Genomic DNA, 57,671 nt, shown 5'->3' with positions numbered 1-57,671 from the left:
CCACCATGGCCGAGGTCGATCTGCCGGTCGCGACGGCGACGTCGTTCGCGGCGCTCGGCGCTCCCGTCGACGAGGACCGGCTGCTCGCGGACTATCTCACGGGCCTGCGCGATCACATCGCGCACCTCGCGGTGTCGGGCGCGGACGAGTCGTTGCGCGAGCGCGTCGCTGCGGCCTGCGTCACGATCGGCGAGGACGTCGTCGTCTCGCTCCCCGGCGGCGAGACGCTGACGGGAACGGCGGAGCGCCTCGACGGGGACGGTCGCCTGGTCGTGCGCACCGGTGCGGTCGAGAGCGTCGTCGGAGCCGGCGACGTCGTGCACGTGCGCGGAGTCGGCTGAGCCCTGGCGGCATCCGGGCGTGCCGCCGCCGCGTTGTCGTACCCGCGCGTCATGATGGTGCTGTGACTCAGCCCGCAGCCTCGTTCGGCCGACCCGTCGCGCCTGCGCTCGGTGCCGCCGCTCCCGAGCTGCGCGTCGCGCGGTTGCGCCCGCACGCGGGACCCCTGCTGTGGCCAGCGCTGCTGCTGATCGTGGTGGCGGGCGTGACGGGGTACTTCACCGACAACCTCCCCGAGCCCTTCACCGACGTCATGCTCTGGTCGGCCGCGGGCCTCGTGGTCGTGCTCCTCGTGGTGCTGCCCTACCTGCGCTGGCTCGCGCACTCCTACACGATCACGACCCGCCGGGTCATCGAGACCTCGGGACTCATCGTCCGTCGCCGCGCCGAGCTCAGCCACATCCGCGGTTACGGCATCGACGAATCGCGCGGTCCGCTGCAACGTCTCAACGGCACGGGCACTCTGACGCTCTCGAACGGCGTCGACCCCTCGATGCGGCTGCGGAGCATCCCGGCCGTCGCGCTCGTCCACGAGGTGCTCGCCGATCAGGTCGAGGTGAGCCAGATCCTCGCGCATCGCGACTCCCACAGCATGCCCGTCGTCGGCTCCGATTCCTGAGCGCCTGAGTCCGATCGCGCGTGCGGCCGGCTGGCGGGGTGCGCGATGATGGATGCGAACCCGGAGGAGGCGCTATGTCGTTGCGAGTAGGAATCGTCGGCGGAGGGCAGCTGGCCCGCATGATGATCGCGCCGGCGGTCGAGCTGGGCATCGACGTGCGCGTGCTGGCCGAGGAGGCCGGGATGTCCGCCGCGATCGCGGCGACCGCCACGGGCGACTACCGCGACCTCGACACGGTGCGCGCGTTCGCGCGCGACGTCGACGTCATCACCTTCGATCACGAGCACGTTCCGCAGCACGTGCTGCGGGCCCTCGTCGAGGAGGGCGTCGCGGTCCACCCCGGCCCCCACGCGCTCTTCTACGCGCAGGACAAGCTGCGCATGCGCGCTCGACTCGCCGAACTCGGGATGCCGCAGCCCGAGTGGGCCGCGATCTCGGATGCCGCCGGCCTGCAGGCGTTCCTCGACGACAACGGCGGGCGCGCGGTCGTGAAGACCCCGCGCGGCGGCTACGACGGCAAGGGCGTGCGGGTCGTCGGTGCCGCCGAGGAAGCCGCCGACTGGCTCGCCGCGCTCGAGCCGGGCGGACAGCTCCTCGTCGAGGAGCTCGTGGAGTTCACGCGCGAACTCGCCCAGCAGGTCGCCCGGCGGCCCTCCGGAGCGTGGCGTTCGTACCCCGTGGTCGAGACCGTGCAGCGCGACGGCGTGTGCGCCGAGGTCATCGCCCCGGCTCCGCGCGCGGGCCAGCGCCTGATCGAGGTCGCCGAGAACATCGGCGTCGCGATCGCAGAGGGGCTGGGGGTGACGGGCATGCTCGCCGTCGAACTCTTCGAGACGGCCGACGAGCGTCTGCTCGTCAACGAGTTGGCGATGCGCCCTCACAACAGCGGCCACTGGAGTCAGGACGGTGCCGTCACGGGGCAGTTCGAGCAGCATCTGCGCGCCGTGCTCGACCTGCCGCTCGGCGACACGTCTCCTCGAGCGCCGTGGTCGGTCATGATCAACATCCTGGGCGGTCCGGTCTCCGATTCGCTCGCCGCCCGCATCCCCGCCGCGCTCGACGCCCACCCCGGAGCGAAGGTGCACACCTATGGCAAGTCGCCGCGGCCGGGTCGCAAGGTCGGGCACGTGAACCTCTCCGGCGACGACCTCGACGCCGTCGTGGGCGACGCCCGCGTGGTGGCCGCTCACTTCGACGACTGAGCCCGGCGGGGCACCGCGCCGCTCCGGGATTTCCTCAGGTCGCACACCTAACCTGGGTCGGTGACATCCTCGCCGCTGCATTCATCGGACGCCCCGCTCGTGGGAGTCGTCATGGGTTCGGACTCCGATTGGCGCGTCATGAGCGACGCATCGCAGGCGCTCACAGATCTCGGCGTCGCCCACGAGGTCGAAGTCGTCTCCGCTCACCGCACCCCCGACAAGCTGCTGCGCTACGGCCGTGAGGCGCGACAGCGCGGTCTGCGCGTCATCGTCGCCGGAGCCGGCGGAGCGGCGCACCTTCCGGGGATGCTGGCGTCGCTGACGCCGCTGCCGGTCGTCGGCGTCCCCGTCCAGCTCGCGACCCTCGACGGACTCGATTCGCTGCTGAGCATCGTGCAGATGCCGGGCGGCATCCCGGTCGCCACCGTCTCGATCAACGGCGCGAAGAACGCCGGCCTGCTCGCCGCGCGCATCATCGGAGCCGGGGATCCGGCACTCGCGGACCGGCTGGAGGAGTACGCACGCGGGCTCGAGCAGCAGGTCGAAGAGAAGAACCGTCGCCTCAAGGACTCCCTGTGAGCGTCAGCGCCCCGCCGCGCAGCTCCGCGCGGCCGCCTCGCTCGAACCTCATCGAGGAACGTCCGCTCCGGCATCCCGACACCTCGTCGCCCGAGGTCATGGGTCGCCGCGGCTGGTGGCTCGTCGTGCTCAACTTCCTGCTGCCCGGGTCGGCCCAAGTGCTCGCGGGCAACCGGCGCCTGGGGCGGTTCGGTCTCGCGGCGACGATCACGATGTGGGTCCTCGCGCTTCTGACCGTGCTGACCGGACTGCTGTGGCGTCCGCTGCTCCTCTCGCTCGCCACCAACTGGTTCGTGCTGGTGATCGTCCAGGCCGTCATCGCGTTCTACGCGGTGCTGTGGCTCGTGCTGACGGTCGACACGCTGCGGCTCGTGCGGCTCGTGCGGGCGGGCACCGTCGCCCGCATCGGCGTACCGCTCCTGGCCATCGTGCTCGCCGTCGCGTCGACCTCGGCGGCGGCGTGGACATTCGATCGGGTCAACTCCGTGCGAGAGACGCTCAGCACCGTCTTCGGCGCGAGCGGGCCGAGCGTTCCGCCGTCGGACGGCTACTACAACATCCTCCTGCTCGGTGCCGACAGCGGCGAGGGGCGTGACTCCATGCGCTTCGACTCGATCTCCGTCGTGTCCGTGAACGCGGAGACCGGGGCGACCACGATCACCGGCGTCCCGCGCGACATGGGACACTTCCCGTTCGCCCCGGGGCCGATGAAGGACCTCTACCCGGACATCCACGAGGGACGCCTCGACCCCGACTGCGGGTGGAGCAGCGGCATCAACCAGCTGCAGACCGAGGTCGAGATCTGCCGTGACGGCAACGCTCTCTACCCGGATGCGAAGAACAACGGCTCGTCGCCGGGTGTGGAAGCGACCAAGGACGCCGTCGAAGGCATCCTCGGCATCACCATCCCGTACTACGTCTTCATCGACATGAAGGGCTTCGCCGACCTCGTCGACGCCCTCGGCGGTGTCGACATCAACGTCGTCGAGCGCCTGCCCAAGGGCGGTGGCCCGCGGTATGAGGGGCAGAGCGCCGAGGACTGGGCCGAGGGGTGGATCGAGGCCGGACAGCAGCACATGGACGGCGACACCGCGCAGTGGTACGCCCGGTCGCGCTACACGACGAGCGACTTCGACCGGATGCGCCGCCAGCGCGAGCTGCAGCAGGCGATCCTCGCCCAGATGACCCCGCAGAACGTGCTCGACCGGTTCACCGAGATCGCCGACGCCGGCCAGGTGCTCGTGCAGACCGACATCCCCGCCGATCTGCTGCCTTTCCTCGCCGACATCGCCATCAAGGCCAAGGAGCAGCCGGTCACCACGATCGAACTCACCCCGGCGAACGGCATCGAGGAGGCCGACCCCGATTGGGCCCTCGTCCAGCAGATGGTGCAGGACGCACTCCACCCGCAGACCCCGACCCCCGAGCCGGAGGGCTGAACGATGAGCACGGTTCTCCGGGTCGTCCTCGACCAGCTGATCGACGTCGTCGACGCCGACTCCGCCGAGGCATCCCTCGAGGTGGCGCGCGCGCTCATCGAGACCGCGCCCGCCCGGTGCGAGGTCGCCGCCGTCGTTCCCTCGGATGCCGTCGACGCCGCCGCCGCGGTCGACGGCCTGGCGCAGACCATCCGGGCCCCGTTCCCGCGGACCGGCCTGCTGGCCTCCTGGCCGATGGGGATCTCGGGAGGCGTCGCGGGTGGGCTGATGCACGCGCCGACCCTCCTCGCGCCGCTCGTGAAGCACGACCGCGCACACGACAACGACCAGACGGTCGTGACGCTCTGGGACCTCGCCGTGTGGGACGCCCCCGCGCTCTTCCCGCGGGCGACTCTGCTGGCTCATCGTGCCCTGCTCAAGCGTGCCGAGAAGCACGCGGATGCCGTCGTCGTCCCCGCGCACGCGACGGCGCATCGCCTCGCCGAGATCGCGCCCAGGCTCAGCGGCCGGATCCGCGTCATCCCGGGTGCCGCCCCCGCGCAGTTCCGCGTGCCGACCGACGCCGTCGGGCGGCGTCGTGAACTCGGTGTGCCCGACCGGGTCGCCGTCGTCGCGGGCGGCACCGAGGAGCAGCTGCGCGCCGTGCTGGCCTCGATCGCGGGGGAGCAGACCTCCAGCGTCGTCGTCTTCGACGCGCCCGCCGACGTCGCCGGGGCGATCGCCGAGTCGGGCATCGACCGCGACCGCGTCATCGTGCCGGGCGGGCTCGACTCCGCCGACCGCGCCGCCGTGCTCGACGCGGCCGTGCTGCTGATCGCGCTCTCCGACGGATCGGGTTTCCCCTGGCGGGCCGTCGAGTCGATGGTGCTGGGCATCCCCGTCGTGGCGTGCGATTCACCCGTCCATCGCGAGGTGCTCCTGGACGGTGCGCGCATCGCCCCGTTCGACGAGCTGCGGGATGCCGCGGGCGAGGTGCTGGCGTCGCCGGAGGAGCTCCATCGGTGGGCCGTGCGCGCCGGGGACCGCGGCCGCGCGTTCTCGTGGCGCGATCACGCCGAGCGCGTCTGGGCGCTCCACGCCGAGCTGTGAAGGACTATCTGAGCGAGAACGTCCGATTCCGTTTCGCAGGTCGAACAACATCGGTCACACTGTTCACATGAGTCGAAGGTGGAGCAACCTGACGCGGCGACTGCTTTCGCCTCTCGTCGCTGTCGCAGTGACCGCAGGAATGCTGGTGAGTATCGGTGTCACTGCCCCTGCGGCGGCTCAGCCGAGTCAGTGGGCGGACGGCGCCGTCTCGGCGGGTGCGTCGGGTCGATCTGCGCCGGCGGCTGTCGACATGTCGCAGTTCCGTGCCGGCAACATCATCTCGGATGCCATCTTCTACAACGCCGCCACGATGAACGAGGGTCAGATCCAGGACTTCCTCAACTCGCAGGTGACCGCGTGCAGGTCTGGCTACGTCTGCCTCAAGGACAAGACCGATCAGACGCGGTGGATCGCAGCCGATCCGATGTGCAACAGCTATCAAGGCGGCGGTGTCGAGAGCGCCGCGCGCATCATCATGAAGGTCGCCCAGGCCTGCGGCATCAATCCGCAGGTCCTGATCGTGATGCTCCAAAAAGAGCAGAGGTTGGTCACAGACACGTACCCGTACGATTCGCAATACCGCATTGCGATGGGACAGGGATGCCCCGATACCTCGGGCTGCGACTCTGCGTACTATGGCTTCTTCAACCAGGTGTACGGGGCAGCGCGCCAGCTTCGCCGCTACGAGAACCCTCCGGGCACCAGCAACTTCTTCACCTGGTACGCTCCCGGCCGCACCTGGAACATCCTGTACCACCCCCCGGCCTTGGTGAACGGCCAGTGGGTCGATCAGTGCGGATCGTCGCCGGTGTACATCGAAAACAAGGCGACGTCAGCGCTGTACTACTACACGCCCTATCAGCCCAACGCCGCGTCGCTCCGCGCGGTCTCCGGCGAGGGTGACGGATGCTCGTCATACGGCAACCGCAACTTCTTCCGTTTCTTCCAGCAGTGGTTCGGCGGCACCCAGCCCGACGTGTGTGCGCCCCCGCGAACGGAGGACGTGGCGGCAGCGGCGGGCATCTATCTCGTGACGGCCGAGGCGCTGAATGCTCGCCGCGCTCCCGACGAGCGGTGCAGCGCAGGCGCTGTCACGCTCTCTCGGGGGGAGATGGTGCTGCGTCTGGGAACGTACGGCGACTGGGTCCGTGTCGATGCGCACGGGCGGATCGCGTGGGTTCACTCACGCTTCATCGATACCGTGAATTCTCTGCCGGAGCCGAGCCTGGACGTCGACGGCACGACTCACATGTACGCGGCCGGAACGGACGGCACGATCTGGGCCTACCCATACACGGCTCCTGCTCGGTGGGGTGCACCGGTTGCGCTGGCGCAGGGCACCGGCGTGCGGTCGATCCTGGGTATCGGCGACTTCGATCGGGACGGGCACCGCGACCTGGTCGGGGTCGATGCCAGGGGCGATCTCTGGCTCTATCGGGGTGACGGGGCGACGCTCGGAACTCCGAAACGCATCCCCGGCGATTGGCGTTCGGCCCGGCTGTTGTCCGCTGCCGGTGACGTGGACGGGAACGGCATCCAGGACCTCATCGGTGTTCAGGACTCGTCCCTCATGCTGTGGCGCGGCGACGGTGCGGGGGGCTTCCACGACCCGGAACGCGTAGGCCGCGGCTGGGGGAACATCACCGCCCTCGTCGGCGGGGCGGATTTCACGGGCGACGGCAACCTGGACCTCATCGCTCGCGATAACGCTGGAGTTCTGCGCCTGTACCCGGGTAACGGCAGTGGCGGATGGGGCGCAGCCATCGATCTCGGCCGGGGCTGGTCCGCGATGGCGGCCTTCGCGGCGGTGGGGGACTTCACCGGTGACGGCAAAGCCGACCTTCTGGCGCGGCACAACGATGGAGCACTTCACCTCTATCGAGGCACGGGGAGCGGGCTGGCCTATGTCGCCCCCGTTGGCACCGGCTGGGGCCGCATGATCGCGCTCGCCGGCCCCGGGGCGCCGGTCGCGAAGACGCCGTACGTCCGTGACATCGATGGAGACGGCAATGCCGACGTCCTCGCTGTCGCTTCCACGGATCTCACCCTGTACCGCGGGGACGGACGGGGAGGTTGGTCGGGGTCGACGAGCCTCACCCGCGACTGGCCTGCGGGCGGCACGCTCGTGAACATGGGCGACTTCTCGGGATCCGGTCGCGCCGACGTCGCGCGCATCGACCCTAACGGTCGTCTTGTCCTCCTTCCAGGATCACGGAACGGCTCTCTGGGTGCTGCTCGCGTCATCGGAACCGGTTGGGCGGGATTCACGGCCGTCGTCGGCGGCATCGACTTCGACGGTGACGGTCACGTCGATGTCATCGCGCGCGACGCCCAGGGGCGGTTGTGGCTTTACCGCGGCAATGGTGCCGGAGGGTGGTCGGGAAGCGCACAGCAGATCGGACGCGGCTGGGGTGGGTTCGTCGACCTGATACACGTCGGCAACTTCAGCGGCGAAGGCAGTGCTGACGTGCTCGCCCGTGGGGTCGACGGTCGGCTCTGGCTGTATCCCGTAGCGGGCGACGGCGCCTGGGGAGCGGCTCGGGTCGTCGGTACCGGGTGGTCCGGCATGACGGCCCTGGTCGGGGTCGGCGATTTCGATGGCGACGGAAATCCGGATCTCATCGCCCGGACGGCGGCAGGCGGACTGCTCCTTTACCAAGGCAACGGCGCTGGCGGTTGGGCCGGCTCTCGCCAGATCGGCCGCGGTTGGGCCGGCTTCGAACAGCTCGGGTGAGAGCCGCCGTGGGCGAGCGCACAGCCCGCTGCGGCTATGATGAACCGGTTGCGGACGCCCCCGCGCAGAGACCCGAATAGCGAAACGTGACCGATACATCTTCCCTTTTCGCCGCTGTTCCACGAAGCGAGTTCGCCCGGCCCGGTTCCGGGCGAGGGCTTCTCGACGTGGTGCGCTGGCACTATCTGCTGAGGCTGCTGATCCGGACGGGCGTGACCACTCGTTACCGGAACTCTGTCCTTGGCTGGACCTGGTCGTACGTGCGCCCCGCTGCGCAGTTCCTCGTCTTCTGGGTCGTGCTGGGGCTCTTCCTCAGCCTTGAGCGCGGCATCCCGAACTATGCCGTCTATCTCTTCTCAGGGATCATCGTCATCAACCTCTTCTCTGAGGCCTACAAGAACGCGACGACCTCGATCGTGGGCAATGCGCCCCTGGTGCGCAAGGTCTACCTGCCTCGGCAGCTGTTTGCGATCTCCGCAGCAGCCGTCGCTTTCGTCCATTTCCTCCCGCAGCTCGCCCTGCTGCTGATCGTGTGCGGCTTCCTCGGTCTGTTCGCGCAGGCATCGGCGCTGTCCGCGTTGGCCGTGGTCGCGGCTGTGGCCATCATCCTCATCTTCGCGCTCGGACTCGGGCTTCTCTTCGGCGCGATCAACGTCCGTTTCCGTGATGCCGAGAACGTTGTCGAGCTGCTCCTGCTGCTTGCTACCTGGGCGTCGCCGGTCCTGTACTTCTGGACGATGGTCCGCGATGCGCTCACGACGCTCGGGCTGCCCTCGTGGCTGCTTGAGGTGTATCTGCTCAACCCCATCACCCAGGCCGTCGAGCTGTTCCACTACGCGTTCTGGTTCCCGATCAGCGACAGTGCGCTCGAAATACCGCCCGCTCTCGGGATCAACACGCTCTGGGCATTCGTGATCTCCTTCACGTTCCTCTTCCTCGGACAGAGTGTTTTCCGCCGGCTCGAGGGAAGGTTCGCGCAAGACCTATGACCACCACAGCCACACGCCGGCCGAGCATCATCATCGACGGCGTCAAGAAGACCTTCCTGCTCAATCACGCATTCTCCCTGAAGGACAGCGTCGTCTCGTGGCTCCGCGGCCGGAAGACGACGAGCGTCTTCCACGCGCTGCGCGGGGTCGACATCATCATCGATGAGGGCGAGTCGGTCGCGATCCTCGGGTACAACGGGTCGGGCAAATCAACGCTCCTCAAGCTCATCTCCGGCGTCATGCAGCCCGACGGCGGAGAGGTCCTCACGCGAGGACGCGTCGCGGGTCTGATCGAGGTCGGTGCAGGTTTCCACCCCGAGCTCTCGGGCCGTGAGAACGTGTTCCTCAACGCGGCGATCCTCGGCATGAGCCGGAAGGAGATCGAGGCGCGATACGACGACATCGTCGCCTTCAGCGAGATCGGCGAGTTCATCGACCAGGAGGTCAAGCACTACTCGTCGGGCATGTTCATGCGGCTCGCTTTCTCCGTCGCGATCCATGTCGAGCTCGATGTACTGCTGGTCGACGAGATCTTGTCGGTCGGCGATGCCCCGTTCCGGGAGAAGTGCCGGCTGAAGTTCGCCGAGCTGATCGAGCAGCGCAAGACGTTGGTGGTCGTGTCGCACGATATGGAGATGGTGCGCGAGCTCTGCAGCCGTGGGATCGTCATCCAGAAGGGCGAGGTCGTGTTCGACGGGCCGGTCGAGGAAGCGATCGCCCAGATCGGCGACTAGCGTGACCGAATGGCTGGCGAGCAGTCCGGCGTACGTCGTTGCGGCGATCGTCGTCCTGCTGCCCGGGCTGGGGATGGGAGCGATACTGCGGCTCCGGTCCGTGGCGCTATGGGCGCTCGCCCCTGCACTCACAGTGGTCATGGCCGTGGGCTCGGCTCTCGTGCTCGATCTGATCGGCGTGCCGTGGTCGCCCGTCAGCGCGCTCGTCGCGTTCGCCGGCCTTCTGCTCTCGGTCTGGGGCATTCGTCGGGCTCTGCCCTGGCCGGGTCTCCACGGGGCCGGCCCTCGGCGTGGCGCGGATACCGCCATCATCCTGGCCGGGCTTGTCCTGGGGGGTCTGCTCCTGAGCATCCGGTTTGTCAGCGAGTTCGGCACGCCTGCCGCCATCTCGCAGACGAATGATGCGGCCTTTCACCTGAGCGCGGTGCGCTTCGCTATCGAGTCCGGCGTCGCCTCGCCGCTTGGTATCACCGAGGTCATCGGCGCCCGCGGTTTCTACCCGTCCGCCTGGCATACGCTTGCAGCCCTGATCCCGCCGCTGACCGGCGCGTCCATCCCCCTCGCGGCGAATGCCCTCACGTTCGTCATCGGCGTCGTGGTCTGGCCTCTCGGAGTCGCCTTCCTCGCCTTCCGCGTGGCCGGCCCCGTCGCAGCCGGTGCTGCAGCAGCGCTCGCGGGTTCGGTCATCGCATTCCCGCTCGGGCTCGTGCAGTGGGGCGTCCTGTATCCGCAGCTGCTCGCCGGCGCGCTCCTTCCCGCCGCTATCGCGACGATCATCCCCGCGCGCGTTCCGAAGCAGATCGTCGGCCATACCAGCGCGGCCGGCCGGCGCGCATCGGTTGGCGCAGCGGTAGGCGGGATCGCTGTCGTCTTGCTGCCGCTCGGTGCCGTCCTGGTGTCGCAGCCCTCGACCGCGCTCGCGTGGGGGGTTGCCGCTCTCGCGTCGCTGCTGTGGTCGTTGCCGGGACACTTCGCCCGGAGCGGGCGCAGCGGGCTGAACGGATTGGTCGCAGCCGTCGCGGCGGCCGGCGTGCTGTGCTGGGTGTGGTGGTATTTCGGCGTCAGCGTCTCCGCCGCTTGGGAGCCGCACACCGGCATCCGCTCAGCAGGCCTCGAGGTCGTCGCGAACAGCTTCCTGGGTTACCCAGCGGCTTTGGCCGTCAGCATCGCGATGCTGGCGGGCGTGGTGGCAGGCATGGCCGCGAGCTCATGGCGGATCCGTGCGATCGCCACCGCGTGGGCGGTGAGCGCCGGGCTCTACGTCGTCGCCGCTGCGGTGGGGTCGGATCGGTTACGAGCGGCGTTGGTGGGGCCGTGGTACGAGGACCCGTACCGGCTCGCCGCCATCGTGCCCGTCTTCGGGCTCGTGCTCGCCGGTGCGGGAGTCGCCGCTGTGTCGGATCGGGTCTCGATACTCGCGCAGCGCCGGAGCAGCGGGCGTTCCCCGCTCGCGCTCGTGACCGGCGCAGTCGTGCTGCTGGTGTGCGTCCCCGTGATCGTCCAGACCGTCGCGATGCCCCGCGTCGAGCGGCGAGACGTGTTCGCCGGCGACACCGATCCGCATGCCTACGAGGTATCGGCGACCTCGTTCGTGTCGAAGGACGAGCTCACCCTGCTCGAACGTCTCGACGATGTCCTCCCCGAGGACGCCGTCGTGATCGCCAACCCGAGCACGGGAGCGTCATTCGGTTACGCGCTGAGCGGGCGAGATGTGATTCCGCGCACGTGGGCGCCTCCGTCCTCCGAACAGTACTGGTTCCTCGCCGAGAATCTGCGCAACGTCAGTGACGACCCAGCTGTCTGCGGCGCGCTCGCCGCGTTCGGGGCGGAGTATCTGCTCGACTTCGGGCCCGGGGAGTGGTATCCGGGACGGTGGATGATGCCGGGCTTCGCAGAGATCGACGAACGGCCGGGGTTCGAGCTGGTCGACCGCGAGGGAGACGCGTCGCTCTGGCGTGTCATCGCCTGTTAGGCGGTAGGTCCTTCGCCGCGGTCGTCGTCGAGGGCGGTTCGGTTCTGCAGCGCGGGAAACTCGGGGGCGGGCCCCGCCGAGCTGTCCGGAGGCGATCCGGGCGCCCCTTCCCCGTCCGTATGGAGCTGCCGCGCCTCGGCCAGCAGCGCCTCTTGGATGGCGAAGCGGCGCGCGAGCCGGGTGAGTTGACGCTGCAAGCCGGCGTTAGCTCGGTACTGCGCGTAGACGAACGCGAGGAAGACGACGACGAGCGCGTACAGGAGCAGGTCCGTACCGCGGCCGACGCCCATGAGCTGCGCGACCCAGGTCAGCCACTGCGGGAAGAGCACGGACAGGATCGCCACGAGGGCGAACGCGGCGAAGAGCATACGGCGCAACGCTTGATGGGTGTCGCTGCCGGGCTTGCGCAGGAGAAGGAATCCCAGGACGAGGATCGACCCGATCAGCAGGATCTGGATACCCATGATCACTTCACCACCAGGTCCACGAGGATGTTGACGGCGTTGAGCAGGCTCTGCCCTTTCGCCTTCGAGTAGTCGGTGTATCGCAGCTCCACAGGATGTTCGGCGTGCGGGAGACCCGTGCGATTGAGCTGTAGGACGATCTCTGTCGCATGCGCCATGCGGTCCTGTTGCAGATCGACACGCGCGGCGGCATCGCGCCGCAGCACGCGCAATCCGTTGTGGGCATCGGTGAGGCGGGTGCCGGTCGTCATGTTCGTGACCCAGACCGCGGTCTTCAGCACCACCTTTTTGGCCCATCCGGGCCGCGTACGGTCATCCAGGAACCGCGAACCGAAGACAATGGCCAGATTCTCCTCGTCCGCTCGACGGACCATGGCTACTGCGTCCTCGACCCGGTGCTGCCCGTCGGCGTCGAAGGTGACGAGGTACTCCGCCTGCGGGTGCGAGAGAGCGAACTCGATTCCGGTCTGCAGCGCCGCGCCCTGACCCAGATTGACCGGATGCCGCACGACGGTGGCTCCGGCAGCGACGGCAGCGGCGACCGAGTCGTCGCGGGAGCCGTCGTCGACGCAGACGACGTGATGGAAGTGCGCGGTGAGCTCGCGGACCACATCCCCGATGACCGTCATCTCGTTATAGAGGGGAACCACCACCCAGGTGATGGCGTCGACACGATCGACGGCGGGGATAGCGGGGGACACGGTCTCATTCTCGCAGACGCGGGCGCGAGGGTCGGGGCCGTTAGGATCGAGAGGTCATGCGCATTCAGATCGTCTCACGAATCTATGCGCCGGAGCCCGCGGCAGCGAGTCTGCGGCTATCGCTCCTCGTCCGAGAACTCCACGAGCGTGGACACCATGTCGAAGTTCTCACCAGTCGCGCACCGCGGTCCGCGACGACGCTACGTCCCGCGGGACGGGTGCGTCGCTGGCCGGTGCTCCGGGATCGTTCCGGGCAGGTGCGCGGTTACCTGCCCTACCTGAGTTTTGACATCCCCGCCTTCTTCCGCGTGCTGCTCGGCCCGCGAGCGGATGTCGCGGTCGTGGAGCCTCCGCCGACCACCGGGACCGTCGTGCGCGTCGCTTGCGCCATCCGTCGGGTCCCGTACGTCTACTACGCGGCCGACCTCGTTTCCGTCGCGGCCGAGGCGACGAGCGCGCCGCGAATCGTGGTGCGGTTGGTGCGCGCCCTCGAGGCATGGTCGCTCGGCGGAGCGCGCGCGGTGCTCGCGGTGACCGAGGGCGTCGCGACGACCGTGCGTGCCCTGAGCCCCGGCGCGCGCGTGACCGCTGTGGGCCACGGTGTCGATGACGAGACCTTCAACCCGGCGGTGGCGCCCGAGCCCGCCGCTCACGTCGTCTACATCGGCACCGCCAGTGAGTGGCACGGCGCGGGCGTGTTCATCGACGCGCTGGCGATCGCCCGTGCTCGGGGACACGCGATCACCGCTCTCTTCGTTGGTCAGGGCGGTGAATGGGATGAGCTGAAGGAGCGCACTCGGCAGCTCGGCCTCGACGATCTCGTGCGCTTCCGCGACCAGGTGCCGGCTCCCGTGGCGGCTCGATTGATCCGAGGAGCGCGCGCGGCACTTGCCTCGATCCGAGAAGGTGGCGGTTACGATTTCGCCGTGCCGACGAAGGCGTACGCCGCACTCGCGGTGGGCACGCCCGTCATCTACGCCGGTCCGGATCCCGTGCGCTCGCTCGTCATCGACAACGATCTGGGCGCCGGCACCGCATGGGATGTCGAGCCGGTCGCCGCCGCTCTGATCGAGACGGCGTCGGCCGAGCCCTCTGCAGAGCGCCGCGCCGGAGTGGCGGCCTGGGCGGCGCGTAACCTCTCCGGACGCGCCGTCGCCCGCCGGGCAGCCGACGCGACGCTCGCCGCCGTTGACAGCCCCAGATTTGCACGGGGCCGTCGCGGCCGGGCTCGTTAGGATGGAAACGGTGTGCGCCCTCTCTCGGTGCGCACGGGAAGTTTGAGATGATCCATTCACATGACACCCGCGTGGTGGACTCGGCGGACGTCGCCGGTGATGTCTCGCTGGGGGCGGGTACTGCGGTGTGGCACTTGGCCCAGATTCGGGAGGGCGCGCGCATCGGGCGCCGTTGCGTCATCGGCCGAGGCGCCTATATCGGCTCCGGGGTGACAATCGGTGACAACTGCAAGATCCAGAACCTCGCGCTCGTCTACGAACCGGCGCGCCTGGCCGACGGTGTGTTCATCGGCCCGGCCGCGGTCCTGACGAACGACACCTACCCCCGCGCCATCACCCCCGAGGGCGAGCTGAAGAGCGCGGACGATTGGACCCCCGTCGGCGTTGAGATCGAGCACGGCGCGTCCATCGGTGCGGGTGCGACCTGCGTTGCTCCCGTGCGGATCGGCCGCTGGGCCATGGTGTCAGCCGGAGCGGTCGTCGTGCGCGACGTCCCGGATCATGCGCTGGTCGCGGGAGTTCCGGCCAAGCGCATCGGCTGGGTGGGGAAGAGCGGGATGCGCCTCGAACAAGCGGAGGATGGGGTGTGGGTCTGCCCGAGCACGGGTGAGCGCTACACCGAATCCGCCGGAACGCTGAAGGAGTCGCGATGACTGCAATGATCCCGCCTGCTCGCCCCATCGTCGGCGACGAGGAGCGCGCCGCCGTCGACCGCGTGCTCCGCTCGGGCATGATCGCCCAGGGTCCCGAGGTGGCGGCGTTCGAGCAGGAGTTCGCGGCGCACTTCGTCGAGTCGCGGCCCGTGGTCGCCGTGAACTCGGGTACGTCGGGCCTGCACCTCGGACTCCTCGCGGCCGGGATCGGACCAGGTGACGAAGTGATCGTCCCCTCGTTCACCTTCGCGGCGACGGCGAACTCCGTGGCGCTTACCGGAGCGTCGCCCGTATTCGCCGACATCGAGCCCGACACCTTCTCACTCGACCCCGCGGCGGTCGAACGCGCTATCACGCCGCGGACCCGCGGCATCCTTCCGGTCCACCTGTATGGGCACCCGGCTCGGATGGGCGAGCTGGCCGACATCGCGACGCGCCACGACGTCGCCCTCTTCGAGGATGCTGCGCAGGCCCACGGCGCGGCGCTCGGGGACCGCCCCGTCGGCACGTTCGGGGCGTTCGCGATGTTCTCGCTCTACCCGACGAAGAACATGACGAGCGGCGAGGGCGGCATGGTCTCGACCGTCAACGAGGAATTCGCCCGCCGCGTGCGTCTTCTGCGCAACCAGGGGATGGAGCGCCAGTACGAGAACGAGGTCGTAGGGTTCAACGCTCGGATGACCGACATCCATGCGGCCATCGGGCGGGTGCAGCTGACCAAGGTCGAGGCGTGGACCGAGACGCGCCGGGCCAATGCCCGGTTCCTCGACAACAACCTCCGCGGTGTCGTCGTCCCGCCGGTGGCCGAGGGTGCCCGCCACGTATACCACCAGTACACGATCCGAGTGCCTGAGGACCGTGACGGTTTCGTCCGGGCGCTCCGGGACGAGCACCACGTCGGATCGGGCGTCTACTATCCGATCCCGAATCACCGTCTGCCCTCGCTCGCGTCGTTCGCACCAGGCCTGGAGCTCCCCGAAACGGAGCGCGCCGCAGCGGAGGTCATCTCGCTGCCGGTGCACCCGTCGCTGAGCGACGATGATCTGGAGCGCATCGTCTCGGCGGTCAATGCGGTGGCATCGGCGGGTGCCGCATGACGCTGCGTGCGGGGCTGCTCGGCGTGGGCATGATGGGACGCCATCACGCCCGCGTCCTCCGAGAGATCGACGGCGTCGAGCTGGCCGCGATCGCGGATCCCGCGGGCGATCCGTTCGGCGTTGCCGGCTCATTGCCCGTGCTCGACGACGTCGACGCATTGATCGCCGCGGGGATCGATATGGCGGTGGTGGCGGTCCCGACCCGGTTCCACGAGGACGCCGCGTTGCGCCTGAGCGCGGCGGGCGTGCACACCCTCGTCGAGAAACCGATCGCCGACACGGTCGAGGCTGGAGCGCGGATGGTCGAAGCCTTCGACGCCGCCGGCCTCGTCGGCGCGGTCGGCCACATCGAGCGGTTCAACCCTGCGCTGCAGGAGATGCGGCGTCGTCTTCGCGACGGCGAGCTCGGTCAGGTCTACCAGATCCAGACTCGTCGTCAGGGGCCTTTCCCGGCCCGTATCGCCGATGTCGGGGTCACCAAGGATCTCGCTTCGCACGACATCGACCTGACCGCGTGGGTCGGCGACAGCACCTATGAACGCGTCTTCGCCCAAACCGCGCACCGCAGCGGCCGCGAGCACGAAGACATGATCGCGATCACCGGGCGACTGGCGTCCGGTGTCATCGTGAACCACCTGGTCAACTGGCTCTCGCCGATGAAAGAGCGAGTCACCGTCGTGACGGGGGAGCGCGGCGCCTTCGTCGCTGACACTGCGACGGGCGATCTCACTTTCTATGCCAACGGGACTATCCCTCTCGAGTGGGAATCAGTGTCGAGTTTTCGAGGTGTGTCGGAGGGCGACGTCGTCCGGTTCGCGTTCCCGAAGCGGGAGCCCCTGCGCGTCGAGCACGAGGCTTTCCGCGATGCGGTACTGGGACGGTCCAACGACATCGTGACGATGGCCGACGGGCTGCGCACCCTATCCGTCGTCGAGTCAGCGCTTGCTGCCGCTGCGACTGGGAAGGCGGCCGTACTCTGACTGCTCAGTCGGTGGCGCAGGCCGGGAGGGGCGCGTGAAGGAACTCTGGTCTTCGTTACGCGAGCTCCTCAGCTTGCTTCCCGCCAACGCGCGTGGCTTCCTTGCGCGTTACGCTCTCAGTTCGTCGGCATTGGCGCTGATCGACATCGTCGCCCTGGGGCTGCTCGCACTCGTGCTTGGTTCCTTCGCAGTCGGGCGTCCGGTGACACTTCCGATCTTCGGGGAGATGCCCTCGTCGGCAGTCATCTGGCTTCTCATCGGCGCTTGCGCGCTTATGGTCGTGAAGTCGTTGATCGCCCTGGCGCAGCAGTGGTTTGTGACTCGGCGGATGGCCGAGTTCGAGTTGACCATCGGCAACAGGCTCTTCGAGGCGTACATCCGGGCTCCCTGGCTCGAACGGCTGAAGCGCAATTCCTCCGAGCTGGTTCGAATGGCGGATGTCGGCATCGCCAACACGACGTCCGGTCTCCTGCTTCCCGCCGCCTCGCTCCCCTCGCAGGTCGTGACGTTCCTGTCCGTTCTGCTGGTGCTCGTCGTGTCGCAGCCGCTGATCGCCGCCGTCACACTCGCCTATCTCGGGCTCGTCGCGGCGCTCCTCTACGGCTGGGTATCGCGTCGCGCCGTGCGCAACGGACGCATCAACCGTGACTACTCGTTCAAGACCGCTCAGCTCATGACCGAGATGGTGCAGGCTTTGAAGGAGATCACGCTGCGCGACAAAGCGGAAGAGGTCGCCGCTCTGGTGAGTGCCAATCGGGCCGAGGCAGTGCGTGCCCGCGCCACCATCGGCTTCCTCGGTGCCATCCCGCGATTCGTCGTGGATTCAGCAATCATCCTGGGTTTTCTCCTGATCGGAGGCGTGGGCTACTGGACCGGGGGGATCGAGACCGCCTTCACGTCTATCGCGCTCTTCGGCCTGGCGAGCTTCCGCATGGTGCCGTCGATGCTGCAGTTCCAGGGGGTGATGACCTCCACGGCGTCGACCATGCCTCATGCCCGCGCGGTTATGCGGGACATCCGTGCGGCGGATGCGTACGTCCGTGACGCGGAATCCATCGGATACGGTTCTCTCGCGCCGCAGCCGCAGAAGCTCGTCCTGAGCGGGGTGTCCTTCACGTACCCGGGGAGCGCGCTGCCCGCGCTGAAGGAGATCGACGTGGAGATCCCTTTCGGCGGACACGTCGCTTTCGTCGGTGCATCCGGCGCGGGAAAATCGACGATGGTGGATCTGCTCCTGGGACTCATCACCCCGACGACGGGCTCTATCCGTGTCGATGACCAGGATCTCGGAGAGGTTCTCGGTACGTGGCGCTCACGCGTGGGGTATGTCCCGCAGGACGTGGCTCTCTTCGATGGAACGATCGGTCAGAACGTCGCTCTGACATGGAGCACGGAATATGACCGGGCCGCTGCCGCGTCCGCCCTCGACCGAGCCCAGCTGGGACCGTTCCTCGAGGCGCGAGAGGGCGGGCTCGATGCGCGAATCGGCGAACGCGGACTCGCGCTCTCCGGCGGCCAGCGGCAACGTCTCGGCATCGCCCGGGCACTCTATCCCGAGCCGGTAGTCCTGGTGTTGGACGAGGCGACCTCGGCTCTCGACACGACGACCGAAGACGCTGTCACCGCAGCGATGGAGCGTCTGCGAGGGTCTGTGACCGTGGTGACGGTCGCGCATAGGCTCGCGACGGTGCGTCGCGCCGACCTGGTGTGCTTCTTCGCCGACGGCCGACTCGTCGCACGCGGCACATTCGATGAGGTGGTCCGCCAGGCTCCAGACTTCGCCGCTCAGGCGCGGCTCGCGGGTTTGACCTGATCAGCTGTCGCTCGTGACCCGCCGGTAGGTCTCGTCGAGCTGAGGCAGATAACGGTGAGCGGTATGCCAGGTGCGCGCCCAGTTCGCCACGTCGAGTCGATGCGAGGCGGCGGCGGGGTCTTCGAGGTCTGCGAGGAGCTGTTCCGTCACCTCGTCCGGTGAGCCTTCCCGGATAGGAAGGGGTCGTCCGTCCGGTCCGGGTAGGTGCGTTCCCACCGCGGAGAGCGGAACGCCGATGGCCATCGCCTCGACCTCTGACACGCTCAGGATCGAGCTCGACTGCCCCAGTGCCGCAGACGCGTGAGACAAGAAATCCAGGAAGTCGGGGTGCGACATCCGTGGCTGCAGCTTCACGCCGATGGCGGCGGCCTCAGCGGCGCCGGGACCCCAGTTCAAGCCTCGCACTTCGATACCCGCTGAGATGAGGCCGCGAGCCACGGCGAGCATCTCGACATGGCCTTTCACCTCTTCCCACCGGGAGACCACCGCGACATATGGTTGCGGACGCCAGTCGGGAAGCTGATGCGGGTCGACGAAGATGGGAAGGTACTCCGCGTCGCTCCGTGCGGTTGTGGCGTTCTCGAGGAGATCGGGGGTCGAGTAATAGACGTGTGAAGCGCCGTCGATGAACCGCTGAATCTTGTCGTGCTCAGCGGAGGATGCCCAGCGGGTTCGGATGTCCGTACCGTGCAAGTGAAGAACGTACGGGCGAGACGGTACGAACCACGGAGTCAGCCGGCTCGCCGTTGTCGCGAAGTGGGCGTGCACGACCTGCGCCCAAGCGACATTGACGTCGATACGGGCGAAGGTCGCGGCTTGTGCCAACTTCGTGGGCTTCCGGTGGCCCGCGCGCACCGGAGCCCACGCCTGCTCCGGCGGCATGAAGCGCCAAGAGCGCCCGGTCTCGCGTGCAGCGGTCACGATGTGCCGTCCGACGAAAGCACAGTCGTTGAGGTGCAGAACGCGCGAGGAACGAGGCATCCCACCATGCTATGCGGGTAGCCGGTGGCAGGCGCTTTGCCACTGTTATCCTCGGGTGGTGCGCGTGCGAGTGGTGACGTCTTGGTACCCGACACGACGCAACCCTGGTGCCGGCTCCTTCATCGCGCGGGATGTTCAGGCGCTTTCTCGAGAACACGACATTCAGGTGCTGCATCTCGTCGGGAAGGGCCTCGATGACGGACGGCGGTCCTTCATGGATGGCGCTGCACGCGTGTTCCGGATTCCCGTCGATGTTCGTTCACCTCGCGGGTGGGCTTCTGTGCAACGCCGCCTCGGCGCCATCGACGCTGGCGTCGACATCGTGCACACCATGGCGGCACCTGCCGCGATGCCGTTTGCGCTGCGTGCCCCTCGGACGCCTTGGGTGCATACGGAGCACTGGAGCGCCGTTCCGCGTCTCGTCGACGAGGGGCCGGCGATCTGCCGCGCCGCTCTGAAGGTGCTCTTTCGTGGTCCGGATGAGGTCGTGGCGGTCGGAGATCATCTGGCCGAGCGCATCAGAGCAGTGCGCAAGCGTCCGGTGTCGGTTGTCGGCAACATCGTCGATCCCTTGCCCGACCCGCGCGTAGAGCGCAGAGGGCGGCGAGACACGACCATCCGCGTCGTCGTCGTCGCCTCGCTCGTCGAACGTAAGGGATGGCGGATCGCGATCGACGCGATCCGCAGCCTGCGCGACCGAGGCGTCTGCGTGGAGCTCGACTGGATCGGTGACGGTCCCGACCGGGCGCAGTTCCTGTCGGAGTCCGCGGACGTGGTGCGCCGCGCGCCGGGCCACCAAGACCGCTCCGCCGTCGCCCGGGCGCTGGCGGATGCGGATGTCTTCCTCCTGCCTTCCGACGGCGAGACGTTCTCACTGGCGACGGTGGAGGCGCTCTCGATGGGAACGCCCGTCGTCGTGACCGGGCCGGGAGAGCACAACGCCTTCGTCACCTCGGCCGTGGGGGAGATCGTGTCCCGAGACGCCGCAGCGATAGCGCCGGCGATCCTCCGGGCAGCAAGACGCGACCGCGCCAGAGTGCGCGAGCACGGGCGCGCGCTGTGCGCTCGTTTCAGTGAGGATGTCTTCCTGCGGGCATACCGTGAGATCTATGAGAGGCATGCCGGTGACTGAGCGAACCGTAGACATCATCATCGCCGTCCACGATGTCAGGCGGAACATCCGGCGGGCCGTGGGGTCGGTGCTCAGCGACGACGATTCATCGATCCGTGTGCTGATCGTGTGCCACAACCTGCCGGAGACGGATGTGAGGGCTGAGCTCGCCGACGTGATCGGGCGGGCACCTGAACGGGTGCGGTTTCTTCAGCTGGACGACGGAATCCCGAGTCCGTCGGGTCCCTTCAACCTCGGACTTGCGGCCTCGGATGCGGACTACGTGGGCATCATGGGCTCGGACGACGAATTGGATCCCGGCGCGGCGGCTCAGTGGCGAGCCACCGCGGAGCGCTTCCGAGCTGACGCCGTCATCGCCAAAGTCGTGCGCGGCGACAGGCGTGCGCTCGTCCGCTCACCGGCGAAGCGCGTCTGGAAGTCAGGGGTCCTCGACTTCGCGAAGGACCGCTTGCCGTACCGCAGTGCGCCACTCGGACTCATGCGGCGAGACGCTGTGGAACGCTTGCAACTGCGACTCATGGACGGTGCCCGCAGCGGCGGCGATCTGCCGTTCGTCACTCGGTTGTGGGCGCTCGGACGCGTCGTGCCGGCGGCCGGAGTCGCGGCGTACATCGAGCACGCCGACGCGCCAGTACGCGTCACGTGGGATCCCAAACCGGTGCGGCAGGAGCTCTCCGCCATCCGTGAGGTGCTGGGGAGCGGGTTCATCCGCTCCCTGGTTCCGGGCTACCGTGACGCGCTCGCTACCAAGCTCTTGCGCCGCAACCTCATGGACACCGTCCGCATCCGCGACGGCGGGCGGGGGTTCACTCGCGATGACGTGCATGCCTTCCGGGAAGTGGTCGACATGATCGAGTCGATCTCGCCCCGCAGCCTCGGCTACATCGCATCGATCCACCGGCTCACCGTCGACGAGCTGCGCCGAGACGAGCCCGATTTCGAGACCGTGCACCGGTTGAGCGAGCAGATGGCGAATCCTCGGCAGTGGGGGATGGTTCGGCCAGCGAGGTTGACAGCCTTCCTCCATGCGCAAGCGCAGCCGCGGTACGTTGCGGCATCCGCTTTGATCAAGGTCGGGGCTTCCCGCTTCCTGCCGCTGGCAAGGAACACGGCCGTCGGTGTTGGCCTGATGCTCGTGACAATCCTCGCGCTGACCCTCCGCCGGAGGTAGGACCACTAGCCCGCTTGTAGACTGAGCTAATGCGCATTGCCGTGATAGCCCTGGGAAAAATCGGGCTGCCCCTCGCCGTTCAGTTCGCCGAGTCGGGCCACGAGGTCATTGGGGTCGACGTCAACGCCGGAACGGTCGCGTCCATCAACGCGGGCGTCGAGCCGTTCCCCGGTGAAGCTCACCTGCAGGAGAAACTGGAGCGTTTGGTCGCAGACGGGCGCCTGCGGGCCACCGTTGATTATGCCGAAGCCGTCCCTTCGGCGGATGCCGTGGTCCTCGTCGTGCCGTTGTTCGTCGACGACAGCACGTGGGAGCCCGATTTCGCATGGATGGACGCGGCCACGCGGTCTCTTGCGCAGCACCTCACTCCTGACACCCTCGTCTCCTACGAGACGACCCTTCCGGTGGGCACGACGCGGAACCGGTGGAAGCCACTCCTCGAGGAGGGCTCTGGCCTCACCGAGGGCGAGGACTTCCACCTCGTCTTCTCCCCTGAGCGAGTGCTCACCGGTCGCGTCTTCTCCGACCTGCGCCGCTATCCCAAGCTCATCGGCGGTCTGTCGGAGGCCGGCGCGGCACGCGCTCGTGAGTTCTACGAGGCGGTGTTGCAGTTTGACGAGCGCCCGGACCTGCCCCGTCCCAACGGGGTGTGGGATCTCGGCAGCGCCGAGGCTGCAGAGATGGCGAAGCTCGCAGAGACGACGTACCGCGACGTGAACATCGGTCTTGCGAACCAGTTCGCGCTCTTCGCGGGCGAGCAGGGTATCGATGTCTACCAGGTCATCGAGGCATGCAACTCACAGCCGTACAGCCATATTCACCGGCCCGGAATCGCTGTAGGCGGACATTGCATCCCGGTCTACCCGCGCCTCTACCTCTCAACGGACCGCGATGCCGACATCGTGCGCACTGCGCGGCTGCTCAACGCCTCCATGCCCGAACGTCTGGTCTCGCGGGCGGAAGACATGTTGGGCTCCCTCGACGGGCTGCGCGTCGTCGTCCTGGGCGCGGCTTATCGCGGCGGCGTGAAGGAAACCGCCTTCTCAGGCGTCTTCCCGACTGTGCAGGCCCTGCAGCAGCGCGGCGCCCTCGTCACGGTGGATGACCCGCTTTACGACGATGAGGAGCTCGCTCAGCTCGGTCTCACGCCTCATTCGCCGGGCGCGCCGGTCGACATGGCCATCCTTCAGACGGACCACGCTGAGTACCGCCAGCTCTCGACGCGCGACCTTCCCGGCATCCGGTTGCTGGTGGACGGTCGGAACGCGACCGACCCGGCTCGATGGGCGGGCGTGCCGCGCATCGTGATCGGCGCCGCGTCGACCGCGTGAGCGGAGAGCTCGTCAACCGTTCGAGAGAAAGCCAGCGGCTGTTCGGCTGTTCGCGGGCGGGATGAGTCCCCGGGCCGTGGAGCGATCAAGATCGAGAGTGCTGTTCCTCGGGCGCGGCGCGACGGGCCCAGGTGATCCGGAAAAGTAGTCGTCGGTTGAGACGGGCGAGACGCGATCCGGATGCGCGTCGCAAGCCACGAACACCTCGCGGGCTACGTCGAACCAGCTCAGCGCGTCGCCGCTCGACGACAGGTTGTAGACGCCGTACTCAGCACCCGTCTCGAGGAGGTGCCGGATGCCGCGCGCGATGTCATCGGTGAACGTCAGGCGCCCGATCTGGTCGTCGACGACCTTGGGGTCGATACCCCGCTCGGCGAGCGAGGCCATCGTGCGCACGAAGTTGTTGCCGTCGCCGATCACCCAGCTGGTGCGGACGATGTAATGACGGGGAACGACCGATACGACGGCATCCCCGGCGGCCTTCGTCTGCCCGTAGACGCCGAGGGGTGACACGGGATCGTTCTCGGTGTAGGCGCCGTCCTTCGTTCCATCGAACACGTAGTCGCTCGAGACGTGGACGAGAGTGATGCCGTTCACCCTCGCGATGCGCGCCAGCGCGGCGACCGCGGTGACGTTGGCCGCCCAGGCGTCGACGCGCCCCTCGGGGGTCTCGGCGAGGTCGACCTTGGTGTACGCGGCAGCGTTGATGATCGTGCTGTAGTCGCGCCACCGACGCGCGGAGGCGAGGTCGGGCGACGTCAGGTCGAGCTCGTCCCGTCCCGCGTACTCCATCCAGGGGTGATCGCCGAACTCGGCGCGCAGTGCCCGGCCGAGCTGGCCGTTCGCTCCGGTCACCAGGATGCGCTTGGGCGGCATCGGAACCACATCGGAAAGACGCGGGTGGTTCTTGTCCTTCTCACTGATCTCGACCTGATCGAGCGGGATTGGCCACTCGATCGCGGCGGTCTCGTCAGCGAGATTCAGGAAGGTGTAGGTCGCATCGGGCGACCAGTGGTCGTTCACGAGGTACGTGTAAGCGGTGTCGGGCTCGAGCGTCTGATACGAGTTCCCGACGCCGCGCGGGACGAAGATCGCTCGCGAGGGGTCGAGCTCAGCGGTGTAGACGGCCCCGAAGGTCGGCCCCTCGCGAAGGTCGACCCAAGCGCCGAAGATGCGGCCCGTGGCGACGGAGACATACTTGTCCCAGGGTTCGGCGTGGATGCCGCGGGTCGTGCCCACCGCGTCGTTGAACGAGATGTTGTTCTGCAGCGGGCCGAAGTCGGGCAGGTCGATGCCCGCTGCGGTCATCTTCTCGCGCTGCCAGTTCTCCTTGAACCAGCCGCGAGAGTCGCCGTGCACGGGGAGGTCGAGGACGATGAGCCCCGGGATGGGGGTCTCGGTGACTGTGAGCGTCTTGCCGAACTCGATCGACATGGGTCACTGCCCCTTCGAGGCGTAGAAGGCTTCGACGCCGTCTTTTGCGGGCGCCCACCAGTCCTCGTTGTCTCGGTACCAGTCGATGGTCGCTGTCAGGCCGGCCTCGAAGTCTTGGTAGCGGGGTGTCCAGCCGAGTTCGGTGCGGAGCTTGGTGGAGTCGATCGCGTAGCGGAGGTCGTGTCCGGGGCGGTCGGTGACGTGGTCGTACGCGTCGGTGGGGTTGCCGGTGAGGGCGAGGATGAGCTCGACGACGGTCTTGTTGTCCTTCTCGCCGTCGGCGCCGATGAGGTACGTCTCGCCGATGACGCCGCGGTCGAGGATCGTCAGCACGGCCGAGGAGTGGTCGTCGGCGTGAATCCAGTCGCGGACGTTCTCGCCCTTGCCGTAGAGCTTGGGGCGGATGCCGCGCAGGACGTTGGTGATCTGGCGGGGGATGAACTTCTCGACGTGCTGATACGGCCCGTAGTTGTTCGAGCAGTTGCTGATCGTCGCTTTCACCCCGAACGAACGCACCCAGGCGCGCACGAGCAGGTCGGAACCGGCCTTGGTGCTGCTGTAGGGCGAGGACGGGTTGTACGGGGTGGACTCGGTGAACCGTGCCGGGTCGTCGAGCTCGAGGTCGCCGTACACCTCGTCGGTGGAGATGTGGTGGAACCGCTTGTCGTGCTTGCGTGCTGCCTCGAGCAGCGTGTACGTGCCGACGATGTTGGTGTCGAGGAAGGGACGCGGGTCGTGCAGGGAGTTGTCGTTGTGCGACTCGGCCGCGTAGTGCACGACCGCGTCGACCTGCCCGAACAGCTCGTCCACGAGCGCGGCGTCGGCGATGTCGCCCTCGACCAGACGCACCCGGTCCTCGGGCAGGCCCGCCAGGGATGCGGCGTTGCCCGCATAGGTGAGCTTGTCGAGCACGATCACCGAATGATCGGTGTTGCCGACGACGTGGTGAACGAAGTTCGAACCGATGAACCCGGCACCGCCGGTCACGAGAAGCGTTCCCATCAGCGTCCCCTCTCCAAAATCTCCAACAGATATGTGCCGTACCCGGACTTCACGAGCTTCGTCGCGCGCTCGCGCAGCTCATCGTCGGTGAGGAACCCCTGCCGCCAGGCCACCTCCTCGGGAACGCCGATACGCAGACCCGTCCGCCGCTCCATCGTCCGGACGTAGTCGGCAGCGTCGGTCATCTGGTCGAAGGTGCCCGTGTCGAGCCAGGCGGTGCCGCGGGGGAGGACCTCGACCTGCAGCTTGCCCCGTTCGAGGTAGGCGCTGTTGATGTCGGTGATCTCGTACTCGCCGCGGGGCGAGGGCTCGAGGTTGCGGGCGATGTCGATCACATCGTTGTCGTAGAAGTACAGACCCGGCACCGCGTAGTTGCTTTTGGGTGCGGCGGGCTTCTCCTCCAACGACACAGCACGCCCGGTGCCGTCGAACTCGACGACACCGTACGCCGCCGGTTCCGCCACCCAGTACGCGAAGACAGCGCCGCCGTCGACGTCCGCGTAGCGCTTGAGCTGCGAACCGAGGCCGGGGCCATACAGGAGGTTGTCGCCGAGGACGAGGGCGACCTTCTCTCCGCCGATGAAATCCGCGCCGATCGTGAACGCTTGCGCCAGCCCGTCCGGGGAGGGCTGCTGCGCGAACGTCAGCGAGATCCCGAGCTGCGACCCGTCTCCCAGCAGCCGCTCGAAGAACGGCGCATCATGCGGTGTCGTGATGATCAGGATGTCGCGGATCCCCGCGAGCATCAGCGTCGACAACGGGTAGTAGACCATCGGCTTGTCGTACACCGGGATGAGCTGCTTCGAGACGCCCAAGGTGATCGGATGCAGCCGCGTGCCTGAGCCGCCGGCGAGAATGATGCCCTTCACCCGACCATCGTGGCATAGGTGCCCTGAGCCCCAGAGCTCACAGAATGCCGAAGGTATCATCTGGGAGGTAATCGCAGTCGAGAGGCACCACGTTTTGAGTTTCCTAGCCTTGATCCCTCCCGTCCTCGCGGGTCTCTTCGTGCTCTGGGCAGTGGGTGGCTTCCTCTCCTGGTCCGTGGGGTTGCGCGGCTTCTGGGCCGTCGCCGCAGCCCCGGCGTTTGCGACGACCCTCATCTCGGGCACCGCCGTTGTGGCGTCGTGGGTCGGCGTGCCTTTCTCAGTGCTTCCGGTCGTGGTCATGACGGGCATCGTCGGAGCAGCTATCGTCGCCAGTCGCCGCATGCTGCGCGCGCGGGCCGCGGACGTGCGTCCCTCTGCGCATGATGCGAACTCTCCCGGCCGCCGCGCCGCGACGATGACCGTCGTCGCGGTCGCTGTCGCCGTCGTCGTGCTCTCGATACGGGTGATGCAGATCGTCCAGGCGCCGGAGAACATCTCGCAGACGTTCGACAACATCTTCCACCTCAACGGAGTGCGGTACGTCCTTACCGAGAACGATGCGTCCTCGCTCCGTCTGGGTTACATGACCAGCCCTGACGGCTCGTTGCCGTTCTACCCCGCTGCGTGGCATGGTCTGGTCGCGCTGACGGTACAGATCAGCGGCGCATCGATCCCGGTCAGCGTCACTGCGACGACCCTGATCATCAGCGCCGTCATCTGGCCCATCTCAGCGGTGGGCCTGGTCCGGACGCTCTTCGGCCCGGCCGCGCGCTACAGCGTGGCCGCTGCGCTGATCGCGGCGTCGCTGCCGGGGTTTCCGATTCTCCTGATGGACTACGGCGTGCTCTATCCGCTGCAGCTCAGTCTGGCTCTCTTGCCCGTCGCGCTCGCGGCGACCGTCAGGGCGCTGGGCATCGTCAGCGGGGGCCCGCCATTCGAATGGGGCTGGTGGGTGCTCATCCTCGTCGGCGTCCTGCCCGGTCTGACACTCGCGCACCCGGGGGGTTTCGTCGCCTGGATGGTCTTGTCATGCCCAGCCGTGGCGGTGGCGGTCGTCCGTCGTGCGCGTCGTAGCACGACCCCGGCGGGACGCGCTGGCGTGGTCGCCCTGGCGGTGGCCTACGTGGGTGTGTGCATCCTCCTGCTCAACATCCTGCGGCCCCCGGAGGAGGCTCGCGGGTGGCCCTTGCAGATGAGGATGCGTGACGCCGTCTTCCAGGGGGCGACGATCTCGATGTGGTACCTGCTCCCCGCTGTCGTTGCCGCGCTGTGCGTCGTCGCGGGCATCGTCTGGGCGTTCGTGGACCGAACCGCGCCAACCATCGTCGCCCTGGCGATGTACCTCGTGGGCTTCGGACTGTTCTTCACGGTCGCGTCTCTGCCATGGGCAGACGTCCGCGACCTGCTGACGGGCAGCTGGTACAACAATCTGCCGCGTTTGGTCGCGGTCTTCAGTGTCGCTCTCCTCCCGCTCGCCGCGTTCGGTGCGGCCCGTTCCTGGACGGCCGTGGGCCGTGTGCTCGACGGGCGCCGTGCGGCCCCCACGCTCCGTCCACTGCTGGCTCTCGCCGCTTCCGCTGCGCTTCTGCTCGGCCTACAGATGGATGGCGCGATGAACCGCGCCGTCGAGTGGGCGTCGCCGCTCTATCGCGTGGACGACTCGTCGCCGCTTCTGTCATCAGATGAGTACGCCCTTCTCGAGCGTCTGCCCGAGGAGGTCCCGCCGGGCGTGGCGGTCGCGGGAAGCGTCTGGACGGGGGCATCCCTCGCCTCGGCGTTGGCGGATCGTCCGGTGCTGATGCCGCACACGCTGATGCAGATATCGGAGGAGGTCGCGACGATCAACGACGGGCTGCGGGACGCGGAGCCCGGCGACCCCGTCTGCCAAGCGCTGGAGGCCCTCGACGTCGGATTCGTGCTCGACTTCGGGAGCCGTGAGATACACGGCGGACAGCACGACTTCCCGGGCTTGGACGACCTCGCGGATTCGTCTGCGGTCAAGCTCGTCGATGAAGAGGGAGATGCTCGTCTCTACCAGGTCGTCGCCTGCGGACGGTCCTGAGGGTGTCGGTAGACTGGGTGGACTATGACGGTTGAATCCGAGTCCGTGCTGGTCATCGTGCCCGCATGGAATGAGCAGCACAACGTCGGAGACACCGTTCGCGAGATCCGCGAGGCGGATGCCAAATATCACGTGGCAGTGATCGACGACGGTTCCATCGACCGCACTGGTGAGGTCGCACGCGCGGCCGGCGCCACAGTTCTGACGCTCCCTTTCAACCTCGGCGTCGGCGGCGCCATGAGAGCCGGCTTCACTTATGCGCAGCGGCAGGGTTTCCAACGCGCCATCCAGGTGGACGCTGACGGTCAGCACAATCCGGCAGACATCGCGCGAGTGCTCGAGGGGCTCGAGAAGGCCGACATATCCATCGGCGCGCGTTTCAGCGATGTCGGCGACTACGAGGTACGCGGCCCGCGCAAGTGGGCGATGCGATTCCTCGCGAGCGTCCTCTCCCGCGTGGCCAAGACCCGGTTGACGGACGTCACGAGCGGTTTCCGTGCTGCCAACGCGCGAGCGATCGATCAGTACGTCCGCTACTATCCCGCCGAGTATCTCGGGGACACCCTCGATTCTCTCGTGGCGGCCTGCCACGCGGGACTCACAGTCACGCAGGTGCCGGTTGCCATGCGCCCCCGCCGTCACGGTAAGCCGAGTCAGGGCCCCGTCGGCTCGGCCGTCTACCTGCTGCGCTCTGTGTTCGCGCTGCAGCTCGCGATCATGCGCAGGCCGGGTATGACCAATCCGGAACAGGAGGCCTGACATGATCGTCATCTTCGGGATCGCTCTGGCCATCGTGATCGTGATCGTGGTCACGTGGATGCTGCTCACACGCCGGCTCCGCGAGAAGTACGCCGCGCTCTGGCTTGTGATCGCCCTCGCGGTGCTGATTCTCGGAATCTTCCCTCAGCTGCTCGACGGTTTGACGAATCTCCTCGGCGTTCAAGTGCCGGCAAACCTCCTTTTCGCCATGGCGATCGTGCTCCTCCTCGGCGTCTCTTTGCATCTGTCCTGGGAGCTTTCTCAGGCTGAGGACGAGATCCGTCGAACGGCCGAAGAGGTCGCCATCCTGCGCGCCCAGCTCGAGACGGTCGATCACCGTTTGGATCGCCTCGATGGACGCGGGAGCGGGGCTCCCGTCAGCGATGACCGAGCCTGAGGTACCTGCGACGGCGCGTTCCGGCCTCACGCTGATCCTCGCTGCGACTGTCATCGCCGGCGCGGCGGGCTATGGGATCCAGGCCGTCGTCCCGGCGCTGAGCTCGCGGGACGACTACATCACCTTCGGCATCGCATGGTCGGCGATGTTCCTGATCGCCGCCGGTGTCGCGGGTGTGCAGCAGGAGATCACCCGTGCGGCATCTCCGCGTGGAAAAGCGCCGTCGGCGACTCGTGCGCTGACGCGGTTCTCGCTCGGCGCGGCCGGTGTCTTCGTCGCTCTCGTACTGGGGTCCTCGTTCTTCTGGGCGCCGAGCGCCTTCGGCGCGCGTGCCGCGGAGTTCGTTCCGAGCATCCTCGTCGGCACCGCGGCCTACACGTTCGTCGCGGTGCTGAGCGGCGTCTTCTACGGCGCTCGCCGGTGGCGCTCCGCGGCCGGAATGACAGTGGCGGACTCGCTCCTGCGTCTCGTCGCAGTCTTCGCCGTCATGCTGATGGGGCTTTCCGGCGCCGCGTACGCCTGGGCGATAGCGCTACCCTTCGCAGCTGCGTTCGTGCTTCTGTGGTTCCTCGACGGGCGCCGTGCCGCGCAGTCCGTACGTATCGACGGCTCCGTCATGCAGCTGGGACGTCACAGCGTGAGCACCGTCGGCGCGGCGCTGGCTACGGGCGTCATGATCAGCGGGCTTCCACTCGTACTCGGCGTCACCTCGTCCGGTTTGGGGGCACGCGATCTCGCGGCGCTGATCCTGGTCATAACGCTCACTCGCGCGCCGCTCGTGATTCCGCTGATGGCTCTCCAGAGCTACCTCGTCGTCACCTTTCGCGATCGTCCCGACCTCGCCGCTCGTCGCACGCTGGCATGGGGGGCCGTCCTGATCGTGGTGACCGTTCTTCTGTCCGCGGCCAGCGTCGTCGTGGGGCCGTGGGTGATCGAGCTGCTCTACCAGGGCAGATACAGCCTGGCGCCCGCCATGTACAGCCTCGTGATCGCGAGCGCAGGCCTGACCGCACTGCTATGCCTGACCGGGCCTGCGGCCCTGGCCCGAGGGCGTCATCGTCTCTACGTGGCGGGGTGGGGTGTGTCGTCCCTCGTCCTGCTCCTGGGCCTCGGGGTCGTACCCTCTCAGGTGGGCGCGACGGTCAGCGTGATAGCCGCCGCACCCGTCATCGGCGTCGCCATCCACCTGTGGGCGCTTCGCGGTGCCCCGGTTCCGGTTCAGACCGCGGGCGACTGACGCCCGAGCGCTCGGTCGAACGATTGCAGGGTTGCTGAGGCGCTGCGGACCCAGGTGAACTCGCCCGCGCGCGCCCTTCCCGCCTCTGACATCCCAGCTTGGATGTCGGGGTCGCCGCTGACCCGGGTCATCAGTTCGGCGAGCCCCGCATGGTCATCTGGCGAGAAATAGAGCGCAGCCTCCCCACCGACGTACCGATGGACGCGGATGTCGCTCAGCAGGACGGGGATCCCCTGCGCCATCGCCTCGAGCGTGGGGAGAGAGAATCCTTCCGCGCGCGACGGGATCGCCAGGGCCGCGGCGGTCGCATAGAGGCGCGCCACCTCCTCGTCGTCGACCCAGCCGCGAAGCTCGACATCGGCGGTAACACCGAGGCGCTGGACGAGGGGGGCGAGGGGGTCCTCTCCGCGGCCGCCGGTGATCACGATCCGGGGCCGGCGGGGCTCATCGATCAGCGCCACGGCGTGAATCAGCGCCTCCCAGTTCTTGTGTGGACGCCGATTTCCCATAGCGATGATCAGCGGGCGTCCCTCGGGGACAGGGCGTCGCGGCGTCGCGCGAGGAGGCGGCCCGGCCAGCGGGATGACGTCGAGTCGGTCGGAGGGGACGGAAAGGTACTTCTGAATCTCATCTGCCGACGCAGGACTGATGGTGATCACTCGCTCGGCGTTACGAGCAGCAACCTTCTCCATCCACTTCACGGGGCCGGTGTAAAGCGGAGTCGACATGTACTCGGGGTGGCTCCAGTAGAGCATGTCGTGAATGGTGAGGACGGTGGGCATCGTCGTCTTGCGTGGTCCGAGCGATGCCGGCGCGTGTACGAGGTCCGCGCCATGCGCCTTCGCGGCGCGGCCGACGGCCATCAGTTCGCCTCGGGCCCACGCGAATCGGTTCTCGCCGCTGATACCGGAGTCGATGACCTCGCCCGGGAACCACGACATGTCGAGTCTCGCGCCCTCCGAACTCGCGAACGCGATGAACTCGAAGTCGCGCCTCATTCCACCGATGGCCCGGTACAGCTCGCGGGCGTATGTCTCCATACCTCCCTTGGTGCCGGTGTAAGACAGGAGATCGACGAGGACGAGGGGCATGACAGGTCAGGTTAGCAAGCTGGTCTCTGCCCGCGGAATCGCGTCAGGGGGCCAGCACGTGTGCCAGCGTCGAGCGCGTCCCCGCCGCGGTACCCTTCGCCACGACGGCCGGCAGCGCTGCGACGGCGTGCAGTCGTGAAATGAACCGAAGCTTGGCGACGCGGCGTGTGCGGAGCCACCCCTGCTTTCCGGCGAGATCGGCGGCGAGGCGGTAGTACTCCCGCTCGACGCGGAATCGTTCGCCGTCGAGAAGCGCCCGCTGCGACGCAGACGCATCGTGGCGGCGGTACTGGAACGCGGGCGCTGGATTGTATGCAAGAGTCCCCCCCGCGAAAGCTATGTCCATGAGCAGGCCCAGATCCTGGATCACGGGGAGGCCGTCGCGGAAGTCGATGCGGCGCAGCGTCTCGGCGCGGAATGTCAGGGAGGGCCAGTACAGCCAGTCGCCGCGGATGAGGCTCGTCGCCATGTGCTCCGACGCGAGCACAGCGATGCCGCGAGATGTGCGGGGCGCCAGGAGTCGTTGCTTGACACGATCCACGAGTGGGAAAGCGAGCTCGCCGTTCTCATCGATGACATCCACGCCCGGCTGGATCACGTCGGCATGGGGTACGGCATCGATGGTGCGGGTCACCACGTCCACGTACGTCGGTAGAAGCAGATCGTCGCACCCGAGGATCGAGAGGTGAGTCCCGGTGGCGCGCCGCACCGATTCGCGGAAGTTCTCCGTGATGCCCAGATTCTTCTCATTGCGGACGTAGGAGATCCGGTCATCGGTCTCATGCGCGAAGTGCTGGGCCACCGAGGGGTCCGGGTAACAGTCATCGATGATCGTGAGACGCCAGTCCGGGTTGTTCTGCGCCCGGACGGAGTCGACGGTCTGGTAGAGGAGCGCGGGGTCTCCCCAGAAGGGGATGAAGATCTCGAGAGTCATGACTCGTCCAGGTTACGGAACGCGGCGCCGATAGACTCGTTCTCCGGCTGGATCCTCTGCCATCACTTGCCCGCCCTACGAAAGCGCCTCATGGATCTCCTCATCGTCGGTTCCGGATTCTTCGGTCTCACCATCGCCGAGCGTGCCGCGGCATCCGGTCGCAAGGTGACGGTCATCGACCGACGTCACCACATCGGCGGCAACGCCTACACCGAGAACGAGCCGACTACCGGCATCGAGGTCCACAAGTACGGGGCCCACCTGTTCCACACCTCGAACGCTACGGTGTGGGAGTACGTCAACCGCTTCACGCAGTTCACGAACTACGTCCACCGCGTCTACACGACCCACAAGGGCGTCGTGTACCCGCTTCCGATCAACCTCGGAACGATCAACCAGTTCTTCCAGGCGGCGTACACGCCCGGTGAGGCACGCAACCTCATCCAGGAGCTCGCGGGCGAGTTCGACCCGAAGCAGGCGAACAACCTCGAGGAACGCGCCATCGGTCTGATCGGCCGTCCGCTGTACGAGGCGTTCATCCGGGACTACACCGCGAAGCAGTGGCAGACCGATCCGAAGGAGCTTCCGGCCGAGATCATCTCGCGCCTGCCGGTCCGCTACACCTACGACAACCGCTACTTCAACGACACCTGGGAAGGCCTTCCGGTCGACGGCTACACCGCCTGGCTCGAGCGCATGGCCGACCACGCGAACATCGAGGTAAAGCTGAGCACCGACTTCTTCGACGAGTCGCAGCCGCTGAACAAGAAGGCGACCGTCGGCCAGGTCCCGATCGTCTACACCGGCCCCGTCGACCGCTACTTCGACTACACGGAGGGCGAGCTGTCGTGGCGCACCCTCGACTTCGAGCAGGACGTCCTCGACATCCCGGACTTCCAGGGCACGAGCGTGATGAACTACGCCGACGCCGATGCGCCGTACACCCGCATCCACGAGTTCAAGCACTTCCACCCGGAGCGCGCCGACCGGTACCCGACGGACAAGACGGTCATCGTGCGGGAGTACTCGCGCTTCGCGACCCGCGCCGACGAGCCGTACTATCCGGTGAACACGGCCGAGGATCGCGCCGGGCTGCTGGCATACCGCGATCTCGCCAAGGGGGAGCAGGACGTCCTCTTCGGCGGCCGCCTGGGCACCTACCAGTACCTCGACATGCACATGGCCATCGGCTCGGCGCTGTCGATGTGGAACAACCAGCTGGCGTGACCGCGGTCGACGCTCCGTCGCCGACGACGCGGAGAGCCGCCTCCGCTGCGAACAGGCGGCGACGCGACATCGATGGACTACGGGCCTTCGCGATCGTCCTGGTCGTCGTGTACCACGTATGGCTCGGGCGGGTCTCGGGCGGCGTCGACGTCTTCCTTCTCATCTCGGCGTACTTTCTGACCGCGTCGTTCGTGGCGCGATCAACATCGCTCGCACCGATCGATCTGCTGAGATTCTGGGCGCGTCGCTTCGCGCGCCTTCTGCCAGCCGCGGCGGTGACGATCCTCGGAGTACTGCTGTTCACCTTCGTCGTCCTGCCTGGTTCGCAATGGCGTCAGATCTGGACCGAAGCGTGGTCGTCGTTGTTCTATGTCCAGAACCGCGCACTGACGGCGTCCGCCGTGGACTACTACGCCAGGACGTCGATCTTCCCGAGTGCTCTGCAGCACTTCTGGTCCCTCTCGGTCCAGGGCCAGGTGTTCATCCTCTGGCCCGTTCTCGTCCTGCTCGCTGTCGTCGTCGCGCGGTGGATCCGCCGTCCGGTGCGCCCGATTCTCATCGCCGGCTTCGGGCTGACCTTCTGCGTCTCACTCGCATACTCGGTGCACCTGACGGCGTCGGACCAGCAGGCTGCCTATTTCAGCGTGCCGGCCCGGCTGTGGGAGTTCGCGCTTGGCTCACTGGCCGCTCTCCTGCTTCCGTGGGTCCGGCTGCCACGGTCGTGGGCCGGCGTCGTGGGCTGGATCGGGATCGGCGCGCTCATTGCCTGCGGCATCGTCCTCGACGTGGGTGCGGGCTTTCCGGGCGTCGCCGCGTTGTGGCCCACACTGGCGGCCGTCCTCATCATCGTCGCGGGGCAGTCGCGGCGCCCCGGTTCCGCTTCGCGGTGGCTCGGTTCCCGTCCGATGGTCTGGATCGGCGGAATCGCTTACGCGCTCTATCTCGTGCATTGGCCGATTCTTGTGGCGTACATGACCCTCACCGACGCGACGACCGTGGACGCCGTCGGCGGGCTCGTCGTCATCGTCGCCTCCGTTGCCGCTGCTGTGCTCCTCGCTTACGGCGTGGAGCGACCCCTCGCCCGCCTGCTGACCAGTGGGCGGCGAAGCCTCGCCGTCATCGGCGCAGCGGTTCTCGCCGTCGCCCTCCCTCTGGGTACCTGGCAGGCGGGTGAGAGCATCCGGGTCGCCTCGTACGATCCGCAGGAGAACCCCGGTGCACACGTGCTGATGCCGTGGCTCGGCGTGACGGCCGTCGAGGGGGCTCCGGTCCGGCCGGTCAGCACGCGGTTGAGCGAGGAATGGGTCGCGCTCGACGGCCCCTGCACGGATGCGATCCGGCCTGCCGGCGCGCTGGCCGCAGCGACGTGCGTTCAGACGGGCACGAACCCGGACGCGCCCCTGTTCCTCGTGGTCGGGGACTCCCACGCGCAGCAGTGGATGGGGGCGATCCTCCCGGTCCTGGAGGACGCCGGGTGGAACATCGTCGCTCTGCTGCGAGGGGGATGCTCGTTCGCGCCTGATGAGGACGCGAACGATGAATGTGCCCAGTGGCGTGAGGAAGCCCGGGCGTATGCCGAAAGCCAGCCCGCGGACGTCGTCATGCTGATGGGCACGAAAGCGTCGCCGTCGTCGCCCGGGGAACGTCGGCCCCTCGGCCTCGAACGCCCGGTCACCAGTATCGCCGCCAGCGGCTCCCAGGTGCTGCTCGTGCGCGACAACCCCCGCTACGACTTCGACATGTACGGATGCCTCGAGGCTTCGGCGTCCGTCTCCGACTGCGCCATGCCGGTTGACGCCGTGATGAGCCCGGAGAACCCGGCCCTCGGACTCACCGAGGCGGGCAGCGTCTACGTGCTCGATCTGTCCGAGTACCTGTGCCCGGATGGAGTGTGTCTGCCTGCCATCGGGAACGTCGCCGTCTACATCGACGACAATCACTTGACTGCGTCGTACGCGCAGTCGCTCGCCCCCGCGGTACTCGCCGCATTCCGAGGGATGCCCGGTGTTCCGCTCGGGTGAAGTGGGCGCCGTAGGATCGAACGCGTGAGTCCCGCCGTCGTCGGCGCCCCCGGATCGCCGCGGCGCTACTTCCACTCTCTGTGGCTGCTGTCGGCGCGCGACCTGCGGGTGCGGTACTCCACGAGCGCGCTCGGGTACCTGTGGTCGGTCCTCGATCCCCTCGTCATGAGCGGAATCTACTGGTTCGTCTTCACGCAGGTCTTCCATCGGGATGTCGGCGAGAACCCGTACATCGTCTTTCTCATCACCGCTCTGCTGCCCTGGGTGTGGTTCAACTCGGCGGTCACCGACTTCACGCGCGCCTTCAACAAGGACGCGCGACTGGTGCGGTCGACCTCCATCCCTCGCTCGATCTGGGTGGGACGCATCGTTCTGAGCAAGGGCATCGAGTTCCTCTTCTCGCTCCCGGTGCTCGCGATGTTCGCGATCTTCGGCGGTGCGACGGTGAACCCGGCTCTTCTGCTGTTCCCGGTGGCCGTCGTGCTGCAGGTGATCCTGCTGCTGGGATTGGGGCTCATCGTCGCCCCGCTCTGCGTCCTCTGGGGCGATCTGGAGCGCACCACGCGGCTCGTCCTCCGTGCGCTCTTCTACGCTTCGCCGATCATCTACGGCGTGGCCGACCTGCCCGGCGTCTTCAAGGAACTCGGGGCGTTCAATCCGCTGGCCGGTATCTTCACGCTCTACCGCGTGGGGTTCTTCCCCGATCAATGGGACACGCTGTCGGTGATCGTCGGGGCGGTCACCAGCATCCTGATCTTCGGGCTCGGCCTCCTCGTGTTCTCACGCCTCGAGCGTCCGGTGCTGAAGGAGCTGTGATGACGGGACTCGCGATCGAGGTGCGCGACCTCGGCGTCCGTTTCCGCCGCAACCGGCGCGGGCGACGCAACGTGAAGGATCTGTTCGGCGGTGCGTCCCGCCGCAGCAGACCGGGCGAGTTCTGGGCGCTTCGGGATGTCTCGTTCTCGGTCGAGCCGGGCGAGTCGATCGGCGTCGTCGGGCGCAACGGGCAGGGCAAGTCCACGCTCCTCAAGCTCGTCGCCGGCGTCCTGCTGCCGGATGAGGGTCGTGTCGAGGTGCACGGCGGCGTCGCACCGCTGATCGAGATCACGGGCGGCTTCGTGGGCGACCTCACCGTGCGGGAGAACGTCCGCCTCACAGCCGGTTTGCACGGGATGTCGAAGGCCGAGGTCAACCGCCGATTCGATGACATCATCCAGTTCGCCGAGATCGCGGACTTCGTCGACACCCCGTACAAGCATCTCTCGAACGGTATGAAGGTACGCCTGGCGTTCTCCGTGGTGTCGCAGCTCGACGAACCGATCCTCCTCGTCGACGAGGTGCTCGCGGTCGGCGACCGGGCATTCCGCGCCAAGTGCTACAAGCGCATCGACGAGCTGCTCGCCGAGGGGCGGACGCTGTTCTTCGTCAGCCACAACGAGAAGGACCTGCGACGTTTCTGCACGCGCGGCCTGTACCTCGACAAGGGCGCTCTGGTCCTCGACGGGCCGATCGGCGACGTGCTCGACCGGTACAACGCGGACCACAACGGCGGGGTTTAGTCCCGCGCGTCGCGCCCGAAGATCTTCTCCCAGTTGGATGCAGACGTGATTTCGGGGAGCGCGCCTCGATACTCGGCGGCCAGACGAGCCCAATTGCGCCGAAGCCGAGCGTGCAAGCGGATGCTGTCTACGAGGAGCCCTCGGAATCGCGCCCGGTCCCGGGTGTAGACGTTCTTGCCGGAGCCATCGGCCGCGCTCACGAGAGCGCTGTCGTAGCGGGGCACGCGCCACCAGTTGGCGTCACCCTTACCGAACTCCACCTCGGGCTGCGAAACATTCTCCGGGCGCGGCTCATGGAACCAGTGCGCCACGACCGTGCTCAGCGTGAACCACCGAAGGGCCAGGCCCTTCGGGCTGTCGAAGACATTGCGACGGTATCGGCGGAAGACCTGCCGGCCCCGTCGCGAGCGCAGCGGAACACCTGTTTCACGGTGAATGACGGTCTCGGGGAACCGCGCCGCGAGTGCCCGCGCATCAGGCATCGCGGTGGCGATGTTCTCCCCCATATGGCGCGGTCCGCGCAAAACGTCGCGGAGTGCTCGGTTGCGGAGTGCGACCGGGTAGTACTGCATCATCAGGAGATGCTTGAGGTCGACCCGTCTGCTGTGACGGAGCAGAGTGCCGCCGCCGGCGGAACGCGAGTGCAGGAGCGCTGCGACGATGCGGTTGCGAGCGTGGAAGTACGCCTGCCAGTCGATGGAGTCGTCCTTGCCCGCCCATGAGACATGCCAGAGTGCAACGCCCGGGAGGGAGACCGTCGGATAACCGGCATCGCGTGCCCGCACGCAGTACTCGGCGTCGTCCCACTTGATGAATGCTGGAAGAGCCAACCCGATCTCTCGCAGGATCTCCTTGGGGATCAGACACATCCACCAGCCGTTGTAATCCGCATCCAGCCGCATGTGGAGGATGGGCGACTGGCGAAGATTCGTGACCGAGAAGTCGTGAGGCATCTTCTCTTGGAAAAGATTCCGCCACATGAACGGCTTGTCGTCGACGACCTCCGCCCACGCGTGCAGCTTCGGTCGATCGAGTAGGTCGAACATGTGCGCCCCGACGATCGTGGGCGTCGTCGAGTATCGGCCGAAGATGATGGATCGCCGCAAAGACTCCGGTTCGAGGCGCACATCGTCGTCCAGCAGCTGGACGAAGTCGCTCTCCGGGCGATCGAGGGTTTCCAACATCGCACGCGCGAAACCGCCGGATCCACCCAGATTCGGCTGAGCGATCAGCTGCAGGGTCTCCCCGAGCGCGGCTGAAGCCTCGTCGAAGCCAGCCTCCTCGGAGACGAGCTGGGTGCCCTGGTCGACGAGGAAGATCCGGTCGATCAGCTCGACGACGTCAGGGGAAGCGGCCAGCGCGCTGAGCGTCTGTACGCAGTAATCCGGCTTGTTGTAGGTCGTGATGCCGAGCGAGGCCTTCCCTCGTCGAACCGGCGCATCCGCGGTCGTCCACTCGCCGCCCTGGAACTGCGCGGCCTCCTCGTCTGCGACGATGTCGAACCAGATCCAGCCGCCATCGCTGTACTGATCGAGTGTGAGATGGAAGTCGCTCGCAACAGAGCCGACCACCTCTCGCGTCTCGAGGCGCTGCTTGACGCCGCCGCCGTTCGAACGGTACACGAGGATCGTGGCCGGTCCCGAGGTGCGGACGGTAAGGGTCACCTCGCGTACGGCGGTCCAGTGCTGCCAGTACGAGGCGGGAAAGGCGTTGAAGTACGTGCCGAACGAGACGCGCCGACCGGGAACGATGCGAGCGGTGCGCCGATCGATGATGTTCGCGAGCTGCGCACGAGACGAGACGCGCACGGCTTCCTCGTCGATCTCCGTCCATGTCTCGGGGTCGACGTAGAGCGGAATCAAATCGGGATCCCGTTCGAGCGGAAGCACGACATTCTGCAGAACGTGAGGCAAGGCAACTCCGAACGACGAGGGTGGGGACGACCTCGTGAGCCTACCCTGCCAGGCTCTGAGGCATCCTCTGCCGACACCGGTAGGATCGTTCGATGCGGCTCGATGCTCCGAAAGTGCTCATCACAGGTGGGGCCGGGTATATCGGTGCAACCGTCGCGACCGCCTGCATCGATGCCGGGTTCGTGCCGATCGTCATCGACGATCTGTCGACGGGCTCGGCGCAGCACGTCGCCGCCCGCACTTTCTACCGCGGCGATATCGCTGACGACGCGCTCGTCGATCGGGTGCTCGACGAGCATGGAGACATCCACGCGGTCATTCACTGCGCCGCACGCGTCATCGTGCCCGAATCGGTCGCGGATCCTCTGACCTATTACGCCTCGAACGTGGCTTCCAGCGTCGCACTGCTGCAGCGGTTGAGCGACCGCGGTATCCGACGGGTCATATTCAGCTCGTCCGCTTCCGTATACGCAGAGGTGGAGGGGGGCGTGACGGAGGATGCTCCGCTGCACCCGGCCAGCCCGTACGCTCGCACGAAGGCGATGACGGAGCAGATTCTCGCGGATGCCGCCACAGCGGGCCAGATCCGCGCGATCAGCCTGCGCTACTTCAACCCGGTAGGGGTCGATCCGCGCCTGCGCACCGGCCCGACCTCGCGTTACCCCTCACACGTTCTCGGTCGCATCATGGCAGCCGCCGATGCGGGATCCGCTTTCACGATCAACGGCCGCGATTGGCCGACCCGCGATGGGTCGGGGCTGCGCGACTTCATTCACGTATGGGACCTCGCCCGGGCCCACGTTCATGCCGTTCGTCGGTTCGATGACGTCGTCGGTGCCGATTTGCCTTCGGCGGTCCTGAACATCGGCACGGGAACGGGAACGACCGTTCGCGAGCTCGTGAACGCCTTCATACGCGTCACCGGCGTGGATGTGGACATCCGCGTGGGAGCAAGGCGGCCCGGCGACTCCGCGGGGTCGTACGCCATCGTGGACCGCGCGCATCAGCTGCTGGACTGGCGAGCGGAACGAACCGTTGATGACGCGATTGCGGACGCGTGGGCGTGGAACCTCGCGCAGTCTCGGTAGTTCGTCAGGGACGGGCCGGCTGATCCATCAGCGGCTGCATCGGCTGCCAGGTGCGGTCGCGCGAGATGCGCCGGCCGTCGCGGAGGCCGCGGAAGAGGTTGGACGTGCCGCGCACGGTGCGCTCGACGAGGAAGAGTCGGATGAGCTCCTTGCCGAAGGTCAGCGTCGTCCCGAGACCGAACAGCACCGGGTTGTACACGCCCTTGGTCCGGTAGTACTGCTTGATGTGCGCCCGGTTGCGCATGATGTAGTACCGGTAGGCGTTGCTCGAGGCGTTCATGTGTCGGATGCCCATGTCCCACTGGCGGATCTCACGCGTGCGGCGCAGGACGAACTCGTCGACGATGACCGACGTCGTGATGCGGGAGGCGAGCCAGCCGTAGAGCTGGTCGTCCCAGTAGATGAAGAAGCGCGGATCGGGCAGGCCGATGCGGGCCACGATGTCGCGGTGGATGAACATCCCCTCGAAGCAACCGGAGTTCATCTCCTTGTATCCCGACTCGCCGAACCCGGCGGGGGCGAAGGGGATCGGGATGCCCATGCGCTCGGCGATGCGGTACTGCCAGTAGAACTCGCTGCCGTCGTAGTCGTACCGGCGGCCCTGGATGCTGCGGAAGCGCGGCGCCCAGCGACCCATCTTGGCGAGCCCGTCGGGAAGCACCTCGACGTCGTCATCCATGAGCCAGATCCACTCGGAGCCCAGCTCGTACGCCACGCGCACGCCCTCGCTGAATCCGCCGGACCCGCCCGTGTTCGTCTCGAGTCGCCGGTACTCCAGCTGGGTCCCCAGCCGATCGCGGAACGACTCGACGACGGATGTCGTGTCGTCGGTCGACGCGTTGTCGACGATCACCACGCGCCCGGGCTTCGGATCCATCCGGACGATGCTCTCGAGCAGCCGCGACAGGAGCGCGGAGCGGTTGAAAGTGACGATGGCGATGCTCGCCGATGTCGGGTCGAAAACCTGCGCGCTCACCGGCCCGATCCTACCGTGCGATGCCGTGCGTTCCCGTCGAGGTGTCGTCGGGCAGTCCGCTCGCGGGCGATGCCGGCCGCGCGGCTTCCCGGATGTTCTCCCGCCAGGACCTCGATTGCCCGGCGCGCAGGGCGCAGAGGACGAGCATCAGCCAGCCGTACCCGTGGAGAGGGAAGCTCTCGAACAGGGCATCGACGAGCACCGTCACGAGGATGAGCGGCGTCCAGGCGTAGAGGATCGACCGACGCTCGCTCGCGACGAGCCAGGCGCGTCCCAAAGCCAGGCCGGCGAACGCGATGAAGATGAGAAGACCGACCCACCCGAGCTGCAGGACGACGTCCACGTAGGCGTTCAACGCCGAGGTGTGACGATCCCCGAGCGCGAAGTTGATCGCGTTGAAGGGGAAGTCCGTCCGCGACCACGTGCCGAACCAGCCCCACCCGCGCACGGGCTCGACCCGGACGAACGAGGCGATCTGGTCCCAGAGCTCGGCGCGGATCGAGAAGTCGGTGCCCGCTCCGATCCAGGCGATGATGCGTTCGCGGAAGAGGTACCCGACCAGCGCACCGACGACGACGGTCGCGCCGAGGATGGACTGCACCGTCCGCCGCAGCCCGCGGCGTGTGCGTCGGACGAGGCCGAGCGCCGCCGTCGCGATCCCCGTGGCGACGGCGAGGACGAGAACGGTGGGGGAGTCCGAGAGCGCGGCGAGGAGCGCGGCCAGCACCGCCGAGAAGAGCGAGACGCCGGTGCGCACCGACACCGTCCGCCATTCGATGTAAAAGGTGATCAACGCCAGGACCGCGATGAAGCCGAGCGAGTTGCGGGTGCCGAAGATGCCCTGGACCGGTCCGAGAGCGGCGATGTCGCCTTCGATGCCGAGGAAGGTGAACGGCATGTCGAAGAACACGCCCGAGAGCAGCTCGAGCGCCAGCGACAGCACCAGGAGCACGCGGAACACGTCGGCCAGCGCGCGGACCGTCTGCAGCGTGTCGCGTGTGTTCGCGATGACGACGGCGAGGAACGCGATCGACGCGAGCGAGAGCCATCCGGCGAGGGTGCCGGAGGTGTCGGTGGTCCAGGTGACGCTGGCCAGCGCCCAGCCCAGGAAGACCACGAGGGTCGATGGGATCAGCCGCACGAGGGTGAATTCGCGACGGCGGACCAGGAGCACGGCCGCCCCGACCACGCACAGCCCCGCGATCACGGTGAGCCAGGTGACCCGGCCCGCCGTCCGCTCGACGAGGTGCTGCGCGAAGACCGCGGCGATCGCGGTGTGCGCGAATGCCTGCGCGAAGGCGGCGGAGTCGAGGGTGCGGACGATCCACGAGGTGGACAGCGCCGGCGGAGTCTTCACGCCGCGCCTTCCACGGGCGCGCCGCGCTCGATCGGGGCCCCGCCTTCGAGCGGCCACGCGGCGGCCAGCGTCGATCGACGTCGCACGGGCGTGCCGCGCACGGAGGCGGGGGCCTGCTTGATCGCGAAGGCGAGCATGACGAGCAGGAACCAGCCCCAATTGAGCAGCGGCGACGACTCGGTGATGCTCTGGACGAGCAGGATCGTCGCGACGAGCGCGGGGATGAGCAGCAGACGCGACCGGGGCTCCCGTGCGTCGCCGGGACGGGGGATGCGGCCGAGCGCGAGGAACCACGCACGCCAGGTGAACGCGCCGAGGGCGACGGCGAAGAGGAGCACCCCGACGATGCCCAGCTGCATCGCGACGTCGAACCAGGTGCTGTGCGCCTGCATCACCGTGACGCCCCGGTCGACGATCCATCCGTCGAAGAACGGGTCGGTGGGCACCCACGGCACGGAGTAACCCCAGCCGATGATCGGGCTCTCCGCGAAGCGCTCGCCCACGGTCGCCCAGATCTCCTTGCGACCGCTCAGATCGGAGGAGCGCCCCAGCATCTCGAAGAGGGCTTCTCGCGCGATCCACAGCGACGTGATGAGGGCGAGGCCTGTGACGGTGAAGACGATGTAGAGGACGCGGCGCGTCCGTGCCGTTCGCGCGCGCCGCATGAGCAGCACCACGACGATGACGATCGCGATCGCGATCGCACACATCGCCGCCGTCGCGGATGAGCCGCGCCAGAAGCAGAACGCGGCCAGCAGCGACCAGACCACGAGCGGTCCGCGCCGGCCGGCGCGGGTGTTGATCTGCAGCCCGAACACGACGAGTCCGAGGAGCGCGATGTAGGCGAGAGAGTTGGCGTTGCCGAAGATCCCCTGGATGCGGTCGTCCGTGAAGAGCTTGTCGCGCGACCAGAACATGATCGGATCGCCGGTGAAGTCGGGCCCCGGGCGGACGAATCCCGGCAGGATCGGTCCCTGCCAGACGAGCGAGACCCAGAGCTCGAAGGCGAGCGAGAGGGCCAGCATCCACTTCACCGCCGCGGCGATCGCCTCGATGATCTGGCGCCCCGTGAGGACGGAGGCGACGAAGATCGCCTGCGCCGTCGTGGCCAGCAGCAGCGCGAGCGTCATCGCGGTCGCGCGCGGCCATTCCGTCCACAGCAGCGAGAGGACCGCCCACGCGACATAGGCCAGGGCGAACCAGGGGAGACGCCGCCACCGTCGGCGGGGCCGCTGGATCAGCCAGATCGCCGCCGACACGGCGGTCGTGACCGCCACGACGACGGCCGAACCGCCGACGCCGACCGCCATGAGCCATGCCGTGCCGGCCATGGACGACGCGATGACCAGCGTGCACCACGCGCGCACGAGCCGAAGGGGGAGGCGCCTGGGGGTCGGGGTCGCCGACGCATCCGTTCCGGATCCCCCACGCGTATGACTGGCCATGATGCTCTCAGAGTAGCCGGAGGCCCCTGAGAGCACTCATGCGTGGCGGAGCGCCTCCCGCTGCTCGGGAAGGCGGTCGCCCTGCTCCGCGTCGAGACGCTGCTCGGCCGGCCCGCGCCCGACGAGCGGGGCCTGCTTGATCTTGAACGCGAACAGGATGATGAGGAACCATCCCCAGTTCAGCAGCGGAGCCGACTCGGCGAGGCCCTGGACGAGCAGGATCGTCGCGACGAGTGAAGGGACGAGGGTCAGCGCGCTGTACGGCCGATCCGCGACGAGGTCCCAGCGGGGTCGGTCGACCGCGAAGAACCACGAGCGCCATACGAAGGCCAGCAGCGCCAGGCCGATGAGGGCGACACCGACGAAGCCGAGCTGCAGGGCGACATCGAGCCACATGTTGTGCGCCTGCATCACGCTCACGCCGTGGTCGACGATCCAGCCGTCGAAGGCAGGGTCAGAGGGCACCCAGGGGGTCGAGTAGCCCCACCCGATCACGGGGCGCTCGGCGATGCGCTCACCGACGGCATCCCAGATCCGCTGCCGGCCCGTCAGGTCGGAGGACCGACCCAGCAGCTCGAAGACCGTGTCGCGGGCGAACCAGGCAGCCCCGCCCCCGATCCCGGCGACCGCCGCGTACATGAGGTAGAACCGTGTGCGCTCACCGGGGCGCCGGGCCGTGCGCATGAGCAGGATCGTCACGAGGACGACCGCCACGGCGAGGGCGCAGAGGAACGCGGTCGCCGACGACGCGCGCCAGAAGAGGAACAGCGCGAGGACGGTCCACAGGCCGAGGAGGAATCGTCGCGGTGCTCCGGAGGCGATCCGCACGATGAAGACGATGATCGCCAGGAGCGCGATGTAGGCGAGGGGGTTGGCGTTTCCGAAGATGCCCTGCAGTCGGCCTCCGTTGAAGAGGTTGTCACGCGACCACAGGGTGATGGCGTGACCCGTGTAGTCCTCGCCCGGTCGCACGAAGCCGGGAAGGATGTCGCCGCGCCAGATCAGCGCGACCCACAGCTCGAAGACGATCGAGAGCCCGAGCATCCATTTGAGCGCCGCCGCGACCGCGCGCAGGATCTCGCGCCACGTCAGCACGGCCCCCACGAACATGGCCTGCACCGTCGTCGACACGAGCAGGAGGAGCGTCAGCTCGGTTGCGCCCAGCCACGCCGACCACAGCATCGAAGCCACCGCCCACGCGACGTAGGCCAGCGCGAACCACGGCAGCCGGCGCCACTGCACCCGCGGTCGCAGCGACACCCACAGGATCACCGACACGATGCCGGTCCCGACGACGACGATTGCTGCGCCCGCCGAGCCGAAGGCCATCAACCAGCTCGTGCCGGCCATGGAAGCGGCGATGACGAAGACGCACCAGGCGCGGAGCAGGAGGTGGCCCGTGGTCTCGCGCGCGGGAGCCGTGGGCGGCGCCGAGACGGGATGTCGGGAGTAGACGGCCATGGTGCAGACAGGCTACCGCGGCGTCGCGTCTCGGCACCGGCTCTCACGGCCCTGCGTCCTAGGCTGGGTCCGTGCTGATTCCGATCTCGAACATCGCCAGAGACTACGCATGGGGCTCCGAGACGCTCATCGCCGAGCTGCAGGGGCGGGAGCCCTCGGGGGCACCCGAAGCGGAGATCTGGTTCGGCGACCACCCGGGCAGCCCGTCGCGCGTGGACGACGGCACCGGACGTCCGCTGAACCTCGCCCTGTCCGAGGCGGGGATACCGCCTCTTCCGTATCTGCTGAAGATCCTCGCCGCGGCGACGTCGCTGTCGATTCAGGCGCACCCGTCTCGGGAGCAGGCGGCCGTCGGGTTCGCGCGCGAGGAGGCGGCCGGCATCCCCCGGGATGCGGCCGAGCGGCTGTACCGCGACGAGAATCACAAGCCCGAGATCATCGTCGCCCTGTCGGAGAGCTTCCGCGCGCTCGTCGGGCTGCGGCCCGTCGTCGACACGCAGCGTCTGCTCGCGTCGCTGGGCGCAGGCGGCGGTGTCGGCGCGCTGTCGGCCGCTCTCACGCCGACCGACGCCGAGGACGAGCCCGCTGCGCTGCGCCGTGTCATCGGCTGGGCCCTCTCGGGCGAGGCGGCCGATGTCGTGACCGACCTCTCCGCCGCGCTGGAACGCTCGGCGGGCGACGCTGCGGACGCGTCGGACTTCGCGGCCGAGCGCCGCGTCCTCCGCGAGATCGCAGCGGCGTTCCCCGACGATGCCGGCCTCATCGTGGCGACCCTCATGAACCTCGTCGAGCTGCGGCGCGGAGAAGCGCTCTTCGCTCCGGCCGGCGTGCTCCACGCGTATCAGGACGGCCTCGGCGTCGAGCTGATGGCGGCCAGCGACAACGTGCTCCGCGGGGGGCTGACCCCCAAGCACGTCGATGTGCCGGAGCTGCTGCAGGTGGTCAGCACCGCGAGCGGTCCCGCGCCGATCGTCGAGCCGGTCGAGGTCGCGCCCGGGGTCTTCGGCTACGACGTCGGCGTACCGGATTTCCGTCTTGCGCGCGTCGAGACGACCTTCGAAGCGGTTACCGAGATCGCGCTCGCGGGACCGGCCGTCGTGCTCGCGACCGGCGGTGACATCGTCGTCGAAGCGGACGGAGAGCGCGTGGAGCTCGTTCCCGGCACGGCGGCCGTGGTCTCGGCGGCGTCGGTCGCGATCGGCGGCGCGGGGGAGGCGTTCGTCGCTCAGCCGGGCGGCGAGTGAGCCGCGACACGCCGACGAACCGCCGCGAAGCTTAAACATGCGCTTGAGGGTTTACGATCCGCGACTTGACCCGAGGGAATGACACGGGTGTAATTAATGCGAGACACGCGGCTCGCGTGCCGGCCGGCGAGGAGGGGACACGATATGACGGCATACCGTTCGGGCGTTCCCGACAACTGGTTCGTCGACCCGGTCAACCTGGGTGTGCCCGGAGTGCGGCGCGTCGATACCGACGGTGACGACAACGCTCTGGCCTGGCAGACCGATGCACTGTGCGCGCAGACCGATCCCGAGGCGTTCTTCCCCGAGAAGGGCGGCTCGACTCGTGATGCCAAGCGCATCTGCACGTCGTGCGACGTGCGGGGGGAGTGCCTGGAGTACGCCCTGCAGAACGACGAGCGCTTCGGCATCTGGGGCGGTCTCAGCGAACGCGAGCGTCGCAAGCTGAAGCGCCGCGCGGTCTGACGAGGGACGGCGACAGCCTCCACCGATATCGGCGAACCGCCCCGCTGCTGCCGGGGGCGCTCAGAATCGCCGCCTAGGCTTGCTCCGTCATGCCCGCCCGTGTTCACGCGCTCCTGGTCGTGCGTCCCGACGGACGCACACCGGCGGCCTTCCATCTCATGCGCACGCTCGCCGCGCTGCGCGATCAGACGCGCGCCGTCGACGCCCTCACGATCGTGCTCTGCGGCGGCGACCAACGCCTGCGCACTCTCGCCGAGGAGTCGGGCGCGGAAGCGGTTATCTCAGCGCCCGCGCGCACGGGTTTCGCCGCGGCGCTCCGGCTCGCCTCGCGTCGGATCGACGGCGACGCCATCTGGTTGCTGGCTCAAGACGTCGCGCCGGAACCTGAGGCGCTGCAGCGCCTCGCGGCCGCGCTCGAGACGGCCCCGTCCGTCGCCATCGCCGTCCCCAAGCTCGTCGAGTGGGACGACAACACCCGCATCGTCTCGCTCGGACGCTCCATGACCAGGTTCGGCGCCGCCGTCGGGCTCGCCGACGGCGAGCACGACCAGGGGCAGCACGACGGCACGGACGACGTCCTGGGCGGCGACGTGCGCGGGCTCCTCGTCCACACGGCGGCGTGGCGCGAGCTCGAGGGGCTCGACGAGGCGCTTGCCGGTGCCGACGAGGGGCTCGATCTCGGTGTCCGGGTGCGCCTGGCCGGCGGTCGTGTCGTGCTCGCCCCCGGCGCGCGCATCGCCGTGGCCCACGATGGCGTGGCCGGTGCGCCCGCACCGCGCACGACCGCCGCGCGGGCTCGCGCCGTCCACGCCGCCCGTGTCGCGCAGCTGCACCGCAGGCTGGTCTACGCCCCGCCGCCGGCGGTTGTGCTGCACTGGCTCTCGCTCCTCCCGCTCGCGCTCTGGCGCAGCATCCTCCACCTCGTCGGCAAGCGGCCCGCGCGGATCGGCCCGGAATGGTCGGCGGCCGCCGTCGTGCTGGTGCGTCTGCCGGCAGTGACCCGGACCCGGCGTCGCATCGCGCGTCACCGGCGTGCATCGTGGTCGCAGCTGGCATCTTTGCGCGTGAGCTCGCGCGTCATGCGTCAGCGGCTCATCGAGGACCAGCCCGCCGGCGACGGTCCCCGCCGCACCGAGCTCGGATTCTTCTCCGGAGGCGGTGCCTGGGCCGTGCTCGCCGCGCTCGTGGTCTCGATCGCGTCGATGCCCGCCGCGCTGAGCTGGCCCTCGATCGGCGGGGGAGCGCTCGCCCCACTCGCCGCCAGCGCCGCGCGCGCCTGGTCGGAAGCGACGGGTGCGCAGCGCCCGCTCGGCTGGGATGCCGTCGGGCCGGCCGACCCGTTCAGCGCGGTCCTCGCCGTGCTCGCATCGTTGTCGCCGGCGGACCCGTCGCGCGCGTTGGTGGTGCTCTGGCTGCTCGCACTTCCACTCGCGGTACTCGGCGGCTGGTTCGCGGCGACCCGCATCACCGAACGCCCGGTTCTGCGCATCGTCGGGGCGGTGACGTGGGCGCTCGCGCCGATGTTCCTCGTGGCTCTGGGCGATGGGCGGCCGGCAGCCGTCATCGTCCACCTCGTGCTGCCGTGGTTGGCCTTCGCCGCGGCCGCGGCGCACCGGTCGTGGGGCAACGCCGGCACGGCCTCGATCCTGCTCGCCGTCGTGCTGGCATGTTCGCCCGTGCTCGCGGCCCCCGTCGTGGTCATCTGGGTGTTCGCGGTCGTGCTGTCGATGGTGCTCCGCGGCCGACGTGCGGCGTTCCGGTGGCTCTGGATCATCGTCCCGTCCGTGGCGCTGTCGGCACCGCTCGTGTTCGCGCGGCTGCGCGTCGGCGACCCCTGGTCGCTCCTTGCCGACCCCGGCGTGCCATGGAGCGGCCCGCGGTTCGCCGATGACGTCCTCGGGAGGTTCCTGCTCGCGGCAGGCTTCCCCGCCGACGCGGGCTGGGCCGCCTTCACCGGTGCCGCGGGGCCACTCTGGTGGCTCATCCTGTTCACGGCGCCGCTGCTCGCGCTCACTCTCGCCGCCGCCATGTCGGCTCGGCGATTCGTCGGAATCGTGCTTCTCGCCATCGCGGGGCTCGGTGTGGCGACGGCCTTCGCCGCGGCCGGCGTGGCCGTCGTCATCGACGGCACGACCGCGATCGCGCTGTGGCCGGGAGCGGCGCTCAGCCTCGCCTGGGTCGGAGTGGCCGGCGGTGCCCTGCTGACGCTCGACAGCGTCGTGCCGGCCCGCGTCGTCCGCGCCGCTGCCGCCGGGCTCGCCGTGGCCGGGCTCGTCGTCGCCGCCGTTCCGATGCTGACCTCCCATGCCCGGGAAGCCTCGGTCGTCGGTCGCGGTGCGACCAGCACCCTCCCTGCGTTCGTCGCCGCCGAGGGGGCGAACTCGCCGGGGCTCGGCACGATCGTCCTCACGCCCACCGACGACGGCGTCGCCGTGGATGTCGTGTGGGGCGGCAGTGCGACCCTCGGTGGTCAGTCGACTCTCGTGACCGCGCGCACCGAGCTGACCGATGCGGACCGAGAAGCGGCCCAGGTCGCTGCCGACCTCGTCGCCGATACCGCGAACGACGTCGTCGCGGAGCTGCGAGACCACGGGGTCGCGTTCATCCTGCTCGCGTCGTCCGGGGACGACGAGTCGGCCGCGGCCCGCAGCACGCGGCTCGCGGCGGCAACGGCCCTGGGCGGCCGGGATGGGCTCGACGCCGTCGGGTCGACGGACAGAGGCGAGCTATGGCGCCTGTCGGGCGACATCGCTCCCCGCGCTGAGGCTGCGACGTCGGCTCGCGCCGTCGCGTCGGCCGCATGGAGCGGGATCGCAGCCGTCTTCGCGATCGCCCTCCTCCTGGCGCTGCCGACACGTGGGAGCCGCTCGGCCTCGCGAGCGGCACCGCGCCTCGTGGGCATCCGACCGCTTCGCCGGAGGGACCGATGAACACGCGAACCGCACTCGTGACCCGCCTCGCCGCGGGAGCGGTGGCCGCTGCCGTCGTGGGAGGGGGCGTGATCGTCGCGGCCGCCGCGCCGTGGCCGACCCTCGCCCGCGAGCCCATGTCCCTGGACGTGGTACCCGAGGCCGCGCGCTCGGTCGCGGCGTGCGACGGTCCGCTCCTCGCGCTCGGGCGAGACGCGACGGCGGCGGGGGCGATCACCGCGGCTGCGCCCTCGAGCGTCGTCTCCGCCGCCGACAGCGGCGACCCGACCTCCTACACCCTCGCGACACCCGACCGCGCCGACGAGGGCGCACCGCCGGCGGCGTTCTCGGCGGAGCCCACGGGCGGTGTCCCCACCGATCTCGGCGCCGCATCCTCGGCCTCGCTCGATGACCCGGACCTGCGCGGCCTGGCGGTCTCGGCATGCACCCGGCCCGCGATGGAGTCGTGGCTCGTCGGTGGATCGGCTGCGACGGGCGCGAGCGACCTCGTCCTTCTGACGAACCCGGGGGATGTCGCGGCGACTGTCGACCTGCGCGTGTTCGGCGCCGACGGAGCTCAGGACCCCGTCGCGGGCCGCGACATCGTCGTCGCCGCCCGCTCGCAGCGCGCCATCCCTCTCGCGGCGCTCCGCCGCGGTGAGCAGAGCCCCGTCGTGCAGGTCACGGCACAAGGTGCCCCGGTGCGGGCATCCCTGCAGTCCGCGCTCACGCGCACCCTCATCGCCGGCGGCGTCGACCAGGTGGGGGCGAGCGCCCTTCCCGCGACGCAGCAGGTCATCCCCGCGGTCGACGTCACTGTTGCGCCCGACTCCGTCGCCTCAGCGGGCGGGATGTCGGTACGCCTCATGGCCACGGCCGCCGACACCCTGGCGAGTGTGACGGTGCGCTCCGTCGCCGACGGCAGCGTGGTGTCGCAGCAGGACGCCATCGCGCTCGCCGCGGGACGCCCGCTCGAGCTCGAGGTGACGGGGATGCCCGTCGGTGAATACACCGTGACCGCGACCGCGGCCGATCCGCTCGTGGCGGCGGCGTGGACCTCGACCGATCAGGCGACCGCCGCCGACTTCGCCTGGGCTGTCGGTGCCCCCCTCGTCGACGCGCCGACCCTCGTCGCCGTCGCTCCGGGTCCCGGTCCCACACTGACGCTCACCGCAGACCAGGAGACCGCCGCGACTCTGACGCCCGTGTCCGGCGGGGAGTCGCAGACGGTGCAGCTGGCCGCGGGGCAGTCGCGGACGATCGATGTCGCGGCGGGGACCGTCTACCGCCTCGATCCCGGTCCCGGCGGCATCCGCGGATCCGTCGGCTTCTCGGGTGCCGGGCAGCTCGGGACCTATCCCGTGACGGGTTCGGCCGCCGCAGCGGCCGAGCTCACCGTGTATCCCTGACCTCTCGGTCAGAGGAAGCGGAACCGGTCGGGCCCGAGGTCCCAAGGATCGCGGTCGAGGTACTCGGCCGCCGCGCGGAAGACGCAGCTCTCGACCATCATCCGGCGGTGCAGATCGTCGTTGCGGTGCAGCCGGTTGAGGCGCTCGATCGGCAGCCGGTACAGCACGATCCGCTTCTCGGCCGCGAAGACCTGCCAACGCGGGATGCCGTCCTCGTCACTGGCCACGGGCATCCCGGCGACCTCGAAACGGACCTCCCGCAGCTCCGGCCAGGCGCTGCGCAGGAACTCGGCGGCCGTGCCCACCGACAGATCGAATCGCTCGGAGCGGGTCTCGAGGGGCGGAAGCGGCGGCCGGACGACGGGGCTCCTGTCATCGCGGCCGTGACGGCCGTGACGCGACGGCCGGTTCCGCCGGGGCGGCACGGGTCGGGAACGACGCCGGATCATGAGGCCATCCTATGCGCCGCGGGATGAGGCACCGGCGCGGCATCCGCTCACGCAGCGTCCGCGGCGTTACCGTGGACGGGATGCGCGAGAGACTGTGTTCGAAGGTGGGCTGCGCCCGCGAGGCCGTGACGACCCTGACCTTCGACTACGGCGACCAGATGGCTGCGCTCGGCCCGCTGGGCGGCGGAACCGACCCGCACGCGCACGACCTGTGCGCCATCCACACCGAGCGCCTCTCGGTGCCGAAGGGGTGGGTCGTCATCCGTCACGAGACGCTTCGGGTCTGACGGGAAAGCCCCGCGGTGTCTCGGGAGCCGCGCCGACGAGGGCACGCGCCCGGTCGTCGATCCGCTGGATCGCGGCGTACTCGCGGTCGCGCCGGACCGCGACCACCGCGCGGACGAGCGTCTCGGGGTCCGTCTGCGGCAGCGGCGAGACGAAGGGCGCGACCTCGCTGGCGATCATCGTCGCGGAGCGCAGTCGTGCCGCCGGTTCCATGCCCTCGGCCGAGCGCGTGAACTGGGATGCTCGTCGGGCGACGCGGTCGGGCAGGCGCGCCACGTCGGCGACGTCCGACCATTCCCGCAGCTCGATCGGGACCGGTCCGGCGGGCGGTGGGAGGCGCGGAGCCCGGGTGCGCTCGCAGTAGGTCCCGGCGACCATGTCGCCCAGTCGAGTCGAACGCGGGGTGAAGGCCGCGACCACGCCCGCGAGCGCGCCGAAGGTGAACCAGATCTCCAGGACGCCGACGAGAGCGCGGATGAACGCCTGGCGGAATCCGGTCGCCCCGCCGTCGGTGCGCACGATGCGGCCACCGACCGCGAGCTTGCCCAGGCTGCGGCCGTGAGAGAGGGTCTCGACGGCGGTCGGGATGACGACGAGCACCAGGACGAGTGCCGACACGATGAGAATCCCCGACAAGCTCTCGAGGCCGAGCCCGCCGACCACGAAGCCTCCGACGAAGAAGAACAGCAGCAGAAGCGCGATGCCGCAGAGGACGTCGATGAGCGCGCCGAGGGCGCGGAGGAAGAAGCCCAGCGGCTGAACGTCGAGCGCCACCGCCTCGCCGGTGAGGATCTCGTCCTGGCGGATCTGCACCGGGGGAGCGGGCGTGGTCATGGGTACAGTTAAGCAAATGGACCTCGACGCCCTGGTCGCCGCGCGTCGCGCCGAGTGGGATCGGCTCGACGCGCTCGGTCGTGCACGCCGCCTGTCGAGCGACGAGGTCGACGAGCTGGTCACGCGCTACCGCGCCGCATCCGCCGACCTCGCCGATATCAAGACCTCCGCGGGACGCAGCGTCGAGGGCGACCGGCTCTCGATGATCCTGTCGCGCGCCCGGCTACGGCTCACCGGAGCCCCCGAGAACGTGCTCCGGCAGCTGCCCCGCTTCTTCGTGCACCAGTTGCCGGCTGCGCTGTATCGCGTCCGCTGGACGACGCTCGCCGTCGCCGTCGCCTTCGTCGTGATCAGCTCGCTCGTCGCGTTCTGGGTCTCGGGCGACCCCGCCGCAGTGGCGGCGCTGGGATCGCAGGCGCAGCTCGAGCAGTACGCGAAGAACGACTTCACCGCCTACTACAGCGAGAATCCCGCGGCGGTGTTCGCGGGTACCGTGTGGACGAACAACGCCTGGATCGCTGCCCAGTGCGTGCTGTTCGGGATCACCGGCCTGTGGCCCGTGATGGTGCTCATGCAGAACGCGGTGAGCATCGGTCAGGCGGCGGCGATCCTCATCTCCTTCGACCGCGGTGACGTCTTCCTTCTGCATATCGCACCGCATGGCCTGCTCGAGCTCACCTGCATCTTCGTGGCCGGGGCGACGGGACTCCACATCTTCTGGGCGTGGATCGCCCCCGGCAGGCGCAGTCGCGGCGAGGCGCTCGCCGCCGCAGGGCGCTCGCTCGCGACGGTGGCGATCGGCCTGATTCTCGCTCTCGCGCTCTCCGGTCTCGTCGAGGGGTTCGTGACGCGTCAGCCCTGGCCGTGGCCGATCAAGATCGGTATCGGCGCGCTGGCCCTCGCGGTGTTCCTCGCTTACATGCTGGTGCTCGGCCGCGCGGCGGCACGTCGGGGGGAGACCGGCGACCTCACCGAGTACGAGGCCGGAACCCCGCGTCTCGTTGCGGGCTGACGTAGCCGTTCACCACTGCTTAATTTGATCTGATCAAAAATGCGGGATACGATCGAGGCATGACGATCGCGACCGCTCCCGAGGCCATCCGCGCCTCCGGTCTGCGTGTGACCGAGTCCCGCTCCGCCGTCTACGCCGCTCTGCGCGCGCGGCCTCACGCCAGTGCCGACGAGGTCTACGCGGCTGTCGCGGAACGGATGCCCCAGACCAGTCGACAGTCGGTGTACAACGCCCTCAACGACTTCGCCGACGCCGGCCTCGCACGCCGCATCGAGCCCGCCGGTCGCCCCATGCTGTTCGAGCTGCGCGTCGGCGACAACCACCACCACCTCGTCTGCACCGCGTGCGGGCGTGTCGAAGACGTCGACTGCGCCGTCGGGCACACGCCGTGCCTGCACCCGTCCGACGACCACGGCTTCGAGGTCGCCTCGGCCGAGGTGACCTACTGGGGGCGGTGTGCGGCGTGCGCCGCATCCGCGACCCCCGCAGCATCCTGACCTTCTCTCTCTCCCGAAAACCCCCAACGGAAGGATCCCCATGAGCGATCGCGACCAGCAGTCCGCGCCCATCGGCGAGGACGTGACCGACACCGACCAGGCGGTTACCCCCATCGACACACCCGAGGACGAGCGCGCCGACGGCGAGACCCGGCCGCGTTCCAACGACGCCGGCGGCTGCCCCGTCATCCACGGCGGCGAGCAGGGACAGGGGCACGGCCACGGCTCGCACGGCGGACAGCCGCATCCGACGGTCGGCAACGCCAACCACGTCTGGTGGCCGAACCAGCTCAACCTGCGCATCCTGAAGAAGAACCCCGCCGTGGCCAACCCCGTCGGCGAGGACTTCGACTACAAGGCCGCTTTCGAGTCGCTCGATCTCGCCGCCGTGAAGAAGGACATCGAAGAGGTCCTCACCACGTCGCAGGACTGGTGGCCGGCGGACTTCGGTCACTACGGTCCGCTCATGATCCGCATGGCCTGGCACTCGGCCGGCACGTACCGCGTCACCGACGGCCGCGGCGGCGGCGGGGCCGGCCAGCAGCGCTTCGCCCCCCTCAACAGCTGGCCCGACAACGTCAACCTCGACAAGGCCCGGCGCCTGCTGTGGCCCGTCAAGAAGAAGTACGGCCAGTCGATCTCGTGGGCCGACCTCATGATCCTCGCCGGAAACGTCGCGCTGGAGTCCATGGGCTTCTCGACCTTCGGATACGCCGGTGGCCGTCCCGATGTCTGGGAGCCGGACGACGACGTGTACTGGGGCCCGGAGACGACGTGGCTCGCCGACGAGCGCTACTCCGGCGACCGTGACCTCGAGAAGCCCCTCGCCGCCGTGCAGATGGGCCTCATCTACGTCAACCCCGAGGGCCCGAACGGCGAGCCCGACCCGCTGAAGTCGGCGCGCGACATCCGTGAGACGTTCGGTCGCATGGGCATGAACGACGAGGAGACCGTCGCCCTCATCGCCGGTGGTCATACCTTCGGCAAGACCCACGGCGCAGCTCCCGACTCGAACCTCGAGGACAACCCCGAGGCCGCGGGCGTCGAGATGCAGGGCCTGGGGTGGAAGAACAACTTCGGCACCGGCCACGGCGACGACACCATCACGTCGGGCCTCGAGGTCACCTGGACCTACCACCCCACCCGCTGGGACAACGAGTTCTTCCACATCCTCTACGCCTACGACTGGGAGCTCATGCGCAGCCCCGGCGGCGGACACCAGTGGCGTCCCGTCAACGGTGCCGGTGCCGACATGGTGCCGCTCGCGCACTCTAACGGCCGCCGCGAGCCGCGCATGCTCACGAGCGACCTGGCGCTGCGGATGGACCCCGCCTACGACGAGGTCTCGCGCCGCTTCAAGGACGACCCGGTCGCCTTCGGCGACGCGTTCGCCCGCGCCTGGTTCAAGCTCACGCACCGTGACATGGGCCCGATCGCGCGCTACCTCGGCCCCGAGGTTCCGCAGGAGGAGCTCATCTGGCAGGACCCGCTGCCTGCCGTCGACCACGAGCTGATCGACGACGCGGATGCCGCCGACCTGAAGGCCCGCATCCTCGCCACCGACCTGACCGTGAGCGAGCTCGTCTCGACGACGTGGGCCGCGGCCTCGACGTTCCGAGGCAGCGACAAGCGCGGCGGCGTCAACGGCGCCCGCATCCGTCTCGCCCCGCAGAAGGACTGGGAGGCCAACAACCCGGCCCAGCTGCAGCGCGTGCTCGGCGTGCTCGAGAGCGTGCAGGCGTCGTTCAACGACGGCCGTGCCGACGGCAAGAAGGTCTCGCTGGCCGACCTCCTCGTGCTGGCGGGCAACGCCGGTGTCGAGAAGGCCGCGCGCGACGGCGGCGTCGAGGTGACGGTTCCCTTCCGTCCCGGCCGCACCGACGCCACCGCGGAGCAGACCGACGAGCTGTCGTTCAGCCACCTCGAGCCGGTCGCGGACGGGTTCCGCAACTACTACGGCCCGAACGCGTTCCTGCCGGCTGAGCACCACCTCATCGACAAGGCGAACCTGCTGACGCTGAGCGCCCCCGAGATGACCGTGCTCGTCGGTGGCCTCCGCGCCCTGGGCGCGAACTACGACGGATCGTCGTTCGGCGTGTTCACCGAGCGCCCGGGCGTGCTGACGAACGAGGTGTTCGTGAAGCTGCTCGACCTCGGCGCCACGTGGAAGCCGCTCGACCCCGGCTCGCACGCCTTCCGCGGCGTGAACGCCGACGGGTCGGAGATCGGCATCGGCACGCGCGTCGACCTGCTGTTCAGCTCCAACTCCGAGCTGCGCGCCATCGCCGAGGTGTACGCCTCGGATGACGCGAGCGAGAAGTTCGTGCGCGACTTCGTCGCCGCCTGGACCAAGGTCACCGAGCTCGACCGCTTCGACCTGCGCTGACCCGCAGCATCCGTGCGAAGGCCCGTCCCGATACCCGGGGCGGGCCTTCGCCGTTGCTGGTGGGATGGGCGCTGTGCTGTGGGGCTCGGGTGGGC

General features: G+C 68.5%; 50 protein-coding genes (1 of these 50 running past the window's edge). 35 read left to right on the top strand and 15 right to left on the bottom strand.

Features of this window, described 5'->3' with window-relative positions; genetic code table 11:
• The 10 genes from CBF90_RS10255 to CBF90_RS10210 form a co-directional block, all read left to right on the top strand.
• A protein-coding gene (locus CBF90_RS10255) for a biotin--[acetyl-CoA-carboxylase] ligase (RefSeq protein WP_023955487.1) crosses the window boundary here: on the top strand, positions 1–341 show its final stretch. Its footprint begins 448 nt before the window's first position; the window shows 341 of its 789 coding nt (coding positions 449–789); its start codon lies beyond the left edge, outside the window; its stop codon occupies positions 339–341.
• A 62-nt stretch (positions 342–403) separates the two neighbouring features.
• Positions 404–958, top strand: a complete 555-nt coding sequence (locus CBF90_RS10250) for a PH domain-containing protein (protein WP_023955485.1) — start codon at positions 404–406, stop codon at positions 956–958.
• Positions 959–1,032: 74 nt separating this feature from the next.
• Positions 1,033–2,160 (top strand): 5-(carboxyamino)imidazole ribonucleotide synthase, encoded by a 1,128-nt coding sequence (locus CBF90_RS10245; RefSeq protein WP_023955483.1) that lies wholly within the window; start codon positions 1,033–1,035, stop codon positions 2,158–2,160.
• Between the two features lie 111 nt (positions 2,161–2,271).
• Positions 2,272–2,739 (top strand): 5-(carboxyamino)imidazole ribonucleotide mutase, encoded by a 468-nt coding sequence (gene purE, locus CBF90_RS10240; protein WP_023955481.1) that lies wholly within the window; start codon positions 2,272–2,274, stop codon positions 2,737–2,739.
• A complete protein-coding gene (locus CBF90_RS10235) occupies positions 2,736–4,178 on the top strand; it encodes an LCP family protein (RefSeq protein WP_023955479.1) in 1,443 nt (480 codons plus the stop codon). Before purE ends, CBF90_RS10235 begins: the two co-directional genes overlap by 4 nt.
• A gap of 3 nt (positions 4,179–4,181) precedes the next feature.
• Positions 4,182–5,267: a glycosyltransferase gene (locus tag CBF90_RS10230; RefSeq protein WP_088380538.1), complete on the top strand. Its 1,086-nt coding sequence runs from the start codon at positions 4,182–4,184 to the stop codon at positions 5,265–5,267.
• Positions 5,268–5,517: 250 nt separating this feature from the next.
• Complete coding sequence (locus CBF90_RS10225; protein WP_023955475.1) at positions 5,518–8,001, top strand: FG-GAP-like repeat-containing protein; 2,484 nt, start codon at positions 5,518–5,520, stop codon at positions 7,999–8,001.
• Between the two features lie 86 nt (positions 8,002–8,087).
• On the top strand, positions 8,088–8,990 hold the full coding sequence (locus CBF90_RS10220; RefSeq protein ID WP_088380537.1) for an ABC transporter permease: 903 nt from the start codon (positions 8,088–8,090) through the stop codon (positions 8,988–8,990).
• Entirely contained in the window at positions 8,987–9,724 is a 738-nt protein-coding gene (locus tag CBF90_RS10215) for an ABC transporter ATP-binding protein (RefSeq protein WP_088380536.1), read from the top strand. Before CBF90_RS10220 ends, CBF90_RS10215 begins: the two co-directional genes overlap by 4 nt.
• Before the next feature lies 1 nt (position 9,725).
• Positions 9,726–11,696 (top strand): DUF6541 family protein, encoded by a 1,971-nt coding sequence (locus CBF90_RS10210; protein WP_088380535.1) that lies wholly within the window; start codon positions 9,726–9,728, stop codon positions 11,694–11,696.
• Here CBF90_RS10210 and CBF90_RS10205 read toward each other — a convergent pair.
• Positions 11,693–12,160 (bottom strand): DUF2304 domain-containing protein, encoded by a 468-nt coding sequence (locus CBF90_RS10205; protein WP_023955467.1) that lies wholly within the window; start codon positions 12,158–12,160, stop codon positions 11,693–11,695. The genes CBF90_RS10210 and CBF90_RS10205 overlap by 4 nt on opposite strands.
• Positions 12,161–12,162: 2 nt before the next feature.
• Entirely contained in the window at positions 12,163–12,861 is a 699-nt protein-coding gene (locus CBF90_RS10200) for a glycosyltransferase family 2 protein (protein ID WP_277921432.1), read from the bottom strand.
• Positions 12,862–12,917: 56 nt separating this feature from the next.
• Here CBF90_RS10200 and CBF90_RS10195 point away from each other — a divergent pair, with 56 nt between their 5' ends.
• The 5 genes from CBF90_RS10195 to CBF90_RS10175 all read left to right on the top strand — a co-directional run bounded on the left by CBF90_RS10195 (position 12,918) and on the right by CBF90_RS10175 (position 18,639).
• Positions 12,918–14,096 (top strand): glycosyltransferase, encoded by a 1,179-nt coding sequence (locus tag CBF90_RS10195; protein ID WP_023955463.1) that lies wholly within the window; start codon positions 12,918–12,920, stop codon positions 14,094–14,096.
• A 47-nt stretch (positions 14,097–14,143) separates the two neighbouring features.
• Entirely contained in the window at positions 14,144–14,749 is a 606-nt protein-coding gene (locus CBF90_RS10190) for an acyltransferase (protein ID WP_088380534.1), read from the top strand.
• A complete protein-coding gene (locus CBF90_RS10185; RefSeq protein ID WP_088380533.1) occupies positions 14,746–15,846 on the top strand; it encodes a DegT/DnrJ/EryC1/StrS aminotransferase family protein in 1,101 nt (366 codons plus the stop codon). Before CBF90_RS10190 ends, CBF90_RS10185 begins: the two co-directional genes overlap by 4 nt.
• Positions 15,843–16,826 (top strand): Gfo/Idh/MocA family protein, encoded by a 984-nt coding sequence (locus CBF90_RS10180; RefSeq protein WP_088380532.1) that lies wholly within the window; start codon positions 15,843–15,845, stop codon positions 16,824–16,826. Before CBF90_RS10185 ends, CBF90_RS10180 begins: the two co-directional genes overlap by 4 nt.
• Before the next feature lie 328 nt (positions 16,827–17,154).
• Complete coding sequence (locus tag CBF90_RS10175; protein WP_242435656.1) at positions 17,155–18,639, top strand: ABC transporter ATP-binding protein; 1,485 nt, start codon at positions 17,155–17,157, stop codon at positions 18,637–18,639.
• On the opposite strand, the gene CBF90_RS10170 is transcribed toward CBF90_RS10175, so the two are convergent.
• A complete protein-coding gene (locus CBF90_RS10170) occupies positions 18,640–19,332 on the bottom strand; it encodes a glycosyltransferase (RefSeq protein ID WP_141097148.1) in 693 nt (230 codons plus the stop codon).
• Positions 19,333–19,519: 187 nt separating this feature from the next.
• Here CBF90_RS10170 and CBF90_RS10165 point away from each other — a divergent pair, with 187 nt between their 5' ends.
• Genes CBF90_RS10165 through CBF90_RS10155 form a run of 3 tightly spaced genes read left to right on the top strand, consistent with a single transcriptional unit; the run spans position 19,520 to position 23,254 of the window.
• On the top strand, positions 19,520–20,752 hold the full coding sequence (locus tag CBF90_RS10165; RefSeq protein ID WP_088380530.1) for a glycosyltransferase family 4 protein: 1,233 nt from the start codon (positions 19,520–19,522) through the stop codon (positions 20,750–20,752).
• Entirely contained in the window at positions 20,745–21,923 is a 1,179-nt protein-coding gene (locus CBF90_RS10160; protein ID WP_172407820.1) for a glycosyltransferase, read from the top strand. The genes CBF90_RS10165 and CBF90_RS10160 overlap by 8 nt, the downstream gene beginning before the upstream one ends.
• Before the next feature lie 29 nt (positions 21,924–21,952).
• Positions 21,953–23,254, top strand: a complete 1,302-nt coding sequence (locus CBF90_RS10155; RefSeq protein ID WP_023955448.1) for a nucleotide sugar dehydrogenase — start codon at positions 21,953–21,955, stop codon at positions 23,252–23,254.
• A gap of 12 nt (positions 23,255–23,266) precedes the next feature.
• Here the strand turns inward: CBF90_RS10155 and CBF90_RS10150 are convergent, their stop codons facing one another.
• Genes CBF90_RS10150 through rfbA form a run of 3 tightly spaced genes read right to left on the bottom strand, consistent with a single transcriptional unit; the run spans position 23,267 to position 26,559 of the window.
• Positions 23,267–24,688, bottom strand: a complete 1,422-nt coding sequence (locus CBF90_RS10150) for a bifunctional dTDP-4-dehydrorhamnose 3,5-epimerase family protein/NAD(P)-dependent oxidoreductase (protein WP_088380528.1) — start codon at positions 24,686–24,688, stop codon at positions 23,267–23,269.
• 3 nt (positions 24,689–24,691) lie between these two features.
• A complete protein-coding gene (gene rfbB, locus CBF90_RS10145; protein ID WP_088380527.1) occupies positions 24,692–25,690 on the bottom strand; it encodes a dTDP-glucose 4,6-dehydratase in 999 nt (332 codons plus the stop codon).
• Positions 25,690–26,559 carry a glucose-1-phosphate thymidylyltransferase RfbA gene (rfbA, locus tag CBF90_RS10140; RefSeq protein ID WP_023955442.1) on the bottom strand — a complete coding sequence of 290 codons (870 nt, stop codon included), beginning with the start codon at positions 26,557–26,559 and terminating at the stop codon, positions 25,690–25,692. Before rfbA ends, rfbB begins: the two co-directional genes overlap by 1 nt.
• A 109-nt stretch (positions 26,560–26,668) precedes the next feature.
• Here rfbA and CBF90_RS10135 point away from each other — a divergent pair, with 109 nt between their 5' ends.
• The 4 genes from CBF90_RS10135 to CBF90_RS10120 are packed head-to-tail and all read left to right on the top strand — an operon-like array spanning position 26,669 to position 31,014.
• Positions 26,669–28,621 carry a DUF6541 family protein gene (locus CBF90_RS10135; RefSeq protein WP_088380526.1) on the top strand — a complete coding sequence of 651 codons (1,953 nt, stop codon included), beginning with the start codon at positions 26,669–26,671 and terminating at the stop codon, positions 28,619–28,621.
• Between the two features lie 24 nt (positions 28,622–28,645).
• Positions 28,646–29,380 carry a glycosyltransferase family 2 protein gene (locus CBF90_RS10130; protein ID WP_023955437.1) on the top strand — a complete coding sequence of 245 codons (735 nt, stop codon included), beginning with the start codon at positions 28,646–28,648 and terminating at the stop codon, positions 29,378–29,380.
• A gap of 1 nt (position 29,381) precedes the next feature.
• Complete coding sequence (locus tag CBF90_RS10125; RefSeq protein ID WP_023955435.1) at positions 29,382–29,777, top strand: DUF2304 domain-containing protein; 396 nt, start codon at positions 29,382–29,384, stop codon at positions 29,775–29,777.
• Positions 29,764–31,014 (top strand): hypothetical protein, encoded by a 1,251-nt coding sequence (locus tag CBF90_RS10120; RefSeq protein ID WP_088380525.1) that lies wholly within the window; start codon positions 29,764–29,766, stop codon positions 31,012–31,014. The genes CBF90_RS10125 and CBF90_RS10120 overlap by 14 nt, the downstream gene beginning before the upstream one ends.
• On the opposite strand, the gene CBF90_RS10115 is transcribed toward CBF90_RS10120, so the two are convergent.
• Positions 30,996–32,054, bottom strand: a complete 1,059-nt coding sequence (locus CBF90_RS10115) for a glycosyltransferase family 1 protein (protein WP_267879195.1) — start codon at positions 32,052–32,054, stop codon at positions 30,996–30,998. The genes CBF90_RS10120 and CBF90_RS10115 overlap by 19 nt on opposite strands.
• A gap of 94 nt (positions 32,055–32,148) precedes the next feature.
• Complete coding sequence (locus tag CBF90_RS10110; protein ID WP_023955429.1) at positions 32,149–33,039, bottom strand: glycosyltransferase; 891 nt, start codon at positions 33,037–33,039, stop codon at positions 32,149–32,151.
• Between the two features lie 90 nt (positions 33,040–33,129).
• Between CBF90_RS10110 and glf the strand changes: the two genes are divergently transcribed.
• From glf to CBF90_RS10090, 4 genes are read left to right on the top strand one after another with little or no spacing between them, the layout of a single operon-like run.
• Positions 33,130–34,266, top strand: coding sequence for a UDP-galactopyranose mutase (gene glf / locus CBF90_RS10105; RefSeq protein WP_023955427.1), 1,137 nt, complete (start codon positions 33,130–33,132; stop codon positions 34,264–34,266).
• Entirely contained in the window at positions 34,263–36,287 is a 2,025-nt protein-coding gene (locus CBF90_RS10100; RefSeq protein ID WP_172407819.1) for an acyltransferase family protein, read from the top strand. Before glf ends, CBF90_RS10100 begins: the two co-directional genes overlap by 4 nt.
• A 24-nt stretch (positions 36,288–36,311) precedes the next feature.
• Entirely contained in the window at positions 36,312–37,103 is a 792-nt protein-coding gene (locus tag CBF90_RS10095; protein ID WP_023955423.1) for an ABC transporter permease, read from the top strand.
• A complete protein-coding gene (locus CBF90_RS10090; protein ID WP_023955421.1) occupies positions 37,103–37,846 on the top strand; it encodes an ABC transporter ATP-binding protein in 744 nt (247 codons plus the stop codon). The genes CBF90_RS10095 and CBF90_RS10090 overlap by 1 nt, the downstream gene beginning before the upstream one ends.
• On the opposite strand, the gene CBF90_RS10085 is transcribed toward CBF90_RS10090, so the two are convergent.
• Positions 37,843–39,735, bottom strand: coding sequence for a glycosyltransferase (locus tag CBF90_RS10085; RefSeq protein ID WP_242435655.1), 1,893 nt, complete (start codon positions 39,733–39,735; stop codon positions 37,843–37,845). The two genes, CBF90_RS10090 and CBF90_RS10085, sit on opposite strands and share 4 nt — an antisense overlap.
• 116 nt (positions 39,736–39,851) lie before the next feature.
• Between CBF90_RS10085 and galE the strand changes: the two genes are divergently transcribed.
• Positions 39,852–40,847, top strand: a complete 996-nt coding sequence (gene galE / locus CBF90_RS10080) for a UDP-glucose 4-epimerase GalE (protein ID WP_023955417.1) — start codon at positions 39,852–39,854, stop codon at positions 40,845–40,847.
• A gap of 4 nt (positions 40,848–40,851) precedes the next feature.
• Here the strand turns inward: galE and CBF90_RS10075 are convergent, their stop codons facing one another.
• From CBF90_RS10075 to CBF90_RS10060, 4 genes are all read right to left on the bottom strand, one after another.
• A complete protein-coding gene (locus tag CBF90_RS10075; protein ID WP_023955415.1) occupies positions 40,852–41,823 on the bottom strand; it encodes a glycosyltransferase in 972 nt (323 codons plus the stop codon).
• 10 nt (positions 41,824–41,833) lie between these two features.
• On the bottom strand, positions 41,834–43,180 hold the full coding sequence (locus tag CBF90_RS10070) for an O-antigen ligase (RefSeq protein WP_197690576.1): 1,347 nt from the start codon (positions 43,178–43,180) through the stop codon (positions 41,834–41,836).
• Positions 43,177–44,511 (bottom strand): O-antigen ligase, encoded by a 1,335-nt coding sequence (locus CBF90_RS10065; RefSeq protein ID WP_158497470.1) that lies wholly within the window; start codon positions 44,509–44,511, stop codon positions 43,177–43,179. Before CBF90_RS10065 ends, CBF90_RS10070 begins: the two co-directional genes overlap by 4 nt.
• Positions 44,512–44,661: 150 nt before the next feature.
• The gene (locus CBF90_RS10060) at positions 44,662–46,086 is read right to left on the bottom strand and encodes an O-antigen ligase (protein ID WP_088380523.1); all 1,425 of its coding nucleotides are present in this window, start codon (positions 46,084–46,086) and stop codon (positions 44,662–44,664) included.
• Between the two features lie 71 nt (positions 46,087–46,157).
• Here CBF90_RS10060 and manA point away from each other — a divergent pair, with 71 nt between their 5' ends.
• The 4 genes from manA to CBF90_RS10040 all read left to right on the top strand — a co-directional run bounded on the left by manA (position 46,158) and on the right by CBF90_RS10040 (position 52,113).
• Complete coding sequence (manA, locus tag CBF90_RS10055) at positions 46,158–47,330, top strand: mannose-6-phosphate isomerase, class I (protein WP_023955407.1); 1,173 nt, start codon at positions 46,158–46,160, stop codon at positions 47,328–47,330.
• Between the two features lie 144 nt (positions 47,331–47,474).
• A complete protein-coding gene (locus tag CBF90_RS10050) occupies positions 47,475–47,795 on the top strand; it encodes a WhiB family transcriptional regulator (protein WP_023955405.1) in 321 nt (106 codons plus the stop codon).
• A gap of 89 nt (positions 47,796–47,884) precedes the next feature.
• Positions 47,885–50,725, top strand: coding sequence for a glycosyltransferase (locus CBF90_RS10045; RefSeq protein ID WP_088380522.1), 2,841 nt, complete (start codon positions 47,885–47,887; stop codon positions 50,723–50,725).
• Entirely contained in the window at positions 50,722–52,113 is a 1,392-nt protein-coding gene (locus CBF90_RS10040; protein ID WP_088380521.1) for a DUF5719 family protein, read from the top strand. Before CBF90_RS10045 ends, CBF90_RS10040 begins: the two co-directional genes overlap by 4 nt.
• 8 nt (positions 52,114–52,121) lie before the next feature.
• Here CBF90_RS10040 and CBF90_RS10035 read toward each other — a convergent pair whose 3' ends face one another.
• Complete coding sequence (locus CBF90_RS10035; RefSeq protein WP_172407818.1) at positions 52,122–52,562, bottom strand: metallopeptidase family protein; 441 nt, start codon at positions 52,560–52,562, stop codon at positions 52,122–52,124.
• An 80-nt stretch (positions 52,563–52,642) separates the two neighbouring features.
• Between CBF90_RS10035 and CBF90_RS10030 the strand changes: the two genes are divergently transcribed.
• Positions 52,643–52,849 carry a DUF3499 family protein gene (locus CBF90_RS10030; RefSeq protein ID WP_036305938.1) on the top strand — a complete coding sequence of 69 codons (207 nt, stop codon included), beginning with the start codon at positions 52,643–52,645 and terminating at the stop codon, positions 52,847–52,849.
• Here CBF90_RS10030 and CBF90_RS10025 read toward each other — a convergent pair.
• Positions 52,821–53,681 carry an RDD family protein gene (locus tag CBF90_RS10025; RefSeq protein WP_088380520.1) on the bottom strand — a complete coding sequence of 287 codons (861 nt, stop codon included), beginning with the start codon at positions 53,679–53,681 and terminating at the stop codon, positions 52,821–52,823. The two genes, CBF90_RS10030 and CBF90_RS10025, sit on opposite strands and share 29 nt — an antisense overlap.
• Before the next feature lie 16 nt (positions 53,682–53,697).
• On the opposite strand from CBF90_RS10025, the gene CBF90_RS10020 reads away from it, so the two are divergent.
• From CBF90_RS10020 to katG, 3 genes are read left to right on the top strand one after another with little or no spacing between them, the layout of a single operon-like run.
• Entirely contained in the window at positions 53,698–54,693 is a 996-nt protein-coding gene (locus CBF90_RS10020; RefSeq protein ID WP_023955394.1) for a stage II sporulation protein M, read from the top strand.
• Positions 54,694–54,752: 59 nt separating this feature from the next.
• Positions 54,753–55,190 (top strand): Fur family transcriptional regulator, encoded by a 438-nt coding sequence (locus tag CBF90_RS10015; RefSeq protein WP_088380519.1) that lies wholly within the window; start codon positions 54,753–54,755, stop codon positions 55,188–55,190.
• 40 nt (positions 55,191–55,230) lie between these two features.
• The gene (katG, locus tag CBF90_RS10010; RefSeq protein WP_088380518.1) at positions 55,231–57,576 is read left to right on the top strand and encodes a catalase/peroxidase HPI; all 2,346 of its coding nucleotides are present in this window, start codon (positions 55,231–55,233) and stop codon (positions 57,574–57,576) included.
• Positions 57,577–57,671 lie beyond the last annotated feature (95 nt).

This window comes from Microbacterium sp. AISO3 (assembly GCF_002204305.1).
Classification (GTDB): Bacteria; Actinomycetota; Actinomycetes; order Actinomycetales; family Microbacteriaceae; genus Microbacterium; species Microbacterium arborescens.
The sequence above is the reverse complement of the archived record's forward strand: the minus strand, read 5'-3'. Positions and strand labels throughout refer to the sequence as shown.

Bases quoted from the DNA above. Each gene is read 5' to 3' on its own strand.
- CBF90_RS10245 (WP_023955483.1), top strand. From the start codon at position 1,033: ATGTCGTTGCGAGTAGGAATCGTCGGCGGAGGGCAGCTGGCCCGCATG.
- purE (WP_023955481.1), top strand. From the start codon at position 2,272: ATGGGTTCGGACTCCGATTGGCGCGTCATGAGCGACGCATCGCAGGCG.
- CBF90_RS10230 (WP_088380538.1), top strand. From the start codon at position 4,182: ATGAGCACGGTTCTCCGGGTCGTCCTCGACCAGCTGATCGACGTCGTC.
- CBF90_RS10225 (WP_023955475.1), top strand. From the start codon at position 5,518: ATGTCGCAGTTCCGTGCCGGCAACATCATCTCGGATGCCATCTTCTAC.
- CBF90_RS10215 (WP_088380536.1), top strand. From the start codon at position 8,987: ATGACCACCACAGCCACACGCCGGCCGAGCATCATCATCGACGGCGTC.
- CBF90_RS10205 (WP_023955467.1), bottom strand. From the start codon at position 12,160: ATGGGTATCCAGATCCTGCTGATCGGGTCGATCCTCGTCCTGGGATTC.
- CBF90_RS10195 (WP_023955463.1), top strand. From the start codon at position 12,918: ATGCGCATTCAGATCGTCTCACGAATCTATGCGCCGGAGCCCGCGGCA.
- CBF90_RS10190 (WP_088380534.1), top strand. From the start codon at position 14,144: ATGATCCATTCACATGACACCCGCGTGGTGGACTCGGCGGACGTCGCC.
- CBF90_RS10185 (WP_088380533.1), top strand. From the start codon at position 14,746: ATGACTGCAATGATCCCGCCTGCTCGCCCCATCGTCGGCGACGAGGAG.
- CBF90_RS10180 (WP_088380532.1), top strand. From the start codon at position 15,843: ATGACGCTGCGTGCGGGGCTGCTCGGCGTGGGCATGATGGGACGCCAT.
- CBF90_RS10175 (WP_242435656.1), top strand. From the start codon at position 17,155: ATGGCCGAGTTCGAGTTGACCATCGGCAACAGGCTCTTCGAGGCGTAC.
- CBF90_RS10165 (WP_088380530.1), top strand. From the start codon at position 19,520: ATGAAGCGCCAAGAGCGCCCGGTCTCGCGTGCAGCGGTCACGATGTGC.
- CBF90_RS10155 (WP_023955448.1), top strand. From the start codon at position 21,953: ATGCGCATTGCCGTGATAGCCCTGGGAAAAATCGGGCTGCCCCTCGCC.
- CBF90_RS10150 (WP_088380528.1), bottom strand. From the start codon at position 24,688: ATGTCGATCGAGTTCGGCAAGACGCTCACAGTCACCGAGACCCCCATC.
- rfbB (WP_088380527.1), bottom strand. From the start codon at position 25,690: ATGGGAACGCTTCTCGTGACCGGCGGTGCCGGGTTCATCGGTTCGAAC.
- CBF90_RS10130 (WP_023955437.1), top strand. From the start codon at position 28,646: ATGACGGTTGAATCCGAGTCCGTGCTGGTCATCGTGCCCGCATGGAAT.
- CBF90_RS10125 (WP_023955435.1), top strand. From the start codon at position 29,382: ATGATCGTCATCTTCGGGATCGCTCTGGCCATCGTGATCGTGATCGTG.
- CBF90_RS10120 (WP_088380525.1), top strand. From the start codon at position 29,764: ATGACCGAGCCTGAGGTACCTGCGACGGCGCGTTCCGGCCTCACGCTG.
- CBF90_RS10115 (WP_267879195.1), bottom strand. From the start codon at position 32,054: ATGGAGACATACGCCCGCGAGCTGTACCGGGCCATCGGTGGAATGAGG.
- CBF90_RS10110 (WP_023955429.1), bottom strand. From the start codon at position 33,039: ATGACTCTCGAGATCTTCATCCCCTTCTGGGGAGACCCCGCGCTCCTC.
- glf (WP_023955427.1), top strand. From the start codon at position 33,130: ATGGATCTCCTCATCGTCGGTTCCGGATTCTTCGGTCTCACCATCGCC.
- CBF90_RS10090 (WP_023955421.1), top strand. From the start codon at position 37,103: ATGACGGGACTCGCGATCGAGGTGCGCGACCTCGGCGTCCGTTTCCGC.
- galE (WP_023955417.1), top strand. From the start codon at position 39,852: ATGCGGCTCGATGCTCCGAAAGTGCTCATCACAGGTGGGGCCGGGTAT.
- CBF90_RS10065 (WP_158497470.1), bottom strand. From the start codon at position 44,511: ATGGCCGGCACGGCATGGCTCATGGCGGTCGGCGTCGGCGGTTCGGCC.
- CBF90_RS10060 (WP_088380523.1), bottom strand. From the start codon at position 46,086: ATGGCCGTCTACTCCCGACATCCCGTCTCGGCGCCGCCCACGGCTCCC.
- CBF90_RS10050 (WP_023955405.1), top strand. From the start codon at position 47,475: ATGACGGCATACCGTTCGGGCGTTCCCGACAACTGGTTCGTCGACCCG.
- CBF90_RS10045 (WP_088380522.1), top strand. From the start codon at position 47,885: ATGCCCGCCCGTGTTCACGCGCTCCTGGTCGTGCGTCCCGACGGACGC.
- CBF90_RS10040 (WP_088380521.1), top strand. From the start codon at position 50,722: ATGAACACGCGAACCGCACTCGTGACCCGCCTCGCCGCGGGAGCGGTG.
- CBF90_RS10035 (WP_172407818.1), bottom strand. From the start codon at position 52,562: ATGATCCGGCGTCGTTCCCGACCCGTGCCGCCCCGGCGGAACCGGCCG.
- CBF90_RS10030 (WP_036305938.1), top strand. From the start codon at position 52,643: ATGCGCGAGAGACTGTGTTCGAAGGTGGGCTGCGCCCGCGAGGCCGTG.
- CBF90_RS10025 (WP_088380520.1), bottom strand. From the start codon at position 53,681: ATGACCACGCCCGCTCCCCCGGTGCAGATCCGCCAGGACGAGATCCTC.
- CBF90_RS10020 (WP_023955394.1), top strand. From the start codon at position 53,698: ATGGACCTCGACGCCCTGGTCGCCGCGCGTCGCGCCGAGTGGGATCGG.
- CBF90_RS10015 (WP_088380519.1), top strand. From the start codon at position 54,753: ATGACGATCGCGACCGCTCCCGAGGCCATCCGCGCCTCCGGTCTGCGT.
- katG (WP_088380518.1), top strand. From the start codon at position 55,231: ATGAGCGATCGCGACCAGCAGTCCGCGCCCATCGGCGAGGACGTGACC.